This is a genomic window from Streptomyces sp. NPDC002130 (genome assembly GCF_040296465.1).
GTDB lineage: Bacteria > Actinomycetota > Actinomycetes > Streptomycetales > Streptomycetaceae > Streptomyces.
Map to the genome: position 1 here is coordinate 1 of NZ_JBEOXI010000043.1, position 43,243 is coordinate 43,243.

At 73.2% G+C, this 43,243-nt stretch carries 33 protein-coding genes, 1 tRNA gene and 2 pseudogenes; 19 read left to right on the plus strand and 17 right to left on the minus strand.

Annotation, left to right across the window (positions count from 1 at the left end):
• The first annotated feature begins 206 nt into the window (after positions 1–206).
• Positions 207–686, plus strand: coding sequence for a MarR family winged helix-turn-helix transcriptional regulator (locus tag ABT116_RS10985; RefSeq protein ID WP_351630833.1), 480 nt, complete (start codon positions 207–209; stop codon positions 684–686).
• Here ABT116_RS10985 and ABT116_RS10990 read toward each other — a convergent pair.
• From ABT116_RS10990 to ABT116_RS11005, 4 genes are all read right to left on the minus strand, one after another.
• Positions 668–1,369: a response regulator gene (locus tag ABT116_RS10990; RefSeq protein ID WP_351630836.1), complete on the minus strand. Its 702-nt coding sequence runs from the start codon at positions 1,367–1,369 to the stop codon at positions 668–670. The genes ABT116_RS10985 and ABT116_RS10990 overlap by 19 nt on opposite strands.
• Positions 1,366–2,994: a sensor histidine kinase gene (locus ABT116_RS10995; protein ID WP_351630839.1), complete on the minus strand. Its 1,629-nt coding sequence runs from the start codon at positions 2,992–2,994 to the stop codon at positions 1,366–1,368. The genes ABT116_RS10990 and ABT116_RS10995 overlap by 4 nt, the downstream gene beginning before the upstream one ends.
• A 97-nt stretch (positions 2,995–3,091) precedes the next feature.
• Positions 3,092–3,592: a hypothetical protein gene (locus ABT116_RS11000; protein WP_351630842.1), complete on the minus strand. Its 501-nt coding sequence runs from the start codon at positions 3,590–3,592 to the stop codon at positions 3,092–3,094.
• Between the two features lie 104 nt (positions 3,593–3,696).
• Entirely contained in the window at positions 3,697–5,592 is a 1,896-nt protein-coding gene (locus ABT116_RS11005) for an ABC transporter ATP-binding protein (RefSeq protein ID WP_351630907.1), read from the minus strand.
• 215 nt (positions 5,593–5,807) lie between these two features.
• Between ABT116_RS11005 and ABT116_RS11010 the strand changes: the two genes are divergently transcribed.
• A complete protein-coding gene (locus ABT116_RS11010) occupies positions 5,808–6,791 on the plus strand; it encodes a lysylphosphatidylglycerol synthase transmembrane domain-containing protein (RefSeq protein ID WP_502983852.1) in 984 nt (327 codons plus the stop codon).
• 240 nt (positions 6,792–7,031) lie between these two features.
• Positions 7,032–8,129 carry a mechanosensitive ion channel family protein gene (locus ABT116_RS11015; RefSeq protein ID WP_351630845.1) on the plus strand — a complete coding sequence of 366 codons (1,098 nt, stop codon included), beginning with the start codon at positions 7,032–7,034 and terminating at the stop codon, positions 8,127–8,129.
• Positions 8,130–8,143: 14 nt separating this feature from the next.
• Here the strand turns inward: ABT116_RS11015 and ABT116_RS11020 are convergent, their stop codons facing one another.
• Positions 8,144–9,688: a M1 family metallopeptidase gene (locus ABT116_RS11020; protein ID WP_351630848.1), complete on the minus strand. Its 1,545-nt coding sequence runs from the start codon at positions 9,686–9,688 to the stop codon at positions 8,144–8,146.
• A 187-nt stretch (positions 9,689–9,875) separates the two neighbouring features.
• On the opposite strand from ABT116_RS11020, the gene ABT116_RS11025 reads away from it, so the two are divergent.
• Positions 9,876–12,095 carry an NADP-dependent isocitrate dehydrogenase gene (locus ABT116_RS11025; RefSeq protein ID WP_351630851.1) on the plus strand — a complete coding sequence of 740 codons (2,220 nt, stop codon included), beginning with the start codon at positions 9,876–9,878 and terminating at the stop codon, positions 12,093–12,095.
• Positions 12,096–12,240: 145 nt separating this feature from the next.
• On the plus strand, positions 12,241–13,029 hold the full coding sequence (locus ABT116_RS11030) for an N-formylglutamate amidohydrolase (RefSeq protein WP_351630854.1): 789 nt from the start codon (positions 12,241–12,243) through the stop codon (positions 13,027–13,029).
• A 21-nt stretch (positions 13,030–13,050) separates the two neighbouring features.
• Here the strand turns inward: ABT116_RS11030 and ABT116_RS11035 are convergent, their stop codons facing one another.
• From ABT116_RS11035 to ABT116_RS11045, 3 genes are all read right to left on the minus strand, one after another.
• Positions 13,051–13,539 (minus strand): hypothetical protein, encoded by a 489-nt coding sequence (locus ABT116_RS11035; protein WP_351630856.1) that lies wholly within the window; start codon positions 13,537–13,539, stop codon positions 13,051–13,053.
• Complete coding sequence (locus tag ABT116_RS11040; protein ID WP_351630858.1) at positions 13,536–14,111, minus strand: RNA polymerase sigma factor; 576 nt, start codon at positions 14,109–14,111, stop codon at positions 13,536–13,538. Before ABT116_RS11040 ends, ABT116_RS11035 begins: the two co-directional genes overlap by 4 nt.
• A gap of 62 nt (positions 14,112–14,173) precedes the next feature.
• Positions 14,174–15,604 (minus strand): S8/S53 family peptidase, encoded by a 1,431-nt coding sequence (locus tag ABT116_RS11045; protein WP_351630861.1) that lies wholly within the window; start codon positions 15,602–15,604, stop codon positions 14,174–14,176.
• Positions 15,605–15,774: 170 nt separating this feature from the next.
• On the opposite strand from ABT116_RS11045, the gene ABT116_RS11050 reads away from it, so the two are divergent.
• On the plus strand, positions 15,775–18,342 hold the full coding sequence (locus ABT116_RS11050) for a CHAT domain-containing protein (RefSeq protein ID WP_351630911.1): 2,568 nt from the start codon (positions 15,775–15,777) through the stop codon (positions 18,340–18,342).
• A gap of 96 nt (positions 18,343–18,438) precedes the next feature.
• Here the strand turns inward: ABT116_RS11050 and ABT116_RS11055 are convergent, their stop codons facing one another.
• Positions 18,439–20,160, minus strand: coding sequence for a LuxR family transcriptional regulator AbsR2 (locus ABT116_RS11055; protein ID WP_351630863.1), 1,722 nt, complete (start codon positions 20,158–20,160; stop codon positions 18,439–18,441).
• A gap of 99 nt (positions 20,161–20,259) precedes the next feature.
• Between ABT116_RS11055 and ABT116_RS11060 the strand changes: the two are divergent.
• The 5 genes and pseudogenes from ABT116_RS11060 to ABT116_RS11080 form a co-directional block, all read left to right on the plus strand.
• Positions 20,260–20,446 (plus strand): annotated as a pseudogene (locus ABT116_RS11060) (hypothetical protein); the annotation flags it as partial.
• Positions 20,447–21,008: 562 nt separating this feature from the next.
• Positions 21,009–22,262 (plus strand): cation:proton antiporter, encoded by a 1,254-nt coding sequence (locus ABT116_RS11065; protein WP_351630864.1) that lies wholly within the window; start codon positions 21,009–21,011, stop codon positions 22,260–22,262.
• A gap of 55 nt (positions 22,263–22,317) precedes the next feature.
• Entirely contained in the window at positions 22,318–23,316 is a 999-nt protein-coding gene (locus ABT116_RS11070) for a hypothetical protein (protein ID WP_351630866.1), read from the plus strand.
• Positions 23,313–24,401, plus strand: a complete 1,089-nt coding sequence (locus ABT116_RS11075; RefSeq protein WP_351630869.1) for an AAA family ATPase — start codon at positions 23,313–23,315, stop codon at positions 24,399–24,401. The genes ABT116_RS11070 and ABT116_RS11075 overlap by 4 nt, the downstream gene beginning before the upstream one ends.
• A gap of 47 nt (positions 24,402–24,448) precedes the next feature.
• Positions 24,449–26,725 (plus strand): hypothetical protein, encoded by a 2,277-nt coding sequence (locus ABT116_RS11080; protein WP_351630874.1) that lies wholly within the window; start codon positions 24,449–24,451, stop codon positions 26,723–26,725.
• On the opposite strand, the gene ABT116_RS11085 is transcribed toward ABT116_RS11080, so the two are convergent.
• The 3 genes from ABT116_RS11085 to fxsA all read right to left on the minus strand — a co-directional run bounded on the left by ABT116_RS11085 (position 26,703) and on the right by fxsA (position 31,688).
• Complete coding sequence (locus ABT116_RS11085) at positions 26,703–27,698, minus strand: hypothetical protein (protein WP_351630877.1); 996 nt, start codon at positions 27,696–27,698, stop codon at positions 26,703–26,705. The two genes, ABT116_RS11080 and ABT116_RS11085, sit on opposite strands and share 23 nt — an antisense overlap.
• A gap of 47 nt (positions 27,699–27,745) precedes the next feature.
• Complete coding sequence (gene fxsT / locus ABT116_RS11090) at positions 27,746–31,369, minus strand: FxSxx-COOH system tetratricopeptide repeat protein (protein ID WP_351630879.1); 3,624 nt, start codon at positions 31,367–31,369, stop codon at positions 27,746–27,748.
• A gap of 124 nt (positions 31,370–31,493) precedes the next feature.
• Entirely contained in the window at positions 31,494–31,688 is a 195-nt protein-coding gene (fxsA, locus tag ABT116_RS11095) for an FxSxx-COOH cyclophane-containing RiPP peptide (RefSeq protein WP_104780466.1), read from the minus strand.
• A gap of 257 nt (positions 31,689–31,945) precedes the next feature.
• On the opposite strand from fxsA, the gene ABT116_RS11100 reads away from it, so the two are divergent.
• Both ABT116_RS11100 and ABT116_RS11105 read left to right on the plus strand, forming a co-directional pair.
• The gene (locus ABT116_RS11100) at positions 31,946–33,169 is read left to right on the plus strand and encodes an FxsB family cyclophane-forming radical SAM/SPASM peptide maturase (protein ID WP_351630882.1); all 1,224 of its coding nucleotides are present in this window, start codon (positions 31,946–31,948) and stop codon (positions 33,167–33,169) included.
• A gap of 8 nt (positions 33,170–33,177) precedes the next feature.
• On the plus strand, positions 33,178–34,533 hold the full coding sequence (locus ABT116_RS11105) for an HEXXH motif domain-containing protein (RefSeq protein WP_351630884.1): 1,356 nt from the start codon (positions 33,178–33,180) through the stop codon (positions 34,531–34,533).
• 114 nt (positions 34,534–34,647) lie between these two features.
• Here ABT116_RS11105 and ABT116_RS50845 read toward each other — a convergent pair whose 3' ends face one another.
• Complete coding sequence (locus ABT116_RS50845) at positions 34,648–34,725, minus strand: 50S ribosomal protein bL37 (RefSeq protein WP_370443954.1); 78 nt, start codon at positions 34,723–34,725, stop codon at positions 34,648–34,650.
• A gap of 166 nt (positions 34,726–34,891) precedes the next feature.
• A tRNA-Pro gene (locus ABT116_RS11110) sits at positions 34,892–34,965 on the minus strand.
• A gap of 613 nt (positions 34,966–35,578) precedes the next feature.
• On the opposite strand from ABT116_RS11110, the gene ABT116_RS11115 reads away from it, so the two are divergent.
• The gene (locus ABT116_RS11115) at positions 35,579–35,923 is read left to right on the plus strand and encodes a cupin domain-containing protein (protein ID WP_351630886.1); all 345 of its coding nucleotides are present in this window, start codon (positions 35,579–35,581) and stop codon (positions 35,921–35,923) included.
• Between the two features lie 14 nt (positions 35,924–35,937).
• On the opposite strand, the gene ABT116_RS11120 is transcribed toward ABT116_RS11115, so the two are convergent.
• On the minus strand, positions 35,938–36,936 hold the full coding sequence (locus tag ABT116_RS11120; RefSeq protein WP_351630889.1) for a LacI family DNA-binding transcriptional regulator: 999 nt from the start codon (positions 36,934–36,936) through the stop codon (positions 35,938–35,940).
• Between the two features lie 111 nt (positions 36,937–37,047).
• Here ABT116_RS11120 and ABT116_RS11125 point away from each other — a divergent pair, with 111 nt between their 5' ends.
• Complete coding sequence (locus ABT116_RS11125; protein WP_351630891.1) at positions 37,048–38,211, plus strand: Gfo/Idh/MocA family protein; 1,164 nt, start codon at positions 37,048–37,050, stop codon at positions 38,209–38,211.
• Here the strand turns inward: ABT116_RS11125 and ABT116_RS11130 are convergent.
• Together ABT116_RS11130 and ABT116_RS11135 are read right to left on the minus strand one after the other, a co-directional pair.
• Complete coding sequence (locus ABT116_RS11130) at positions 38,195–38,821, minus strand: TMEM175 family protein (RefSeq protein WP_351630894.1); 627 nt, start codon at positions 38,819–38,821, stop codon at positions 38,195–38,197. The two genes, ABT116_RS11125 and ABT116_RS11130, sit on opposite strands and share 17 nt — an antisense overlap.
• A gap of 63 nt (positions 38,822–38,884) precedes the next feature.
• On the minus strand, positions 38,885–39,916 hold the full coding sequence (locus ABT116_RS11135) for a LacI family DNA-binding transcriptional regulator (protein WP_351630896.1): 1,032 nt from the start codon (positions 39,914–39,916) through the stop codon (positions 38,885–38,887).
• Between the two features lie 108 nt (positions 39,917–40,024).
• Here ABT116_RS11135 and ABT116_RS11140 point away from each other — a divergent pair, with 108 nt between their 5' ends.
• The 4 genes and pseudogenes from ABT116_RS11140 to ABT116_RS11155 all read left to right on the plus strand — a co-directional run.
• On the plus strand, positions 40,025–41,182 hold the full coding sequence (locus ABT116_RS11140; protein ID WP_351630899.1) for a phytanoyl-CoA dioxygenase family protein: 1,158 nt from the start codon (positions 40,025–40,027) through the stop codon (positions 41,180–41,182).
• Between the two features lie 8 nt (positions 41,183–41,190).
• Entirely contained in the window at positions 41,191–41,967 is a 777-nt protein-coding gene (locus tag ABT116_RS11145) for an SDR family oxidoreductase (RefSeq protein WP_351630901.1), read from the plus strand.
• A gap of 137 nt (positions 41,968–42,104) precedes the next feature.
• Positions 42,105–43,109: a Gfo/Idh/MocA family protein gene (locus ABT116_RS11150; protein ID WP_351630904.1), complete on the plus strand. Its 1,005-nt coding sequence runs from the start codon at positions 42,105–42,107 to the stop codon at positions 43,107–43,109.
• Positions 43,106–43,243, plus strand: a pseudogene (locus tag ABT116_RS11155) (Gfo/Idh/MocA family protein); the annotation flags it as partial. The gene ABT116_RS11150 and the pseudogene ABT116_RS11155, both read left to right, overlap by 4 nt.

Here is a 43,243-nt window from a genome sequence, read left to right on the forward strand (position 1 = left end):
TGCCCGCGGTGCTGATCGCCGCTCTGACGTCCGTGCAGCGCGAGACACCCGGTGCGCTGCTGGGCCGGGTCACGGCCACGGCCGACACCGCGGTGAGACCCCGTCCGCACGGCGGCGAACGCGGGGAGTTCTACTGCCGCGACCGCCAAGTGCCCTATTTTTGAGCCGTGTTCACAGAAAAGGCACCGCCGGACTACCGTTCACGCATGACGCCGCCCAGCGTGCTGAACCTCAGCGCGTACCTGATGTACGCGACGGGAAAGGCCGCCCGCCGCACCCTGTCGGAGAAACTCACGGCCAGAGGCCTGCGGTTGTGGCATCTGACCGTCCTGACCCTGGTCGCCGATCTCGGTCCGCAGCCCAAGGGTGTGCTGGCCGCCCGGCTGGACATGAACGCCAGCGACCTCGCGAGAATCGTGAAGGACCTGGCCGACACGGGTCAGGTCGAGTGCGTCCGCAGCCCCGCCGACCGCCGCCGCGTCGACGTCCGCATCACCCCGAAGGGCAGAACGGCCCTCGACCATCTCAGCGCCGACATCGCCTCCGCGGACGACGACCTCCTGACCCCGCTGAGCGATGCCGAACGGGAGCAACTGGCCTCCCTGCTGCGGCGGGTGCACGCCCACCACGAGGAACAGGGCCCCGCGGCCGGGTTCCGGGTGACGGCTCAGGCCCGCCAGCCGTAGCGGCGTTCGGGCCGGCCGGCGGCGCCGTAGCGCAGGGACACCTCCGCGCTGCCGGTGCCGTGGAAGTACTCCAGGTAGCGGCGGGCGCTCACCCGGGACACGCCGGTGACGGCGGCGCACTCGGTGGCGGACAGGGTGCCGTCCGCCTCGCGCAGGGCCCGCTCGACGAGTTCGGCGGTCTCCACGCTCATGCCCTTGGGCAGGGTGTGGGCCGGTGCCGGGCCGAACGCTCCGGCCAGGACACGGTCCACGTCCGCCTGGCCGCGGACCACCGTCGTGAGCAGCCTGCCCCGCTGGGCGGCGTAGCGCTCCAGGCGCAGGCGCAGATCCTCGAAGTCGAAGGGTTTGAGGAGGTAGTCGACCACACCGCGGCGGACGGCGCCGCGTACCGTCTCGGCCTCCGTCGCCGCGCTGATGACCATGACGTCGCAGTCGTGCCCGGCGGTCCGCAGCCGGGGGATGACGTCGAGCCCGAACAGATCGGGGAGGTACAGGTCGAGCAGGATGAGGTCGGGGCGCAGGGTCTCGACCGCCTCGATGGCCTGTCCGCCGGTGTGGGCCGTGCCGACGACGCGGAACGGCTCGACGCGTTCGACGAACGCGCGGTGGACCCTGGCCACCATGAAGTCGTCGTCGACCACGAGGACGTCGATCGCGTCCGCCTTGTCGCTCGCCTCGGTCATGGGGCCGCTCCTTCCGCCACCGCGCCGGTGAGGTGGCTGACGGTCATGCGTGCGGTGAACACGGCCCCCTCAGGGGTGTTGGACACCGAGATCTCTCCCCCGTGCCGTTCACAGACCAGCTTGGTCAGGGCCAGCCCGATGCCGCGCTCGCCCTCCCGGGCGGCCTTGGTGGTGAAACCGTGGGAGAAGACCTCGCGGGCCAGTTCCGGAGCCACGCCCGGCCCCGAGTCGCGGACCACGATCTCCACGCTGGAGGCGTCCTGCCGCAGCGCCACCTCCACCCAGGCGTCGTCCCTGGCGGTGGCGGCGTCGACGGCGTTGTCCACGAGGTTGCCGACCACGGTCGCCACATCGGCGGCGTCCTCAGGGTCCAGCCGCTCCAGCGCGGTGTCGTCCGAGATCCGCAGACTGACCTTCCGTTCCGCCGCGAGGGACGCCTTCGCCATCAGCAGTGCGGCGACCGCGGTGTCCCGGACGCGGCGGCTGAGGGTGACGTCCAGGGACTGGCGGTGCCGGCTCAACGCACGGATGTAGGCCACGACTTCGTCCTGCTCACCGATCTGGATCAGCCCGGAGATGGTGTGCAGCTGGTTGGCGAACTCGTGCGCCTGCGCGCGCAGCAGCTCGGAGGAGCTGCGGAAGGAGCCGATCTCCCTCTCCAGCCGGGCCAGTTCGGTGCGGTCGCGCAGGGTGGTGACCGAGCCGAGAGGCCGGCCGTCCTTGGTGACGGTCATCCGGTTCATCACCAGGACCCGGCCGTGCCGGACGACGACCTCGTCGCGCTCGCCGGCGGCTGTGCCGGACAGCACGTCGCGCAGCCGCCCGTCGATGCCGAGGCCCGTAAGGCTCTGGCCGACGCAGTCCTCGGGCAGGTCGAGCAGGCGGCGGCCCATGTCGTTGACGAGGGTGAGCCGGTGCTGCGGGTCCAGGGCGATCACGCCCTCGGCGATCCCGTACAGCATCGCCTCCCGGTGCTCGGCGAGCCCGGCGATCTCGCCCGGCTCCAGCCCGAGGGTCTGCCGTTTCACCCGCCGCGCGAGCAGCCAGGAGCCGGCCACGCCGAGTCCGCTGGCGATGCCCAGATACGCGAGCAGATAGGAGGAGGCGCCGCTGAGCCGCTGCCACACCGTCGGGTCGGCCTCACCGATCATCACCGTGCCGAGGATCCGGCCCAGATTCTCCTCACTCGCCCCGAGGACGGGCACCTGGGCGGCCAGCTCGCGGTTGCCGTCCAGGGTCAGCTGCCCGGACCAGCCGCGCCCCCGGGCGGTGCCCGGCCCCAGCCGCATCCGCTCCCCGACGACCGTGGGGTTCGTGGAGCTGACGATCCGCCCGGCCGCGTCGGCCACCGTCACCGAGGTCACCCCCGACTGCGCCTGGGTGGCGAGCACCAGCGGGGCGAGCGCCTCCCCGGGCTCGGGACGCACCAGCTGGCTGCGCACCAGGGGGTTGGCGGCCAGCTGTTCGGCGAGGGCGCCCACCCGGCGTCCCTCGACGCGGTTGAAGGTGGCCTGGGACTGGGCGAGGGAGACCGCGGCGACAGCCAGCAGCACCACCACGACGATGGCGAGCTGGAGCACCAGCATCTCGCCCGCGAGCGAGTGGCGACGAAAGGTGGCGACCACGACGGACTCAATCTGCGATGCCGCCGCGAGGAGGGCGGCTCATGTGCCGAGCCGCACCATCATGACGCCCACCAGCCGAATTCGAAAGGGAGCCGTCTCACTCGCCCGGCTTGGGCCCGATGCCCCGCAGCTCCCTGATCGTGCCGCCGAGTTTCGCGCGGAAGGACTCCAGCAGCGCCGGCTTCACGCTGACCACCCAGCGCGTACCGACGAGGTACTTGCCGCCGTAGACGCGCGCCTCCTCCAGCCAGGTCTCCTTGAACTTCTCCTCGGGGAAGGTGGTGATGAGGTAGTCGGCCTTCTCGGTGTGGCACAGGCCCTGGCGCAGTTCGTCGGCGTCGATGCGGATCTTCGCCTTGCAGCCGGTCAGCGCGGCGATCACCTCCACCTTGGCCGGTGCGACGACCCCGGCGGCGGGCGCGGCGGTCACGCTCGGCGCCGCCTTGCCGCCGCCCGCGCCCCCGGCGTCGTCACCACCGCCGCAGGCGGTGACGAGGGGAAGGAGGACCAGGACACCGGCCGCCGTGACGGCGCGCAGCCGGAGGACGCGCGAGGGGCTCCGGCGGGTGGATCGTACGGGCGCTTGGCTCTCGGACACGTCGCCTCTCCGGGTGCGGGCTGTCGGCCTGTCTTCAGGAGCACTCACTGTCCTCAGGGGTGCTCGGGGAGGAGTACGCACAGCTCCGGGCAGGCGTTCACGCGCTACGCGGCCTCCCCCACCGCCTCGCCGCGCGCCTCGTCGGCCGGTCCGCCGAACTGGGTGCGGTACAGCTCCGCGTACCGCTGCCCCGCCGCCAGGAGTTCCTCGTGCGTGCCCCGTTCCACGATCCGGCCGGCCTCGACGACCAGGATCTGGTCGGCCGCGCGGACGGTGGACAGGCGGTGGGCGATCACGACGGCCGTGCGGCCTTCGAGGGCTTCGGTGAGGGCTTCCTGGACGGCGGCCTCGGAGGTGTTGTCGAGGTGGGCGGTGGCCTCGTCGAGGATGACGACGCGCTGGCGGGCCAGCAGCAGCCGGGCGATGGTCATGCGCTGGCGCTCGCCGCCGGACAGGCGGTAGCCGCGCTCGCCGACGACGGTGTCGAGGCCGTCGGGCAGGGACCGTACGAGCTCGTCGAGGCGGGCCCGGCGCAGGGCGTCCCACAGGTCGTTCTCGGTGGCCTCGGGCCGGGCGAGCAGCAGATTGGCGCGGACGGTGTCGTGGAAGAGGTGGCCGTCCTGGGTGACCATGCCCAGGGTCTGCCGCAGGGAGTGCGCCGTGAGGTCGCGGACGTCGACGCCGCCGATGCGCACGGCCCCCTCGTCGGTGTCGTACAGGCGCGGCATCAGCTGCGCGATGGTCGACTTGCCCGCTCCGGAGGAGCCGACGAGCGCCACGGTCTGCCCGGGTTCGGCGCGGAAGGACAGTCCGTGCAGCACCTCGTCGCCGCCTCGGCCGTCCAGGGACGCGACCTCCTCCAGGGAGGCCAGGGAAACCTTGTCGGCGGCCGGGTAGCCGAAGCGGACCTGCTCGAACTCGACCGCCACGGGCCCGTCGGGCACCGGGCGGGCGTCCGGCTTCTCCTCGATGAGGGGCCGGAGGTCGAGCACCTCGAAGACCCGCTCGAAGCTGACCAGGGCGCTCATCACCTCGACGCGCGCCCCCGCGAGCGCCGTCAGCGGCGCGTACAGCCGGGTCAGGAGCAGGGCGAGCGACACGACCGCGCCGGGTTCCAGGGTGCCGCGCAGGGCGAACCAGCCGCCGAGGCCGTAGACCAGGGCCAGGGCGAGGGCCGAGACCAGGGTGAGCGCGGTGATGAAGGCCGCCTGGGCGGTCGCGGTCCGGATCCCGATGTCCGCGACCCGGCGGGCCCGTTCGGCGAACTCCCGCGACTCCTCCTCGGGACGTCCGAAGAGCTTGACCAGGGTGGCGCCGGGGGCGGAGAACCGCTCGGTCATGCGGGTTCCCATCGCGGCGTTCAGCGTCGCCGCCTCCCGCTGCATCCGGGCCATGCGGCTGCCCATGCGCCGGGCAGGGATCACGAACACCGGCAGCAGCACCAGCGCCAGCAGGGTGATCTGCCAGGACAGCGTGAGCATCACCGCCAGGGTGAGCAGCAGCGTGACGAGGTTGCTGACCACTCCGGACAGGGTGTTGCTGAACGCGCGCTGGGCGCCGATGACGTCGTTGTTGAGCCGGGAGACGAGGGCGCCCGTACGTGTGCGTGTGAAGAACGCGACCGGCATGCGCTGCACATGGTCGAAGACGGCCGTCCGCAGATCGAGGATGAGATGCTCCCCGAGCGTCGCGGACAGTCTCCGGCCGAGGATGCCCAGGGCCGCCTCCGCCACCGCGATCAGCGCGATGAGCAGGGCGAGGCGTACGACCCTGTTCTCGTCCCCGTGGGACACGATCGTGTCCACGACCCACCCGGCGAGGACGGGCGTCGCCACGGCCAGCAGGGCGGTACCCACTCCGAGCAGGACAAAGAGGACGATTCGGCGCCGGTGCGGGCGGGCGAACGCGCCGATGCGGCGCAGGGTGGCCAAGGCGAAGGGGCGGCGCTCCCGTTCGGCGTTCATGACGCTGTGCAGCTGTGTCCAGGCCGTGGTCTCCATACTCATGACAGAGACCGTAGAACCTCAAGCAATCTTGAGGTCAAGAAGCTCGCACATTCCCCCGACATCCCGCACAATCGGCCCGATCCCCCTCTTCCCCGTCCCTTCGCGCAAAGGCCCCGATGACGCTCCCCACCCAGCCGCTTCCCGCGCGCAATCCCCGGTCCCCGCTCCCGCAACCCGCAGTTGGCACGGCCTGGACAGCCTCTACCGACGTGACAGCCGTACAACTCCCCGAACTCCGACCTGGACGACTCCCCCGTCGCGTCCCGGTCCGCCGCCTGCGGCAGATCCTGTGTCTGCTCCCGCTCCTGCTCGTCAGCGTGGTCGCGGTGCAGCACCGGTCGGTACTGGCCGCCGGTTTCGCGCACCTGGGCACCGCCGAGTGGCCCTGGCTGCTGGCCGCCGTCGGCGCGACCTGCCTGACCTGGGTCGCCGCCTCCTGCACCCGGCAGGGCGCGGTCGTCGAACGGCTGCCCCGACGACGGCTGCTGGCCACGCAGTTCGCGGCCGGCGCGGCCAACCACCTGCTGCCGACCGGACTGGGCGCGAGCGCGGTCAACCTGCGGTTCATGACGGTCTGCGGACTGCCCCTCGCCCGCTCCTCGGCCGCCCTCGGCCTGTATCTGCTCGCCGAGAGCATCGGCCGGGTGGCGCTGCTGGGTGCCCTGCTCATCGCGTTCCCCGACGCGCTGCGGCTCGGCACGCTGGTGCCGGAGACGGCGTTCGGTCCGCTGCTGGCCGGCGTCGGGGCGGTGCTGGTGGTCACCGCGACCGTGCTCGTCCTCGTACGGCGGCTGCGCTCGGCCCTGGTGTCCTTCCTGCGGACGGCTCTCGGCGAGGCCCGTTCGGTGCACACCCGCCCGGCGCGTGCCCTGGCGCTGTGGGGCGGCTCCTTCGCCTTCCCGGCACTGCAGGCGTCCGTGCTGGTGCTGACGGGGCGGGCGCTGGGGCTGGACATCCCGCCCGCGCACATGGCGGTGGCCTATCTGGCGGCGACGGTCGCGGTCGCGCTGGTTCCCACCCCGGGCGGGATCGGCTCGGTGGAGGCGGCGCTGGTCGTGGCGCTGGTGGCGGCGGGCGGCCCGGCCGCGGTGGCCACCGCCGTGGTCCTGGCCTTCCGGGTCATCACCGTCTGGCTGCCGCTGGTGCCGGGCGCGCTGACGCTGGCGGCGCTGGTACGGCTGAAGGTGATCTGACCAGGACGGAACCGGACGTGACGGTGCGTCATGTGCAGTAACTCACCCTCCCGTCATCCCCGTCTCCGGTTCGGAACCCCGTGCGGGATACGGCAGGATGAACGATCGTGCCGACCGCAGGTCAGGGTGGTCGAGCACCTTCGAACATCCCGGAAAACAAGCAGGTGACGACGTGACGACACTTCACATCCGACCGCCGGTGGCGGGCTTCGCCGCGGTTCCCCGCCCCGGAGGTGAGCGATGAACCGGGCGCTCACCGTGGACGATCTGCTGTTCGCCGGCATCGCCCTCGGCTCGGGCCTGCTGGCGGCGTTCGCGCTGCGCGTCCTGCTGCGCTGGCTGGGAAGGCACGCCGACCGCACCCGCTGGAGCGGGGACGACGTCATCGTGCACGCGCTGCGGGCCGTGGTGCCCTGGGCCGCGGTCGTGGGCGGCGTGGCGGGCGCGGCGGCGGTGCTGCCGCTGACCCGGGCGCTGCAGCACACCACCAACCAGGTGCTCACCGTGCTGCTGATCTTCGTCGCGACGGTGTCGGTGGCCCGGGTCGTGACCGGGCTGGTGCGCACGGTCACCCAGTCCCGCTCCGGGGTCGCCGGATCGGCCACGATCTTCGTCAACATCACCCGGATCCTGGTCCTGGCGATCGGTTTCCTGGTGGTGCTCCAGACCCTGGGCATCTCCATAGCCCCACTGCTCACCGCCCTGGGCGTCGGCGGTCTGGCGGTCGCGCTGGCGCTTCAGGACACCCTCGCCAACCTCTTCGCGGGCATCCACATCCTCGCGTCCAAGACCGTCCAGCCCGGTGACTACATCAAGCTCAGCAGCGGCGAGGAAGGCTACGTCGAGGACATCAACTGGCGGCAGACGACGATCCGCAACCTGTCCAACAACCTCATCGTGCTCCCCAACGGCCAGCTCGCGCAGGCGAACATGACCAACTTCATGCGCCCCGAGGAGCAGCTGACCATCCTGGTGCAGGTCGGGGTGGCCTACGACAGCGACCTGGAGCACGTGGAGCGGGTGACCAACGAGGTCATCGCCGAGACGATGACCGAGGTCGAGGGCGCGGTGCCGGACCACGAGCCGATCATCCGGTTCCACACCTTCGGCGACTCCCGGATCGGCTTCACCGTGATCCTGGGCGTCGGCGAGTTCAGCGACCAGTACCGGATCAAGCACGAGTTCATCAAGCGCCTGCACAAGCGCTACCGCGCGGAGGGCATCCGCATCCCCGCCCCGGCGCGCACCGTGGCGCTCCAGCAGGGCGGGGTCGTCATCCCGCAGCAGCGGACCGGCGAGATCGAGCCGGGCGGCCTGAGGTCCACCCGGCTCGACTGAGGCCCGCAGGGTCCTTACAGCGTCGCGGAGTTCTCGTGGTGGTGGGTGTCCCTCCGGTCGCGCGGCGCAGAGAGGGACGCCTTCGGCGGCGTCACGGTCCAGTCCGGGTGCCCGGGCATCCGGGGCGTCTTCGTGCCGTACAGCCAGTCCCGCAGGAAGCCGGTCAGGTCCTGGCCGGAGACCTCCGAGGCGACGGCGATGTAGTCCTCCGTGGAGGCCGAGGAGTCGCGGTACCGCTCCAGGAACGTGCGCTCCAGGGCCGTGAAGGCCGCCTCACCGACCTGCTGCCGCAGCGCGTACAGCACGAGCACGCCGCCCAGGTAGCGCTGGCTGTCGAACAGGTTGGCCGCGGTGGGTGCGGCGACCGGCCCGGAGGTCTGGCGCCACTGGTCGCCCTGGGCGTAGGTGTGCTTCATGCGCGCTTCCAGCGTGGTCATGCCAAGCGAATCGGCCCAGCCGCGCTCGTAGCGGTACAGCAGGCCGTAGAAGTCGGCGTGGCCCTCGTTCAGCCACAGGTCGGCCCAGGTGGCGGGGCTGACGCTGTTGCCGAAGTAGGAGTGGACCAGCTCGTGCATCATGTGCGAGCCGATCTTGCTCTCCTCCTGGAGGAGGTAGTTCGGCTTGTAGATCGTGAGGGTCTGGGTCTCCAGGCCCGTGAAGTCGAACGCGTCCGGGGCGTCGTTGTTGCAGGGCAGCAGGCCGTACGTCTCGAAGGGGTACGCCCCGAGCCGCTGCTCGACCCACGACACCAGCGCCGGGGTGAGCGCCAGGGCCGGCTCCAGGGCGGCGGCCCGGGCGACGGGGACGACGTCCCGCAGCGGCAGCCCGTGCGGGCCCTGCCGGTCCTTGATCACATAGTCGCCGACGGTGATCTGCACCACCTCGGTGGCGATCGGCGAGCGGGAGCGGTACGTGTACGCGGTGAGGTCGCCCGCCAGCTGCTCGGTGCGCACCAGCGTGCCGCTGGCGACGCCCCGCAGTCCGGTGGGAACGGTGAGGCGGAAGGTGAAGTCGGCCTTGTCGGAGGGGTGGTCGTTGCAGGGGAAGACGGTGTGCGCCAGGTCCGGCTGGCAGCACACCGCGAATCCGTCCGGGGTGGCCACCCAGCCGCCGGCGGGCGGCGGGGTCCGGCGCGGGTCGGCGCCGTAGGCCACGCACACGGTGACCCGGCACTTCGCCGCGAGCTTGCGTGCGGGGGTGATCCGCAGCTTCTCGGCCACCTGCTCGAAGGCGGCCGTGCGGCCGTCGACCCGGACGGAGCGTATGTCCAGGCCGCGCGCGTCCAGGGAGAAGCGGCTCAGGGCCTGGGTGGTGCGGATGGTCAGGGTCGCGGTGGCCTCGACGAGCCTGGTCGTGGCGTCGTACGCGAAGTCGAGGTGGTACGCCGAGACGCGGTATCCGTCATTGCCGAGGTCGGGGTAGACGGGGTCGCCGAGGGTCTCGGGCCCCGGGGCGGCGCCGGTCCTGCCGGCCGCCTGGGCAGGGACCCCCGTGGTCAGTGCCGCCGCCGTGCCGAGAAGGGCAACCGCCGGGGCCGTCACTCTGGTGCGATATCTCATGGTCCGCTTTCGCTCGGACGGCCGGGTGGTCAGATCCGGCCGTGGCTTGGAGTGAGTGATCTCTCTCCCAGACACGGGAACGGGGCGATCGGTTGCACGAAACTGGTCGCGGGCCCCTGTCGAGACGAGGTCGCTCACGAGATATCTTGATGTCGAGCAATGTTGCAGACGTGGAGCGGAGCACCCGGTGACTGACTCGACCATCATCTATACGCACACTGACGAGGCCCCCGCACTGGCGACGTATTCCTTCCTGCCGGTGGTCCGGGCGTACGCCTCGCAGGCCGGTGTCGCCGTGGAGACCCGCGACATCTCGCTGGCCGGGCGCATCATCGCCGTGTTCCCGGAGTACCTCACCGAGGACCAGCGCATCCCGGACGCCCTCGCGGAGCTCGGCGAGCTGGCCAAGACGCCCGCCGCCAACATCATCAAGCTGCCGAACATCTCGGCGTCCATCCCCCAGCTCAAGGCCGCCGTGGCCGAGCTGCAGGGCCAGGGCTACGCGCTGCCGGACTACCCGGACGACCCGAAGACCGACGAGGAGCGCGAGATCCGCGCCCGCTACGACAAGGTCAAGGGCTCCGCCGTGAACCCGGTCCTGCGTGAGGGCAACTCCGACCGGCGCGCCCCCGCCTCGGTCAAGAACTACGCCAAGTCCCACCCGCACCGCATGGGCGCCTGGACCCCCGAGTCCAAGACCAACGTGGCGACCATGGGCCAGAACGACTTCCGCTCCACCGAGAAGTCCGTCGTGATCGCCGAGGACGGCGCGCTGCGCATCGAGCTCGTCGGCGACGACGGCTCCACCACGGTGCTGCGGGAGTCCGTACCGGTCCTCGCCGGTGAGGTCGTCGACGCCTCCGTGATGCGCGTCGCCGCGCTGCGCGAGTTCCTGACCGCGCAGGTCGCGAGGGCCAAGGCCGAGGGCGTGCTGTTCTCGGTGCACCTGAAGGCGACGATGATGAAGGTCTCCGACCCGATCGTCTTCGGCCACGTGGTGCGCGCCTTCTTCCCGAAGACGTTCGCGCAGTTCGGCGACAAGCTCGCCGCGGCCGGCCTCACCCCGAACGACGGCCTGGGCGGCATCTGGAAGGGCCTGGACGCCCTGCCGGAGGGCGCCGAGATCAAGGCCTCCTTCGACGCCGAGCTCGCCGAGGGCCCGGAGCTGGCGATGGTCGACTCCGACAAGGGCATCACCAACCTGCACGTGCCCTCGGACGTCATCATCGACGCCTCCATGCCGGCCATGATCCGCACCTCCGGCCACATGTGGGGCCCGGACGGGCAGGAGCACGACGCCCTCGCGGTCATCCCGGACTCCTCCTACGCGGGCGTCTACCAGGCCGTGATCGAGGACTGCCGGGCCAACGGCGCCTTCGACCCGTCCACCATGGGCACGGTGCCGAACGTCGGCCTCATGGCGCAGAAGGCCGAGGAGTACGGCAGCCACGACAAGACGTTCGAGATCGCCACCACGGGCACGGTCCGCCTGGTCGACGGCAACGGCACCGCGCTCATCGAGCAGGCCGTCTCCGCCGGTGACATCTTCCGCGCGTGCCAGACCAAGGACGCGCCGATCCGCGACTGGGTGAAGCTGGCCGTCACCCGCGCCCGCGCCACCGGCGACCCGGCCGTCTTCTGGCTGGACGAGACCCGCGCGCACGACGCCAACCTGATCGCCAAGGTCAACACCTACCTCGCCGAGCACGACACCGAGGGCCTGGACATCCGGATCCTCAACCCGGTCGAGGCGACGAAGCTGTCGGTGGAGCGCATCCGCCGCGGCGAGAACACGATCTCGGTCACCGGCAACGTCCTGCGCGACTACCTGACCGACCTCTTCCCGATCCTGGAGCTGGGCACCAGCGCCAAGATGCTGTCGGTCGTCCCGCTGATGGCGGGCGGCGGCCTGTTCGAGACGGGTGCGGGCGGCTCGGCGCCGAAGCACGTGCAGCAGCTGGTCAAGGAGAACTACCTGCGCTGGGACTCCCTCGGTGAGTTCTTCGCCCTGGTGCCTTCCTTCGAGCAGCTCGCGAAGGTGGCGGGCAACGCCCGCGCCCAGATCCTGGCCGACACCCTCGACCGCGCCACGGCGACCTTCCTCGAGGAGGACAAGTCCCCGACCCGTCGCGTCGGCGGCATCGACAACCGCGGCAGCCACTTCTACCTGTCCCTGTACTGGGCGCAGGAGCTGGCCCGGCAGACCGACGACGCGGACCTGGCGAAGGCCTTCGCCCCGCTCGCCGAGACGCTCGCCGCGAACGAGCAGAAGATCGTCGACGAGCTGATCGGCGCCCAGGGCAAGCCGGTCGACATCGGCGGCTACTACCAGCCCGACCCGGCGAAGGCCGCGGAGGCCATGCGCCCGTCCACCACGTGGAACGAGGCCCTGGCGTCCCTGAGCTGACGCCCCGGGCCCGACGGCCCACCCCCTCCGCCCCGGCCGGCACCGTGCCCGGCCGGGGCGGAGCCCTGTGCGGCCCTTGCCCCGGCCTCGTGTGGCACCTTGATCCCTTGGGACACCACTGGAACAACGCCCCAGGAGCCGCCTCGTGACCGACGCCCCGGACTCTTTCGAGCTGCTGCCGGGTGACGGGCAGTCGCCCGTGATCCTCCATGTGCCGCATGCGGCACGGCGGATACCGGACGCCGTGCGGGCGGGGATCGTGCTCGGCGACCGGGAGTTGGCCCGGGAGCTGGACCTCATCACGGACGCGCACACGGACCGGATCGCCGAGGTTGCGGCCGGGCTGGCGGGCGTCACACCGTGGCGGTTCGTCAATCGGCTGTCGCGGCTGGTCGTCGATCCGGAGCGGTTTCCGGACGAGCGGGAGGAGATGCTGGCCGTGGGGATGGGGGCGGTCTACACGCGGACCACACACGGCGACGCGCTGCGGTCCGAGGGCGTCGATGCCGGTCCGCTCGTCGAACGGTACTTCCTGCCCTACGCGCGGGCGATGACCGAGGCCGTGGCGGACCGGCTGGAGTCCACCGGGCGGGCCGTGATCATCGACGTGCACTCCTACCCGAGCCGCAGGCTGCCGTACGAACTGCACGGGGAGGGGCCGCGCCCTCCGGTCTGCCTCGGCACCGACCCCTTCCACACGCCTCCCGCGCTGCTGGACGCGGCCCGGGAGGCGTTCGGGGAGACGCGGCTCGACACCCCGTTCGCCGGGACCTACGTCCCGCTGGAGTTCTACGGGAAGCGGCCCGAGGTGAGCGCCCTCATGGTGGAGATCCGCCGGGACACCTACATGGCTGAGCCGGGCGGTCCCGCCGGGCCAGGGCTGAAGCGGCTAGGCGCGGCGCTGGCCCGGCTGGTCGACGGTGTGTCCCGCTGACGTCGATCTCACGGACACCCTCTAAGCCCGCAGCCACTCCGTCACCACCACGTCCCCGCCGGTCCGCAGCCGCAGGGCGAACGGGCCGGACAGCGGCACGTCGGCGGTGAAGCGGCCCAGGGCGTCGGAGGTGAGCGGGGAGCCGGGCCGCGGCCCGCCGAGGATCTCGATCCGGGCCGGCTGCGGCGGCAGCACCTGCCCAAGGAGCCCCTGCGCGGTCACCTCGACGTCGACGGTCACCTCACCGGCCCGGAAGGTCAGCATCCGCGGCACGTCGGCGACACCCCGGACCGGCAGGGCGTCGATCAGCGAGTCGAAGGTCAGCTCGGCCACGCGCGCCTCCAGGTCGTGCAGCGCGTAGGCGTCGACGGCGATCTGCTGGAGCTCGGCCGGTACCGGGTCGAGGACGGCGGCGGCCCGCCGCAGTTCCTCCTCCAGGAGTTCGTCGTCGAACTCCCGGTCGTCGAAGTCCTCTTCGCCGAAGAGGTCGTCGTCGTGTCGGTCGCTCACATCGCCCCCCGTGCCTCGAGCCGGGCCCGCAGACGCCGCAGACAGCGCTGGCGCAGCGGCCCGATGCTGCCCACCGCGATGCCCAGCGCGGCGGACACGTCGTGGTAGCTGGGCGGCGGCGTGGCCATCAGCACGCGCAGCAACTGCCTGCACCTTTCGCCCAGTTCCTCGAACTCCTGCCACAGCCGCCGGACGCGTTCGCTCTGCGCGGCGGCCTCCTCGGAGTCCAGCAGCGACTGTTCCGGCGTGCCGTCCTCGCTGGCCCGGTCCAGCAGCCGCGGATCGTCCGTCAGAGTCAGCCGCTGCGCACTGCGGATGACTTTCAGGCACTCGTGGCGCGCGGTGCTCGCCAGCCACGCGCCCGCCTTGCCGGGCTCGCGGATCCTCCCGAGGTGCTGGGCGAAGCGGAACCAGGCCGTCTGGTACACCTCGTGGGCGTCGGCTTCGGAGAGCCGGTGGGCGCGGACGACGGACCACACCAGGGGGCTCAGCCCCTCCACGAGCGCCTTCCAGGCCGCCGCGTCGCCGCCGGCTGCCGCCTGGACGAGCGCGCCGGCATCAGTACGGTCCACGGCAGCCCCACCCCTCGAGTACGGCAGGTCATCGTACGCCGTGGCGGGGGCGGCTTCGGCCGTCACAGCCCGGGGCCGAGGCGCACGACCGGGACCGGACGCCAGGTGGGGGGACGCAGCGCGGGGACGTGCGCGCCCCGCACTTCCGCGAACTCCGTGTTCGTGGTGAGGAGTTGCTGCCGGGCCGCGCGTGGGCCGGTCTCCTTGTGCGCCGTCATGTGAGCGGCAACCAGGCCCGCGGTCACGGGGGTGGCGAAGGAGGTGCCGCTCCACTGCGCGTACCCCTCGAACATCACCTGGTCCGGCTTGGCGGCGTTGCCCTCGTCGCTCAGCACACCGCTGTGGCGGGGGTGCCGGCAGGTGCAGCCGTAGGAGAAGCCGTAGCGGCAGGTGTCGTACGTGGAGTGCTGGTACACGTACGGGACGGGTGCGTCGAATCCGGTGAGGACGCTGGTGAGGCGCTCGCCGGGGGCGTAGACCTTCACCCAGGGCCCGTGGTTGGTGAAGCAGGCGCCGGACTCGCCGTCGCTGCGCAGCGCGCCGACCGACAGCACGGAGTCCTCCCAGCCGGGCAGATCGGCGTAGGCGGCGGGCCAGAAGGGCGCGGCGCCGGCGTTGTTGCCGGCGGCGGCGACCAGCAGGGTGCGCTGCTCGCGCAGTTCCCGCATGAAGTTCTCGACGCCGAGCAGACCGTCGGTGCGGCCGTTGGAGGTGCCGGCGGAGAGGCTGAGCACGTCGGGCCAGCCGCCCGCGTCGACGGCCTCGAAGAGCTTCTCGCCGAACTCGGACTCCAGGACGGCGCCGGCGTCGTTGAGGCTGCCGCGCACGGTGATGTCGGTGTTGGGCGCCACGGCCGCCACGAGCCCGGCGATGAACGTGCCGTGACCGACGTACTGCCGGAGGATCCCCTGGTCGTCGCACTCCTGGAGCTGGGCGTCGCCGCCGGTGTGGGCGAGCAGACCGCAGGAGCGGTAGTCGTGCACGAGGCCGGTGTCGACGACGAGGACGGCGACGGCGGTGTCCGGGTCGTGGGGCGTGTCGGCGGCGGCCGGGTTGGGGGGCTCGCTGAGCGGAGCGGGGACGGGTTCGTCGCCGGGGCAGGCGTTGACCGCGATGTGCACCACGTGGTTGCGGGCGACCATCCGGTGCCCGGCCCGCGACTCGTGCTCCCGTACGGAGCGCAGGGCGTGGGCGACGGTGCGGTCGGCGTCCCGGCCGCCCTCGCCCGGGTCGCCGACGCGGATACGGGTGACGCCGCTGCGGTTGGTCTGCGGGCCCGCGCGGCGGACCTGCTCCTGGTCGAGGTCGGGTGCCGCCGTGAAGTGCGCCCGCACCGTGTCCTCGACGATCCGGGCCTCCTCGCCGTCGCGGACGAGGACCACGCCCTTCTCGTACATGAACTCCGCCGAGTCGTCAGGGCCCATCGCCAGGGGGACGTCCGGCATCGAGCGCTGGATCTGGTCGAACTGCTCGTGGAATCGCTGAGGTGCCATGGCGGGTCCTCCCGTTGGTGCGACGGCGTCGGCCGGCGCCGCTGAGCGGTCGTCAACATGAGCCGAGGGGCCGTCGCCTGATACAGCTCCACACCTGTGTGGGGCGCTGTGGGACCACTACCATCCGAGGAGTGACAGCGGGAAGCGACGCGGTGACCGAACTGCTGCCGATGGTGTTCGCCGACCCGGGCGAGGCTCTCGCGAGGGCCCGGGCCCTGCTCGCCGCCGACGCCACCCCGCTGGACGCCTCCGTGGCCCACCAGGTGATCGGCATCTGGCAGCGGGACTTCGGCGACCTGCGGCTCGCGCTGCACCATCTGCGGCGGGCCCGGGCGTGCGCGGCGCGTGCCGACTCGGCCGACCGGGAGGCGGACGTGCTGGCCACGCTGGGCGTGGCGCTGGTGCACGCGGGCCGCACCCGGGAGGGCCTGGCGGCGTTCGAGCGGGGTGTGGCGCGGGGCGGCGGGCACACCAGGGCGCGGGTGCTGTACCGGCGGGCGTACGTGTGGTGGGTTCTCGGCCACCATCGCGAGGCGCTGGAGGACGTGCGCCGGGCGGTGCCCGTGCTGCGGCAGGCGGACGACGTGATCTGGACGGCGCGGGCGCTGACCCTGCGGGCCACCGTGCACCTGGCGCTGGGGTCGGTGGAGCGGGCCGAGGCGGACTTCACCGCGGCCGAGGCGCTGTGGGACACCACCGGCCAGGAGCACGACAAGGCGGACGCGGTGGAGAGCCGGGGTCTGGCCGCGTTCCGGTCGGGGGACGTCCCGGCGGCGCTGCGGCTGCTGGACGAGGCGGAGGAGCGCTACGCGCGGCTCGGCACGCCGACGTTCATGCTGAACATCCGGCGCTGCGAGGTGCTGATGGCGGCCGGTCTCGCACCCGAGGCACTGGCCGAGGCGGACACGGCGACCGGGAGACTGGACGGGATCGGCGGGCAGTCCACCCGCAAGGCGGAGCTGCTGCTGGCCGCCGCGCGGGCCGCCCGGTCGGCGGGCGATCAGCACACGGCGATCGCCCGCGCCGCCCTCGCGGTACGGCTGTTCGCGGGGCAGCGGCGCTCCTGGTGGGAGGCGCACGCCCGGCTGGTGCTGATCGAGGCGCGGTACGCGGCCGGGCGCGGCTCGGGGCGGCTGGTCGCCGACGCCGCCGCGGTGGCCGGGACGCTGGCGTCCTTCGGCGCCCCGGCCGCGCCGGAGGCGTCGCTGCTGGCGGGCCGGATCGCGCTGGATCTGGGCTGGACCGCCGACGCGGAGCGGCACTTGGCCGTGGCCGCGCGCAGCCGCCGCAGCGGTCCGCCGCTGGCGCGCATGACGGGCTGGGCGGCGCAGGCGCTGCGGGCGCGGGCCGCCGGGTCGGCCCGGGGCGTGCTGCACGCCTGCCGTCGGGGCCTGGACGTGCTGGACGACCACCGGATGACGCTGGGCGCCTCGGAGCTGCGGGCCCGGGCCACCGAACAGGGCGCGGAACTTGCGGCGTTGGCGCAGCGGGCCAGTCTGGTCTCCGGCGGGCCTCGGCGGTTGCTGGTGTGGAGCGAGCGCTGGCGGGCCACCGTGCTGTCCACCCCGCCGACCAGACCGCCCGCCGACCCGGAGCTGCTCAGCGGCATGACCGCCTTCCGCGAGATCGCCTCGCGTGCGGAGGCCGCCCGGATGGAGGGCCGGCCGGTTGTGGCGCTGGAGCGCGAACAGCGGCGGCTGGAACGGGAGATCCGCTCCCGGACCCTGCACATGCGGGGCGAGGCCCCCGGTGGCGGGGACCGGTTCGACGTCGGGCGGCTGCTGGCGGAGCTGGGTGACGAGACCCTGATGGTGGAGCTCGCCGTGCTCGGCGGACGGGTGCAGGTGCTGCTGTGCGGCCGGGGACGGGTACGCCGGTTCGAGGCCGGACTGCTCACCGAGGCGGAGACCGAGGCCGAGCACGTGCAGGCGGGCCTGCGGCGGCTCGCCCACCCGGGGGCGGAGGCCCGGCTTCCGGTGGTGGAGGCGGCGGGGCGCCGGCTGGAGGAACTGCTTCTGGGGCCGGCCGTGGCGCAGCTGGGCGGCGGTCCGGTGGTGATCGTGCCGCCGGGGCGGCTGCACCGGGTGCCGTGGGCGCTGCTGCCGTCGCTGCGGGAGCGGGTGCTCAGTGTGTCGCCGTCGGCGGGCAGTTGGCTGCGGGCCCGTCGGACCGCGCCGCCGCCGGACGGCTGTCATGTGCTGGTGCGCGGCCCGGGCCTGGCGACGGGCGGTGCGGAGGTGCCCGAGCTGGCCGGCCGGTACGGCTGTGCGACGGTCCTGGAGGAGGACGAGGCGCGGGTGCCGCGGGTGCTGGAGGAACTGGACGGGGCCGCGCTGGCGCACATCGCGGCGCACGGCACGTTCCGCGCGGACAGTCCGCTGTTCTCGTCCCTGCGGATGGCCGACGGCCCGATCGTCGTACACGACTTCGAGCGGCTGGACCGCAGCCCCTACCGGATCATCCTGTCCTGCTGCGACACCGCGCGCCTCGCCTCCGTCGGCGCGGACGAACTGCTGGGCCTGGTCACGGCGTTGCTGCCGCTCGGCACGGCCGGGGTGGTGGCGTGCAGCGCGCCCGTGAACGACGCCGCGGTGGTGCCGCTGATGCTCGCGCTGCACAAGGGCCTCGACGACGGTCTGTCCCTGGCGGAGGCGCTGCGCGACGCCCGGGCCGCCCTGCCGGGTGACGCGCTGCACCAGGCCACGGGGTGGGCGTTCTCGGCGTTCGGGGCGGCCTGACCCGTCCCCTGTTCGGGTCAGGCCGCCGGTCCTGGGCCGGCCAGTACTGCGGCAGGCGAAATTTGCGCGACGGGGCGAACGTCGCCTGGTGCTGCATTAGGCCGGTTGGGCTTCCGGCGTCCGGGCGGCCCACGGCAGGGCGCCGCGGTCGCTCGCGCCGAGCCGGGCGTAGGCGCTGTACAGGTGGTTGCCGACGGTGCGCACGGACAGGGTGAGGTGTTCGGCGATCTGCCGGTTGGTCAGGCCGGCGGCGGCGAGGGTGACGATCTGCCGCTGCCGGGCGGTGAGTTCGCCCAGGACCAGCCCGGACAGTGCGGGCGTGCGGGCGCCCTGGCAGCGCCGGGCCAGCGCGACGGCCCGGGTGCGGGAGTGCCGGGCGGCGCCCGGGTCGCGGTGGGCTCGTACGGCCTGGGCGTATGCCTCGGCGGCGAACAGCAGGAAGCCCCGGCGCTCCAGTTCCGCGGCCACCTCGTCCAGGTCCGGGCCGTCGGCGCGGGTGAGCGCGTCGGCGTGCCGGGCGAAGACGCCGCCGAGCCGGTCGACGACCTGCTCGGGAGCGCCGAGGCGGACGGCGTCGTAGGGGTCGGTGAGGGCTGCGGGGTCCAGGTCGCCCCGGCTGTCCATCGTCGCCAGGGCGCAGTCGAGTTCCGCTCGGCAGGGCACGCTCCGGGGGTCGCCTCGCAGGCCTTCCCGCGCCCAGGCCGCCGCCTCCCTCACCTCCCCGCGCAGACGTGCGAACCGGGCGCGCACCGCGGCGTACCCGCCCGGCAGCGTGCCGCCCTCGGCGACGAGCCACTCCCCCACCGGGGTGGCCGTCGCCCGTACGTCGGCCTGCTCGATCCGGTGGGCCAGGGCGGCCGACTCGGCGTCGAGGGCGGCGGCGTACGCGTCCGGCGTCCGGGCCAGCCGGCGTGCTCGCAGCCGGCCCGCCGCGGCCCGGAGCACCGGCCCGTACAGGGGGTGGGCGAGACGGACGGCACCGCGGTCGTCGACCTCGATCAGGCCGTCGGACTCCAGCACTTCGAGGGCCCCGTGGTCCAGTTCGTGCAGGTCGGGGGGCAAGGGCTCGGCGAAGGCGAGGCGGTCGAGGATGTCGCGTTCGAGAGGGCCGGTCCGGCCGAGGACGGGGGCGGTGCGTTCACGGACGGCCGGGGTCAGCGGAACCGGGCCCCGCCACGCCCGTTCGCCGGTGTCCGGGACGGGGGTCAGCAGCCCGCGCACCGCCCCCAGCAGGTCGCGCAGGAGCCGCAGGTCGCCCTGGCACAGGCGGCGCAGCCGGTTCGCGGTGAGCGCGTCGAGGGGACCGGCACCGGCCGTGAGCAGGGCGGCGGTCTCCTCCTCCGGCAGCGGCTCCAGCACGATGCGCGGCAGGAGTTCCCCGGTCCACAGCCGGGAGATCGCGCCGGGTACCGGGGAGCCGTCCGTGGCGACGACCAGCAGCCGGGTGCGCCCGTGCACGGCGAGCTGATGGACCAGGGCGGCGGAGGCGTCGTCGAGAAGGTGTGCGTCGTCCACGAGCAGCGTGCGGACACCGGACAGCACCTGGACCGCGCGGTGCAGCGTGACCGGGTCGGGCAGCAGATGGGCGAACGCCGCGAAGGGGATGGTCCGGCTCTCGGGTGTACCGGCCGCCCGGGCGCAGTCGGTGCCGCGGATCGCCTCGGTGACGAGGCGGGTCTTGCCGCCGCCCGCCGGTCCCGTCACCACGATGCCGCGTCGTGCGCCGGTCAAGGACCGGCGGACCAGTTCCCGTTCGTCCTCCCGCCCGGTGAACGGCCAGGGCAGCTCCAGCGTCGTCGCGTCCCTCTCGTAAGTCATCACACAGACATGAGCGCGGCTACTCACCTTTGATACAGGGCGACTTGAGTAGACCCCGACTCAGGCGCCGGGGGCGGGCCGCAGGGCAGGCTGTGGCCCATGACCGCACGCTACTGCTCGCTGGCTCAGGCGCCGGCGCCCGCCTTCGCACCGGGGCCGGCGGCCGAGCGCGCTCACGAGCGGGCGGCGGATGTGGGCCAACGGCACAGTTCTGCACCACTGGTTCTGCGACGGTGACTCCGACGCGTCCGTCACCCCCGTGCCGGGGAGGGGGGTGGCGCGACGGGGCGGCCATCCCGCCCGCGTACGCCTGTACTCCGCCCGGGGGTGCGGCGGAAACGGTGGTGATGTGCTGGTGACGGCACGGATCCGCCGCGCGGGCACCTGAGAGCCACAGTCCGGCACCGGGGGAGCGGTCGAGGACGTCGCCCATGGGGGTGGGTGACGTCCTCGACCACGCCATGTGCCGGGGGGCACCGGCTCGTGCGTGCCGGGTGCGGCCGGCCGGCGCGTGCGCCGCCATCCGCTCGTTCACGCCGATGTCCGGCCGGGGCCGGGGGCGCACGCTCCATGGGAATGATGCCGTCCGGGGTCCCGCCGGGGGCGGCGGGGCGGACGCGGGGCGCACCGGCCGAGGCGCCGTGGATCCACCCCAGGGGTGAAGAGCGTTCAGCGGCGGTCGTCACCGGGCATCGTGCAGAGGAACGGCCGCAAATGGTGTTACGCCGTCCGAGTGCTCACATCTACGCTTGATTGCTCTCGCGGTTGCACGTCCGTATCGATAAGCGCACGAGGTGCCTACGGCCCGACTACGCTCGCGGCGTGACACCGGGGGATGGGGGGAGCAGGTGGAGAGGTCCCGACGCGACCGTGGCCGGCGGCGGAAGCTGCCGGCGGTTCCGGCCGTTCTGCTCGGAGCGCTGGGCGCGCTGCTTCTGGGGACGTCGATCGGCCTGGCGGCGGACCCGACGGGCCTCGTCGGCACCACCGGGTACGTCGTCGCCACCGGGCTGCTGCTGGCCGTGGGGCTGTACGGCAGCACGTACGGCATCGATCTCGCGGATCTGCGTCGTGACCTGCGGGGCGTGGTGGCGGCCGTCACGCTGGGGGTCGTTCTCAAGGCGGCGATGATCTCGGGCGTGATGGTCTGGGCCTTCGACCGCCCGGAGTACCTGGTCCTCGGCATCGTCGTCGCGCAGATCGACCCGCTGTCGGTGACCGCGCTCAGCAAGGACGGGCACATGTCGCAGCGCGCCCGTTCCCTGCTCACGGCGTGGGCCTCCTTCGACGACCCGATGACGGTGCTGCTGACGCTGTACGTCGCCGGGTACGCCTACACGGCCGCCGGGCACACGGGTACGCCCTCGGTGGTGGGCGGCGGGGCCCAGGGGTATGCCCTCGGGCTGGCGCTGAACGCGCTGCTGCTGGGCGGTGCCCTGCTGGCGTGGTGGGCGGGCGGCAAGGTGTGGCCGGCCCGGGAGAGCGAGCAGCAGCTCGCGCGCCCCCGGCGCCCGGCGACGCCGCTCGCCGTCCTCCTGGTCGTGGTCATGCTGGTGCTCGCCGCCGCGAACATGCTCATGCTGGCCGTGGCGGTGGCCGGACTGTTCCTGCGGACGCAGGCGTTCACCCGCCCTCTCGCGCGGGCGGTCACCAGTGCCTTCCTGCTCGCCACCGCCCTGCTGGGCCTGTTCGTCGCCCAAGGGGTTTCGATCAAGCCGGGGCTGCTGCTGGGGGGTTCGGCGTTCCTCGCGCAGGCGGTGGTGGCCGTGCTGCTGATGCCGCTCTTCGTCAGCGGCCTGTCCGGAAGGGACCGGGTCCTGCTGGGAATCGGCCAGCAGAACGGGCTCACGGCCGTGCTGCTGGCCCTCACCCTGGAACGCGACTTCCCGAAGACGGTCGGCATCGTCGCACCGGCCGTGGTGACGGTGAATCTGCTGCACTACGGTGCGCAGATCGCGTTCGGCTGCTGGTCGCGCCACCGGGCCGGAAAAGGCCGGCAACCCACGGCCGGGCAGAAGCGTCTCCCCCGGCATCCGGCGCCCGGCGACGGCATGCCGGGCGGGGCACCGGCCACGGCCGACGGACTGCGGTCCTCCGCATAGCCGAGGGGTGTGCGGCGTCCCGAACGGGTCGCGGCCAGGGGAACGGGGAGGCCGGATGAGCGAGCGGGGAGTGGGCGGTGGGGGACGTCCCCGCCGCGCCGGACGCGTCCGTGGCTTCCCGAGCCGCCACGGCGTCCTGCGCCCGCTCCGCGGCCGCACCCTCCAGGGCTGCCCGCGCCTCTCCCCCGCCCCGCGCCGGAAGGCCGCTGCGCATTGGAAGCCCGTGCTGCTCGGCGCCCTGCTGCTCCTGTCCACCACCGCCGGGCAGGCCGTCGCCGACACCGGCAGGAGTGATGTCCGGCTGGTGTACTGCCTGGCCGACGAGCACCGGGACGAGCTCCGGGAGGCCGCGCTACAACTGGATGTGGTGCGGCGCCCCTTGGGACCGGCCGGCGGTGTGGACGCCGTCCGGGTGCCCGGCCCCGAGGGTGGCGTGATGTCGCTCGACGACTGGGCCGACAGGCGCCAGGGCGACTTCGAGCGGGTCTGCGACGCGGTCCTGGCCGCGGCGGGTGATCCGCCGGGGGCGTCCTCGGACAAGGGCGGCTCCGGCGGCCTGGGCGGTTTCCTCGACGGGGTGTACCTGCTGGCGGCCGGCGCGGCCCTCACGCTGGTGGGACAGATGACGGAACGGATCTCGGCTGAGCGGCGCACGCGCGACCGGCAACTGGCGGCGGCCGTGCAGGAATTCCGGAGGATCGCATGGCTCTATCTCACGGCGTACGAACAGGATCCCGAGACGGACCACGCCGAGGCGTCACGGGCCCGGGAGGCGCTCTCCGGTCTCCTCGCCCAGGTGCCCGGCCCGGCCCCGCGCCGCGAGGCGGCCCGGCGGCTGGCCGATTCTCTTCCCCTGACGGACAGACTGCCGAGCAGCCGGGAAGGTCGACTCCTGCTGCCGCGCCAGAGAAAGAGCGAGGCGGACGCCGTGCGCACCAAGCTGGACCGGAAGTTGGGCGAGGTGGCGGATCTGCGACGCCCGGCGCCCCTTTGGTGGCTGCCCGGAGCACGCGGCAGCGACCGTCCCACCAGCGCCGGAGGACCTCACGCATGACCGACTCCGACTGGGCCAACCCCTACGGAGTGCGCAAACCGCACGGATCGAACGGCACGAAGCACGGTGCCCAGGGGGCCAAGGCCGGCGCGACGTTCAGCGCCGACCATCCCCTGGTGCCGTGGAAGCAGCCGGACCACATGCACCAGTGGGTGGACGTGGATCACTCGGGCGAGCAGCTGGAACGCTTCGTTGCGGACTGGCCCCCTCTCCACGACCTCCTCGAACACGAGGACTCGGGGGACGGCCGTGTGGTGATCGTCAGCGGACCCCCCGGCATGGGCAAGACCAGCCTCATCCACCGGTGCATCCACGAGGCGCAGCAAAGGGTGGCGGAGGCTGCGGCCGCGGCGGGCGACCCGCGCGCCGTGTTCGTGCCGACCGCGGGACTGGTGAACGACGGCCGCCGCATCAGCGTCGGACCGGACGGGTCGTTCGCGCCGATCGAACTGATCAACACCCGCATACGCAAGGAGATCGCGAAGGGGCTGCTGCGGCACGAGTTCCCCGAAGGCCGCGTCCGGTCGATCATCGCCGAGGAGGATCCGTACCAGGCCTACAACGACATGAAGGACCTGCTGGCCCAGCACAACGCACTGCTCTTCGCCGTGATCCCGCACATACGGTGGAACGACGTCGGCCTCCGGTCGGACTTTCTGCACTCCTGCCTGAGCGCCGCGCCCGCCAGGATCGTACTGTTCGTCGAAGTGAGCCACGGCGCGGCGGAGACGGCGAGGGAAGTGGCCGCCACGCTGAGCGACTCGGCGGCGGTCACCCATCTCACGCTGCACGGGCTGAACTCCGAGGACATCTGGCGGTTCAGCCGCAGCGCCCGGGCGTCGGACGGCGGCCCGAACGGCCTGGTCGAACCGGACAGAAGCTCCCTGGTGGCGGCACACTCCGAATGGAGACCGTCCGACGTACGCGAACTGCGGACGGTGTTCCACTCGGCGGCGGACGCGCTGCGCAGCGCGCCGCACCCCTGGCCGATCGACGCCGACGCGCTCAGACCCCACTGGGAGCGGCGCCGGGCCGGCCGTGCCTCCCTGCTCCGTGACCCGATCCCGCCCCGCCCCGGCGGCTGACGCCCACCCCCGACCGCGCCCTCACAGGACCCGCAAGGAGTGCCATCGTGGCCGCAAGCAGTGCAGACACCTGGTACAGCAACCCCTTTCCCCTGGTGCCGGTCGTGCGGCTCGGCCCTTCGGCGGACCTCGGTGAGGCCCCGGTCGAGGCGGCGGACTCGGGCAACGCCCACGTCCCGACCCAGATCCTCGGGGAGCTCCAGGGCCTGGTGCGCGACTACCTCCGGGACCGGCCCCGGGGCGGCCGGCGTGGCCGGGCGATCGCCGTGGTGGGCGAGTTCGGTCTCGGCAAGTCCCATGCGGCCCGCGAGGTCTGCAACGCGCTGGCCCGCCCGGACGGCCCAGCCCTGTGGATCGTCGACGAGCCGGCGCAGGACTTCGGCCGGATGTACCGCGACCGGCTGCGGGGCCCCGCGGACAGCCCGGAGGGGCGTGCCGCGTTCGGGGAACTCGTCCGGGACTACTACGCCTATGTGACGGCGGTGCGGGTCGGCGAGCAGAGCTCTGATCCGCGCCCGGGCCGGCCGGACGACATCCCGCTGGGTGACATCGCCCTCGACGACATCGCCACCGGGCTGCGCGACCGGGTCCTCGACCCGGACAAGGTGGTCTCCGCGCTGCGCTACGACCCCGAGGTGATGCACGCCGATCTGCGCGTCACCCTCGGCGAGGTGACGGAGCACCGGCGGTTCGCCACCGCGCTCGCCCTGCTCCAGGACCCCCGCTTCACGTCGATGGTGTGGGCGTGGCTGAGCGGCGACGAGCCCGCGCAGCAGTTGCGGGAACGCGGCATCAAGGACGCCGTCTCGGGCATCGACCCGGTCTTCGACGCGCTGGCCGTCCAGGGCTTCCTGCACGGCCGGGTGGGCAAACCGTACGTCCTGCTGATCGACTCGCTGGAGAAGGTCCTGGACTGGCCGGAGGATTCCCGGCGTACGTTCGTGGACGCCTTCGAGCGGCTGGTCAACGTGTATGTGAGCCGGGGTGGTCTGCTGGTGTTCTGCACCTCGCCGGGCGGGCTCAACGCGTTCCGGCCGAGCCTGCACGAGCGGGTGGTGCAGCTGTGGCCGACGCGGTTCGGCGCCGAGCTCACCGGGCGGCTGGTCGCCGAGTACGCCGGTTCGGGGGCCCGGCCGGACGCGTCCGAGGGGGCGGACGCGATCGAGCGGTGGCCTGCGCCGTTCGGCTCGGAGTCGGTCGAGATCCTCCAGGAGCTCACCGGCGGGGTGCCCCGGGAGATCCTCAAGACCTGCCACCACGCCTGGCAGTTGAGCGAGGACGGCGGCGGCGCGGTCCGGGAGGTGAGTGCCGCGACCGTGCTGCGGGCCGTGCGTGAGCTGCACGACAACGTCTCCGAGGACCAGGTGGTGTCCACGATCCACGACGCGCTGGCACAGGGCCAGTGGCGCATCGCGTCGCACGACCCGGTCCCGGCGCGGGGCTCCGACGCAGACGGGCCGTTGGCGGTGGCGTACTGGCTGGAGCCGGTCCCGAACGCCTACATCGCGATCGTGGTCACCCCCTCGGTGCTCGTCGCCGACGACGAGGAACGCATCACCGCGCGCGTCCGGGCACTGCGCGGCGCCCTGCAGCCGGCGCAGGCCGAGATACTGCTCGTGGTCAACGGCCTTGTGTCGCGGACCATGCGGGACCGGCTGGCGCGCTCGCTGGGCTCACAGCCCCTGGTGTACCGCCCGGGCGACTTCACGCAGGCCGTGAACCAGGCCCTGGACCGGCTGCGCGCCCGTCTCACCCAGCTGCGCCAGGAGGCCGATCTCGCGGAGCTGACCACCGAGTTGCGCAGTGCCCTCGGTGAGCACGGTTCCCAACTGGGGCAGCTGCGACGGACGGTGAGCGATCTGGCCCGGCGTGATCTGGTCGCGGCGGCGCCCGGTCCGACGCGTTCGGCGTTGCCGGAGCCCGTCGAGGGGCGGTTCGAGGAGGTGTTCGCACTGCTGGACGCGTCCGTGGAGCGGCTGGCCGGGCGCCCGGCCGGCGGTGCCGCGGCCGGTGGTCCGGCCCTGCGGGCGGGGCCGTCCGATCTGGCCGCGCTGGGCTGCGCCACGTTGGTGCGGCAGTTGACGGAGACGTTCCGCACGGGGGCCGACACCTGGTTCCGCGCCGTCTCGGCCGGCGTGCCGAGTGAGGAGCAGTGGGCGCGGCTGCGCGAGGTCTGCCGGGAGTACGAGACGGCGGTCGAGGTGCTGCCCGTGCAGGCCCTCGGCGGGGCGGGCCCGGTGCACCGGCCGACCGTCGCGCGGGCGGTGGAGGCACTCGCCGACGAGGTGTGGAGCGCCCTGGTCAGTGCCGTGCGGTCCGCATGACCTCGCCCACGGCGTCCGCGAGTCGGTGCAGCCGCGTCTCGGCGTGGGTGACCTGCCGCTGGTCCAGCGTCACCCCGATGACGTAGTCCCGCGGCGACAGCCAGATCACGTCCACGGCGCCCTCCTGGACGTCCAGGACGAGGCGGTCGGCGGGTGGCGGCACCACCAGCCGCAACGCGTCGGTCAGCCGGGCCAGATGGCCGCGCAGGCTCTGGGCGAGGTCGCGGTAGGAGGTGCGGCGGGAGCGCACGCTGGTCTCCAGGAAGCGCGGGCCGAGCTCAGGGCTCTCGAAGACGTCGCCCGCGCAGACGAGCTTCCAGTCCCGGTAGTAGGCGGCGTACTGCAGGTCGAGGGTGTTGACGTGGGCGCCCCACAGGGCCCGCAGCCGCATCTCGGAGGGGCCGTCGTGCTCGGCCGCCGCCGTCCCGAAGTCGATCCGCAGCCGCCCCTTGTCCTCCGGCAGGGGCTCCAGGGTGTCCGTGAGGCCGCCGGGCAGTTCGTCGGGCAGGTGGTGCACCTGGGTGCGGATGGCGGAGACGAGGGTGTTCATGGCCTGGTCCACGGCGGGCATCCCGCCGGGCGTGTCGGTGTGCGCGGACAGGTACTCCCCCGCCTTGACGCGGCCGCCCCACAGTCCGCCGTGCGCGTTGGCCACCACGACGCGCATCAGCTCACCCGTGCCCAGCGGCCGCATCAGCGCGCCCAGGTCCTGGGTGCACAGCAGCAGCCGGCTGCCGGGCAGCGCCTCGTTGGCGATGTCCTCGCCGCCCACGGTGACCAGGCTGCTCAGCGGCGGGCAGTCGCCCCGGCGGACCACGAAGTCGATGATGCCGTTGCTGTAGTGGGACACCGACCTGAGGGCGGGGACACCTGCGAAGGCCCCTTGGCACAGCGCTGTTATTCGGCCGTGGCCCTCCGGGGACCAGTGGGACTCCGTGAAGAGCTCGGTCTCCGGGTGCGGGGCTGTCGCCACCTGCGCTCACCTTCCGTCGGGGAACCGCCCGGGCGAGGGCGCCGGGCCTAGAGGCCGGGCAGTTCCAGATCGATGTCGAAGTCCCTGGCCGGTGCGGTGGAACCGGTGGCCCGGGAGGTGAGCCAGGCGTGGTGCGCCCCCACGCGCCGCCCGTCGGGGCGATGCCCCATGTCCAGGTCCCGCAAACGGCGCAGGGCGCTCTCGACGAGCCGGGTCGCCTCCCCGGGCCGCCCTGCCGCCGCGAGGGTGGCCGCGAGGGAGTTCTCCGCTGCGGAGACCCAGGCGTGGCTGTCGCCGAGCCGGTCGGTCAGCAGGTTCAGCGCGGCCCGGCCGATGGCCTCCGCGTCCTCGACGGCTGCGGAGGCCCGCAGGTACACCGCGTGCCGGACCCCGGCCAGGGCGGCGTAGGGGTGCCAGGCGCCGAGGGTGCTCTCCAGGGCCCGGCCGCACAGGCGGGCCTCGTGTTCGGCCTCGTCGTGCTTGCCGAGTGCGTGCAGGTCGGCGGCGAGGCTGAAGCGGCAGCGCAGGGTGTCCAGATGGTTTGCGCCGAACCGGCCGGTGGACTCGGCGAGCACCCGCCGGTCCCTTTCGAGGGCCTTCTCGTAGCCGTAGACCCGCTCGTGGGGGCGGGCGGAGTTGTAGGTGATGCGCCGTTCGCTGACGGCCAGGCCGAGTTCGATGTTCAGCCGGGTGCCGGTGGCGATGTCGCCGTGCCGGTGCAGCCACTGCCGCAGCAGGTCCTGGGACTCCGCGTCGCGGCCCAGGGTCCGGTAGACCCAGGCGAGCAGGTCGGCGGACCGCCAGACGGCCGGGTCGTCCTCGCCGCCGACGGACTGGCGGTAGCGGAACCGGGCGAGGAGCCGGGCCAGGGCGTCGGGGGCCCGTCCGCTCAGGGCCTCCGTGAAGGCCAGGTTGTGCTCGGCCTGCACGGTCGCGGCGTGCTGCGGCCCGAGCAGCAGCGTCAGGCCCTCCAGGACCGGCCGGGCCTGGAACAGCGCGTCGGAGAACCTGCCGAGGGAGCGCAGGTTGGCGCCGTAGGAGTCGGCGGACAGCAGGGTTCTCGGATGCAGGGGGCCGAGCAGCCGGCGGTGGCCGCGCAGGGCCTGCTCGGACAGCCGGCGGGCCGGTTCGTAGGCACCGGTGAGGCGGTGGGCGCGGGCGGTGAGGTTGAGCAGGCGCAGGTACTCCGGTGACGGGTCGTCGTCGTCCACCGGGGCCCAGGAGGCCTGCGCGCGCTCGGAGATGTCGAGCAGGCGGGCGAGGTCTGCGGTCTCGCCGCGCTGGCTGAGGGCGTTGAGATGGCGCAGCAGGGAGCGCCGGACACGGGGGCGGTGGTCCTCCCACAGGCGCAGGGAGTACACCTCCCGGGCCCAGTCGGCGCTCAGGCCGCGGTTCTCGTCCGGGGTGTACTCGGCGAGGGTGCCGCGCAGCACCTGCTCGATGTGGGCGCGCTCGGCCGGTTCCATGCCGGCGCGCAGGGCGTCCCGTACGGCGTGGTGCTGGCCGAGGGGCTGGTCGGGCCGGTCGAAGTCGACCTCCAGGAGCCCGACCCGGGACAGGGCCCACAGGGCGACGCTCACCATGTGTTCGTCGGGCATCCGCGTGTCGGCGGGAATCCGGACCGGCGCACCCTCCGCGCTGTCGTCGCGGGCGAGTTCCGAGAGGATGCGCCGCGAGCGCAGCAGCTCCAGGCCCATGCCCCGGCCGGTGAGCAGGGAGGCGGCGTTCAGCAGCCAGCCCAGGGCGTCGCTCGTACGGCTCTCGGCGCGCCAGGCGGCGGCGCCCGGGGTGTGCAGCACGGTCTGCCGCGCGACCCGCACCATGACCGACACCGGCGGGGCGGTGCCCTCCTGTTCGAGCAGGGCCTGCTGGGCGGTGCGGTACTCGGCGAGGAGGTACGCGACGGCGGCCCTGGCCGCGGCCCGGTCGCCCATGCTGTCGTCGCGCCGGTGGGCCGCGGCGCGTTCGGCGAGGCAGAGGGCGGCGATGCGCAGGGCGAGCGGGACGAAGCCCAGGACCTGGCCGACCCGCTGGGCCTGCTCCTCGTCGATCTCCGCGAGCCGTTCGCCGAGGGCGGCCCGGCATTCGCCCGGTGACATGGGCGGCAGGGAGAAGGCCGCCATGCCGGGCGTGGCCGGGGCGCTGCGGCTGGTGATCAGCACGTGCCCGCGGGAGTGCGGGGTGGGCAGCAACTCCTGCAGTCCGTCGGGTGAGTCGGCTCCGTCGTAGACGAGCAGCCAGCTCTGTGTGTCGGTGCGGGAGAGGTGCTCGAACAGGGCCGGGGAGGCGCCGTCGCCGGTCGTGACCAGGTCGAGCCGGCCGGCGAGCCGGGTCAGGCCCCGGCGGGCGCGTGGGATCTCCCAGGAGCGCACCCACCACACGACGTCGTAGGCGGAGCCGAAGCGGTGGCACAGTTCCCGGACGATCTCGCTCTTGCCCCAGCCGCTCGCGGCGTGCACGACCAGCGGGGTGTGGTCCCGGCCCGCCGCGTGCAGTTCCTCCAGGAGACCGCCGAGGACGTCGTCCCGGCCGACGAAGCCGCTGTAGCGGGGGGCCACGTTGGTGACGGCGGGCAGCCGGGGGAAGCGGGCGCCGGGCGTGCCGTCCGTCGGGGGCGGCGCGCCGAGGCCGAGCCCGGCGTACAGCCGCCGCACGGCCTCGTCCTCGTCGGTGCCGCGCAGGTCGATGCGCTCGTGGTGGGCGGCGCCCGGGTCGGGGAAGGGCTCGTCGGCCAGGACGATCCGGACGTCGGGGTGGGACAGCGCGGCGAGCTGGGCGAGGCCGGCGTGGTCCATGTCCGCCGGGGAGAGGAAGAGCAGCGCGGTGCCCGGGGCCGGCCGGTCACCGGAGTAGGCGTCCAGGGCGCGCAGTTCGGTGCGGATGCCGCCGCGCCGGAACTGGTCCTCCAGCCAGGCCGCCCAGGGCGCGTGGCGCTGGGAGTGGACGAGGGTGACCCGGCTCAGCGGCAGCGGACGCCGGTTGCGGAGCCAGTCGGCGAGCCGCTCGTAGTAGGGGCGCAGCCCGGTCACGGAGCCCTCCGGCTCGCTCTCGACGGCGAGTTGCCGGGTGTCGAGGTAGAGCGGGTGGTACGGGATCTCCAGGAAGGCGACCTCGGAGGTGCGGGAGGCCCGCGAGAGGGGGCCGAACTTGCGGCGCACCCGTTCGCGCGCGCCGCGCAGCCGGTCGTGCGACTCGACGTTGCTCTTCAAACCCAGGGCCAGCAGCCGCACGGGCCGGTCGGACCGGCCGCCGCTGATCTGCTCGGCCAGGGCGGCGGCGCCGTCGATGGACCAGGCGGTCATGGCGAAGCAGAGCACGAGGGAGTCGGCCAGGGAGCCGAGTCTGCCCTCGGCCGGTGCACCGGTCGCGTCGGGCAGCGGAGCTTCGACGAGGACGTGGTCGTAGGCGAGGGCCCTGGGGTCCGAGGTGAGGGCGAGGAGGGACGCGGCGTCCGGGCGGGCGGCGGAGTGGATGCGCCCGGGTTCGGGCTCAGGCAGCGGGGCACCGCCCGGCATGCCGGTCGCCCGGCCGTCCACGATCAGGACGCTGCGGTTGCCGGCCGCCAGCAGGTCCGCGACGTTGTGCACCGTCGTGCTGACGCCGAGGTTCTCCGCGGTGGAGCAGAAGAGGGCGAACCGTCCCGAGCGGTCGGCTGCGTGGATGTCGGGCATGGCCACTCCGCTTCGGACGGCAGGTGCTGGACGGTGGGGCACGACAGTCAGGGACGGTCAGTATAGGACGGGTTGCCCCTGATCAGACGGTTTCGCGTGAGGGCCGCGTCGGCGCGGGGGCCGGTCATTGGCTCTCGTTGTGGCCGGTGACGAAGGGTTCGTCCGGGTCGCCGCCGGTGCGCAGCCGGCGCAGGGTCTCGCCCAGCGCGGAGGGCGGCAGCGCGGCGAGGTCGTCGAGCGGCACGCCGGTGAGGTCCAGCACGACGGACTCCAGTGCGCCCTCGTCCCGCTCGGCACCCGCTTCCTCGAGCTCTGCCATGGCCCATCCTCCGCGGTGCCCGACGGACCGCCGTCGTGGCGGCACTCCACGCCCGGCGCCTGCGTGTCCCGGGACTCGGTGTCCAGTGTTGACGTCCCCACGGGGTGCCGCGGGAAAACGGCGACTTTCGGGCGGTGGCGGCCCGGACGACGGATTCTCGATGTTGACGGTCTGTCACCGGCCCCGAATACTGACCCCAATGGCGTGGACCGGCCGGGCGGGCACGGGCCGGTCGGCATGCGAACCGGGGGGTGCGTATGAATCGGCTGCGCCATGCGGAGCCGCCGTGGCCGGTCGCGGCCGACGTCGTGGCCAGACAGGCGGCCGGCTGGGTGCCCGCGCCGTTCCACTCTTTCGTCCTGAAGGTGCACAGCCGCTGCGACCTGGCCTGCCAGTACTGCTACATGTACCGTGCGCAGGACCGGAGTTGGCGTGAGCAGCCGCGCACCATGGCGCCGGACACGGTGGACCGCACGGCCGGGCGCATCGCCGAGCACCTCGCGGCGCACGGCGTGCGCGAGGCCGGTGTGGTGCTGCACGGGGGTGAGCCGTTGCTGGCGGGGGAGGCCGCTGTGGGGCGCGCCGCCTCGGTCCTGCGTGCCGCGGCCGGTCCCGGCGTACGGCTGCACCTCGCGCTGCAGACCAACGGTGTACGGCTGACCGAGCGCTGGCTCGACCTGTGCGCCGAACACGGCATCCGCGTCTCGGTCAGCCTGGACGGGGACCGCGCGGCGCACGACCGGCACCGCCGCGGCGCGGACGGGCGCGGCAGCCACGACCGGGTCGCCGCCGCGGTGCGCCGGCTGGCCGACGGGCCCCATCGTGAACTGTTCGCGGGCCTGTTGTGCACCATCGATCTGCGCAACGACCCGGTGCGCTGCTACGAGCACCTGCTGACGTACCGCCCGCCCGCCGTGGACTTCCTGCTGCCGCAGGGCAATTGGCACACTCCTCCGCCCGGGCTGCGCCCGGGCACGCCGTACGCGGACTGGCTGTGGCGGGTGTTCGAGCGGTGGTACGGGGCCGGACGGCGGGAGACCCGGGTGCGGCTGCTCGAGGACATGATGGCGCTGCTGCTCGGCGGGGCCCCGGAGACGGAGGCGCTGGGCGTGGCACCGGTGCGGTACGCGGTGGTGGAGACGGACGGTTCGCTCGCCCAGGACGACACGCTGCGCACCGCGTACCACGGCGCCACCCGGACGGGCCTGCACGTACGGCGCGACTCCTTCGACGCGCTGCTGCGGCATCCGGGCGTCGCGGCCCGGCAGTGGGGTGTCGACGGCCTGTCCGCGCAGTGCCGTGGCTGCCGGCTGCGGCGGGTGTGCGGGGGCGGTCACTACGCCCACCGCTACCGTGCGGCCACCGGGTTCGCGAACCCCAGTGTCTACTGCGCGGACCTGGCCGCTCTGATCACGCGGGTCAGGGGGCGGCTGGCCGCGGACCTGGACCGGCTGCGCACCGCCGCGGCGGAAGCGGCATGAGGGGGCCCGTGCCGCTTCGTGTGCCCGGCAGGCTGTTCACCGCGCTCGCGACGGGCGGCGGCGGGGCCGACGCCCTGCGTCTGCTGGCCCGTGCCGAGTACAGCCGCCGGCTGGCCTGCGCACTGGCGGTGACGCGGGCCGCCGGTGCGGCCGGCGGGGACGTGGCCGACGCGGCCGGGCGGGCGTGGGATCTGCTCGCGGCCGCCCATCGGGCCGATCCCGAGGCCGTGGCCGCGGTCCTGTCCCATCCCTCGGCGGGTACCGCGCTGACGGGCCTGCTGGCCCGGCTGGACCGGTTCGTCGAGGGCGGGACCGGCGTGGCGTGCGCGCCACCGGTCCACTGGTTCAGTGCCCTGGCCGCGGCCGCCGCGGTCCGCGCGGGCGTGCCCGGACGGGTGCGGTGGCCGATGACGACGGACCAGGTGTTCCTGCCCTCGCTCGGCGGGGCACGCTTCCCGGGCGCCCGGCCCGGTGACCTGGCCGAGGTGGTGGTGGACGCCGGGGGCGCGGCCCGGATCGGGGTGGCGGGGCGCGGTTCCCCGCCCGGTCCGGTCGAGGTGCCGCGGGTCCCGTCCGGGCCGTCGGGCCGGTGGCGGGCGGCGCACCGGCTCGTGGTGCCGGACGCCGGCACGCCGCTGCTCCTGGACGACGCCGACCCGCTGCGCTTCCCCGGCGTCCCGGAACGGCCGCTGGGGCTGACCGCGGGCGACCTGCGCTGGTGGGAGGCCACGGCGCGGGAGGCCGGCCGTCTGCTGCGGGACCACCACCCAGGGACGTACGCCGAACTCGCCGCCGGTCCGCGCACGTTGGTCCCGGTCGACCGCCCGGGCAGCTTCAGCGGCAGCAGCGCTGAGGCGTTCGGCGCCATGGCACTGTCCCGGCCGCGCTCCGCGCGGGGTCTGGCGCTGTCCATGGCCCACGAGATGCAGCACGGCAAGTTCGCCGCGGTGCTGCACCTGTTCGACCTCTTCGAGCCGGACGGCGAGGAGCTCTACTACGCGCCCTGGCGCCCCGATCCGCGCCCCCTGCTCGGCCTCTTCCACGGGGCGTACGCACACCTGGGCGTGGCGGACTTCTGGAACCGGCGCCGTGACGTGGAGCAGGATCCCCGGGAACTCGCCTTGGCCGAGGCCCAGTTCGCCCGCTGGCGGACGGGCGCCCGGGAGGCCACGGAGGTGCTGCTGGCCTCCGGCCGCCTCACCGCCCTCGGGCAGCACTTCGCGCAGACGATGCTGAGCGCGCTCGACGCCCTGTGCCGGCTCCCGGTCCCGGCCGAGGCCCGCCGCCGCGGCATGGCCCTGGCCGCCGAACACCGCGCGGAGTGGGTCCGCAGGAACGGGGTGCCGGAGGCGCAGCTGATCTGATCCGATTTGATCTGACCAGCACGGGACGGCCGAGGCCGTGAGGCGCCTGCGAACGCAAACGGGTGGGTGGCATCTGCCACCCACCCGTTTGCGTCGGTGCGCCCGCAGGCCCTCTCAGGACTGCGGACGGCTGCCGTGGTTCGCGCCGTTCTTGCGGCGGGCCTTCTTCTTGCGACGTCGCTTCGAGGACATCGGACCTCCTCTTTCCGGCTTTCGGTCACCATCCACCGGATTGCCGCGTCCGGTGACTACAGAGCCACTTTCCAGCCGACGCGAACGCAAACGCACACACATGGAAATGATCAAGGGCTGCTTTCGGATGCCTCCGAAAACAGCCCTGATTTGCGACTCATACGAGTCGGGACGACAGGATTTGAACCTGCGACCCCTTGACCCCCAGTCAAGTGCGCTACCAAGCTGCGCCACGTCCCGATGCGTCTCGCGCGGGTGAAACCGCGTGATCACGCAGGTCAACCCTACCGCATGGGGACCCGTTCCCCGACCCGCTCACCGACCTGTTCTCCGACCCGTTCCCCGACCCGCTCATTGACTCGTTCCCCACCTCGCCCACCGATGCGGTCCCCGGCCCGCGTCGCCGGCCGGTCCGGGCGCCGGGTCCACCCCGCGAGACCCACCGTCGAGACAGCCACGGCGAGAACGGCCCACCAGGGGAGTCCCGCTTTGCTGGCAAGGCCCGCGAAGGCCGCGACGACCAGGAGGGATGTGACCACGCCTCCGGTCAGTTCGGCTCGCCGGGCGGATCGTTGCCGCGCCTCTTCCACGTCCTGCTCCCCCTTCGGCCGCACGCTCGCACGCCCCGGCCATCGCAACGACGGGGCATATGCCGCAAACAATACGCGAATCGGCGGGAACTCCCGACCAGGGCATAGGGGTTGAGACGGACAGCCGGGACCTGGCGGGTACCGCTCGGTGTCCAGCGGCAAGGCCCGGCGCGAGCCGGAGCGACGAAGTGTCCGCCCGGCCCGGCCGGCACCCCACATTCTGTCGAGGCCGTTCCCCCGCCGACCAGGGCTAGGGTCGCCGCATGACGCACAGCTTCGTACTGCACATCCCCGACGCCGAGCTCAAACCCGAGCCGCTCGCGCCCGAGCAGATCGTCTCCGGGACGCCCGAGGTGACCGGGAAGGTGGTCTGGGAGTCGGAGGACGGCCGTCAGGTGCGGGGCGTCTGGCAGATCACGCCCGGCGTGGTCACCGACACCGAGGCCGACGAACTGTTCGTCGTGATCAGCGGGTCGGCGACGATCGAGGTCGAGGGCGGGCCCACGCTCACGGTCGGGCCGGGCGACATGGCCGTACTGCGCGAGGGCGACCGTACGACGTGGACGGTGCACGAGACCCTGCGCAAGGCGTACGCGATCAACCTCTGACGGCAGGTGCGCGATCAGCGCACCGGCGCCGTCGTTCCCCGGATCTCCAGGGTGGGCGTGGCGAGTTGGACCCGGCCCGGGCCGCCCACGCCCTCGAAGCGCTCCAGGAGGCAGCGGGCCGCGCGGCGGCCGATGTCGTGGCTCGTGTTGTCGACCGTCGTGAGCCACACGTGGCGCAGGCGGGCGATGCTCGTGTTGTCGTAGCCGACCACGGACAGGTCGTGCGGGACGCGCAGGCCCAGCTCCTCGGCCGCCGAGAGCGCGCCGATGGCGGCGATGTCGTTGACGGCGAAGACGGCGGTGGGCCGGTCGGGGCGGCTGAGCAGCCGGACGGTCGTGCGGTAGCCGCCCTCCTCGGTCATGTCGCTCGGCTCCACCACCGCCTGGTCCGCCAGGCCGTGCCGGCGCATCGTCGCCTCGAAACTCCGGCGCCGCAGCTCGCCGACCGCGCCGTATCCCGCGATGTGCGCGATGCCGTGGTGCCCGAGGCCGATCAGGTGCTCGGTGACCAGCCGGGCGCCCCGCTCGTCGTCTCCCGCCACGACGTCCACGCCCGGCGGCGCCGGTTCGCGGGAGCCGGCCATGACGACCGGGATCCGGCCGGCCACGTCGCCGAGGGCCGCCGGGTCGGGCAGCGTGCCCACCACCACCAGGCCGTCCACGCGCAGGTCCAGCAGTGGGTCGGCCGGGTCCTGGCCGGTACGTCGGTTGAGACGGGCGTCGGCCAGCAGCATGCGCAGGCCGTTGGCGTGCAGCAGGGAGTTGAGGCCGTCGAGGAGATCCACGAACCAGGGGTTGCGCAGGTCGTTGAGGAGGACACCGACGGTGCGCGTGCGCTGTTCGCTGAGGCTGCGGGCGGCGGCGTTGGGCCGGTAGCCGAGCTCCCGGGCGGCCCGGAGCACGGCGTCCCGCTTCTCGGGGCGGACCTGGTCCGAGCCGCGCAGCGCGAGGGAGACCAGCGACTTGGAGACACCGGCCCGCTCGGCCACGTCCCGGATCGTCGGCGGTCTCATGGGATGGACCGTTCCATGAGGCGGCGCGGCTTGTCAAAGGGTTGACAGCGTCGGCGAACCCCGCTCAGGGTGGCCTGGACAGGTTCTGGAACGGTCCAAAGAGGGGCTCTCATGGTGGACACGCTCGGCGTCGCCGTCATCGGATTCGGCTGGATGGGGCGGGTTCACACTCAGGCCTACGCGCGCGTGCGGCACCACTATCCGCAGCTGCCCCTCGTCCCGGAGCTGGTCACGGTCGCGGAGGAGGTGCCGGGCCGGGCGGAGGAGGCCGCCGCGCAGTTCGGGTTCGCCTCGACGACCCGGGACTGGCGCGAGGTGGCCGCCGACCCCCGGGTGCGGGCGGTCAGCATCACCGCGCCGAACTTCCTGCACCGCGCGATCGGCGTCGCCATGGCCGAGGCGGGCAAGCACATCTGGATCGAGAAGCCCGTGGGTCTGACCGTCGAGGACGCCGGCGCGGTCGCGGACGCGGTCGCCGAGGCCGGTGTGCAGGGCACGGTGGGCTTCAACTACCGCAACGCGCCCGCCGTCGAAACGGCCCGCGAGCTGATCGCCGCCGGGGAGATCGGCGCGGTCACGCACGTGCGCATCCGGCTTCTCAGCGACTATGCGGCGCACCCGGAGGGCGCGCTGACGTGGCGTTACGAGCGGGAGCGGGGCGGCAGCGGGGTGCTGGGCGACCTGGCCTCGCACGGCGTGGACCTGGCCCGTCATCTGCTCGGCGACATCGCGTCCCTGACGGCCGACACGGCGATCTTCCTCCCGGAGCGGGCCCGCCCGTCCGGCGCCACGGCCGGCCACAGCCGCGCCTCCGGCGGTGAAGTCGGCCCGGTCGAGAACGAGGACTACGTCAGTTGTCTGCTGCGCTTCGCCTCCGGGGCGCGCGGTGTCCTGGAGGCCTGCCGGGTGTCGGTCGGCGAGCAGAACAACTACGGCTTCGAGGTGCACGGCACGAAGGGCGCGGTGTTCTGGGACTTCCGCCGCATGAACGAGCTGGGGGTCAGCCGCGGTACGACGTACCAGGACCAGTTCGTCACCACGGTGTACGCCGGCCCGGGCGACGGGGAGTTCGCCGCGTTCCAGCCGGGCGCGGCGAACGCCATGGGGTACGACGACCTGAAGGTCGTCGAGGCGTACCGCTTCCTGCGGTCGGTCGCCGAGGGCACCCCGTACGGGGCGACGCTCACGGATGCCGTGCACAGTGCGGCCGCGCTGGACGCCATGGCGCGGTCGGCGCAGAGCGGGAGCTGGGCGGAGGTCACGGGGCGGGACTGACTCCCGGGCTCTGCCGCCGTCGGCCCAGGTAGACCTTGACCGGGACGAGGACGAGCCACAGCCACATGATCCTCGGGCCCGCCACCAGGGCCAGGGGCACGCTGGCGAGGAAGACCACCACCGACGTGGCACCGTCGAGCAGGTAGAGCCTGGTCGCCGCCTCGGAGGGCGTGTCGTGGCGCAGCCAGGGACGCTTCGCCAGCACGGCGGCAACCCCCAGATGGCAGGCACCCAGCGCCGCGACGGCGCCCGAGTACACGGCGACCGACACCGGCTGAGCCCCGTACTCGGCGAGCAGGCGGGTCGGGAAGGGCACGAGGGCCGCGACGCCGAGGCCGACCATCGAGATGCCGATCACCTGGCCGTCGATCGCCCGGACGTCCTGGAAGATCCGCCGGTGGTCGCGCCAGAAGCTGCCCAGCACCGCGACGCTCAGCGCGTAGGCCCCGAGGTCCGGGAGCAGCTCGCCCAGGGCCCTGCGGTACGCGGCGGGATCGAGCTCCCGGGGCACGGAGAGGTCCAGGACGAGCAGGGTGATGGCGATGGCGAACACGCCGTCGACCAGGGTCACCAACCGCTCGGGGCCGCCGTCCGGGCGCGAGGTCCACATGGGCACGACGGTAGGGGCGGGGCCGGGTCTCCCCTCGTACCCACGCCCGGCGCCGCCCACGGATCACACGGCCGCCTGCGGTGGCATGTTGTACGGCGTCACCACCTGGATCGCCGAGGGCAGGGTCGGTCCCGCCGGCGGCAGCGCGTCGTGGGCCCGCATGACGGTGTGGCAGGCCTCGCGCACGTCCTGACGGAGGTCGTGGTGGAGCACGGCGGACAGGCGGTGCTCGCGCAGCAGGCGCGTGTTGTCGTGGTCGAGGTCGTGCGCGACGAACACCGCGCAGTCGCGGCCGAGGTCGTCGAAGGCCCGCAGCGTGGCGATGTTGCCGCCGCCGATCGAGTACACCGCGCGGATGTCCGGGTCGCGTTCCAGTGCGGCCCGGACGAGGTCGTACTGGGTGGTGTCCAGACCCTGGCCCTCGGCGATCTCGACCAGGGTGCGCTCCGGGTGCCGGGCGCGCATGGCGCTGCGGAAGCCCATCTCGCGCTCTTCCTCGTTGCGGAAGAAGCCGCTGCTGAGGCTGGTGAGGATGTTGCCCGGGCGCTCCCCCAGCCACTGGCCCATCAGGTAGGCGGCCGTCGCGCCGGCCGCCCGGTCGTCTATGCCGACGTAGGCGAGGCGGGCGCTGGCCGGCAGGTCGGTCACCAGCGTCACGACGGGGACGCCGGCGGCTTCGAGCCGGCCGACCGCGGCGGTGACCTCGGGGACGTCCGGGGCTTTGAGGATCACGCCCTGAGAGCCGCGCCGGGCGATCCGGTCCAGGGTCCGCACCAGCTCCGCGGCCGGTCCGGTCTCGCGGAAGTGGAAGCGGGAGCGCAGCACCGCCGGACGCAGGGACGGCAGCTCGGCCTCCAGGGCGGCGCGGATCGCCGTGGTGAACCGCTCGGGCGCCTGCATCACGATGTCGACCATGAACGTCCGGCCGACGAGCCGCACCTGGGTGCGCTGCCGGTCGAGATCGGCGATGGCCTGGCGGACCTCCCGTGCGGTGCTTTCGCGCACCCCGCCCCTGCCGTTCAGCACCCGGTCGACGGTCGCCTCGCTCAGGCCCGCCTGACGGGCGATCTCCCGGATCGGGAACGGGTGTCCCATGCGCCGGCTCCTTGAGGGGTTTTTGATGGCTCACTGCTGGTTGTTCGAGGGGTTTGTACTGACAAGAATGACAGGGCTGCGTCGCTCCGTGACCCCGAAGGGACGACGATGTCCTTCACTTCCGTCCACCACCGTGCCTGGCTGTCCGAGCAGGACTGCGATCTCGACGCGTTCCGCGCGCTGGTCGAGCAGGCGACCGACCCCGTCGACTATCCGCACGCCTCCGCGGTCGAGCGCAACGTCCCGGTCTACGACTGCGGGCTTCTGGAAGGCGACCGGGTGGTCCAGGCCGAGCTGGTGCGGGCGCTCGCCGACGGGCCCGGCATCGTGGTCTTCCGCGGCGCCTTTCCCGACCCTCGGATCGTCGACCGGGCCACCGACGTCTTCGAGGCGCTGATCGCCGAGCAGCGCGCCTCGGGCGCGGCGGCCGGTGACCACTTCGCCGCGCCGGGGGCCAACGACCGGGTGTGGAACGCGCTGGAGAAGGCGGCCCTCCACGACCCGGAGGCGTTCGCCGACTACTACGCGAACGACACCCTGGCCCTGGTGGCCACCGCCTGGCTGGGCCCCGGCTACCAGGTCACCTCCCAGCTCAACGTGGTCAACCCGGGCGGTGCCGCGCAGACCGTGCACCGCGACTACCACCTGGGCTTCCTGTCGAACGAGGCCGCCGCCGCCTATCCGGCGCACGTGCACCGCCTCTCCCCCGTGCTGACGCTGCAGGGCGCGGTCGCGCACTGCGACATGCCGGTGGAGTCGGGGCCGACGATGTACCTGCCGCATTCGCAGAAGTACGAGCCGGGCTATCTCGCCTGGCGGCGCCCGGAGTTCCGGGCGTACTTCGACGCGTACCAGGTGCAGCTGCCGCTCGCCAAGGGTGACGCCGTGTTCTTCAACCCGGCCCTCTTCCACGCGGCAGGCACCAACCGCTCCGCGGACATCCGGCGCATGGCCAACCTGCTGCAGGTGTCGTCCGCGTTCGGGCGTGCGATGGAGACGGTGGACCGGGAGGCGGTGGCCAATGCGGTGTACCCGGTGCTTCTCGCGCGCAAGGCCGAGGGCGCCGACCAGGCCTGGCTGGACCAGGTGATCGCGGCGAGCGCCGAGGGCTACCCCTTCCCCACCAACCTCGACAGCGACCCGCCGGTCGACGGGCTGGCCCCGCCCTCGCAGGCGGATCTGATGCGGCGGGCGCTGCGCGAGGAGTGGACGCCGGAAGCGCTCCGGGCGGAGCTGCGGGCCGGTGCCGAACGGCGAGAGAGCTGAGGAACTCGATGGGACTTCTCGACGACAAGGTCGTCCTGGTCAACGGCGGCAGCCAGGGGGTCGGCGCGGCCATCGCACGGGCCGCGGTCCGCGAAGGGGCGGTCGTGGCCGTCACCGGCCGGCGCCCCGAGCCGGGCGAGGCCCTGGTGGCGGAGCTGACCGCCGCGGGCGGCAAGGCCCTGTACGTCCGGGCCGACCTGTCGGACGCCGGGCAGGCCAAGGACTCCGTCGCGCAGGTCGTCCGGGCGTACGGCCGGGTCGACTGCCTCGTGAACTCGGCCGGACTGACCTCCCGCGGAACGCTGCTCGACACCACGCCCGAGCTGTTCGACCAGCACATCGGGATCAACCTCAAGGGCCCGTTCTTCGCGATGCAGGCGGCGGTGGCGGACATGGTGGGGCGTGAGGCACCCGGCACGATCGTCAACATCATCACGTCGTCGGCGCACGGCGGGCAGCCGTTCCTCGCACCGTACGTCGCCGCCAAGGCCGGGCTGATCGGGCTGACCCGCAACGCCGCGCACGCCCACCGCTGGGACCGGGTCCGGATCAACGGCCTGAACATCGGCTGGACGGCGACGGAGGGCGAGGACGCGACGCAGAAGGCGTTCCACGGGGCGGGGGACGACTGGCGCGAGGAGGCCGCCGCGAAGCTGCCGATGGGCAAGCTGGGGCAGCCGGACGAGATCGCCGACTTCGTCGTGTTCCTGCTGTCGGACCGGTCCGGGGTGGTCACGGGGTCGGTCATCGATTGGGATCAGAACGTCTTGGGGGGACTCGACTGAGGATTTGCCGCGCGTTGTCGTTCGGTCGTGCGCGGCGCCGTCGTGGCTCGCCGCGCCCACGCGGCGGAGCCGCACATCGACCCAGCCCCGCGCCCCTGAGGGGCGTGCCCACACCCTGCAACAAGGAGCAACACCCCATGCGTATCGGAATCCTCGGCCTCGGCCGTATCGGCGCCTTCCACGCCGAGACCCTCTCCGGACTCGACGCCGTCGACTCCCTCGTCCTGACCGACCCGTTCGCGGACGCCGCCAAGGCCGCCGCCGAGCGGTTCGGGGCCGATGTCGTGGACTCGCCGGAGGCGCTGCTGGCCGCCGGTGTGGACGGCATCGTCGTCGCCGCCGCGACGGACGCCCATCCGGCGCTGATCCTGGCCGGGGTCGAGGCCGGTGTCCCCGTCTTCTGCGAGAAGCCCGTCGCCAGGACCATGGCCGAGGGGGTCGAGGTGCTCAAGGCCGTGGCCGGCCGGGACGTGCCGATCCAGATCGGCTACAACCGCCGTTTCGACACCGGGTTCGTCAACGCCCGCGCCGCCGTGCAGAGCGGTGAGCTCGGCAAGCTGCACACGGTCCGCTCGACGACGCTGGACCCGGCGCCCCCGCCGGCCGCGTACATCGCCGCCTCCGGGGGCATCTTCCGCGACTGCTCGGTGCACGACTTCGACATCATCCGCTGGGTGACGGGCCGCGAGGTGCGGGAGGTGTACGCCGTCGGCGGCAACCGGGGCGCCGAGTACATCAAGGAGGCCGGTGACGCCGACACCACCGGCGCGATCCTCACCCTCGACGACGGCACGATCGCGGTCGTGTCCAACTCCCGCCACAACGCCCGCGGTTACGACGTCCGCATGGAGATCCACGGCTTCGAGGACTCCATCGCCGTCGGCCTGGAGGACAAGCTGCCGCTGCGCTCGGTCGAGCCCGGGGTGACCTTCCCGGCGGGCACGCCGCACGACTTCTTCATGGACCGCTTCACCGAGGCCTACCGCGCCGAACTGACCGCGTTCACCGAGGTCGTGGCCGGCACGCGCCCCTCCCCCTGCACGATCGAGGACGCCCTGGAGGCGGGCTGGATCGCGGACGCGTGCACCCTGTCGCTGCACGAGCACCGTCCGGTGACGATCGAGGAGGTACGGCAGGCATGAGCGAGACGGGCCGGGAACCACTGCGCATAGGTGTGCTGGGGGCCGCGCGGATCACCGAACGCTCCCTGATCGCCCCGGCCCGGGCGACCGGCCACCGCCTCGTCGCGGTGGCCGCGCGCGACCGTGCCCGAGCC

Excerpts from the sequence above, each read along its gene's own strand:
- ABT116_RS10985 (WP_351630833.1), top strand. The coding sequence starts at position 207 with ATGACGCCGCCCAGCGTGCTGAACCTCAGCGCGTACCTGATGTACGCG.
- ABT116_RS10990 (WP_351630836.1), bottom strand. The coding sequence starts at position 1,369 with ATGACCGAGGCGAGCGACAAGGCGGACGCGATCGACGTCCTCGTGGTC.
- ABT116_RS11005 (WP_351630907.1), bottom strand. The coding sequence starts at position 5,592 with ATGGAGACCACGGCCTGGACACAGCTGCACAGCGTCATGAACGCCGAA.
- ABT116_RS11015 (WP_351630845.1), top strand. The coding sequence starts at position 7,032 with ATGAACCGGGCGCTCACCGTGGACGATCTGCTGTTCGCCGGCATCGCC.
- ABT116_RS11020 (WP_351630848.1), bottom strand. The coding sequence starts at position 9,688 with ATGAGATATCGCACCAGAGTGACGGCCCCGGCGGTTGCCCTTCTCGGC.
- ABT116_RS11045 (WP_351630861.1), bottom strand. The coding sequence starts at position 15,604 with ATGGCACCTCAGCGATTCCACGAGCAGTTCGACCAGATCCAGCGCTCG.
- ABT116_RS11050 (WP_351630911.1), top strand. The coding sequence starts at position 15,775 with ATGGTGTTCGCCGACCCGGGCGAGGCTCTCGCGAGGGCCCGGGCCCTG.
- ABT116_RS11055 (WP_351630863.1), bottom strand. The coding sequence starts at position 20,160 with ATGACTTACGAGAGGGACGCGACGACGCTGGAGCTGCCCTGGCCGTTC.
- ABT116_RS11070 (WP_351630866.1), top strand. The coding sequence starts at position 22,318 with ATGAGCGAGCGGGGAGTGGGCGGTGGGGGACGTCCCCGCCGCGCCGGA.
- ABT116_RS11075 (WP_351630869.1), top strand. The coding sequence starts at position 23,313 with ATGACCGACTCCGACTGGGCCAACCCCTACGGAGTGCGCAAACCGCAC.
- fxsT (WP_351630879.1), bottom strand. The coding sequence starts at position 31,369 with ATGCCCGACATCCACGCAGCCGACCGCTCGGGACGGTTCGCCCTCTTC.
- fxsA (WP_104780466.1), bottom strand. The coding sequence starts at position 31,688 with ATGGCAGAGCTCGAGGAAGCGGGTGCCGAGCGGGACGAGGGCGCACTG.
- ABT116_RS11100 (WP_351630882.1), top strand. The coding sequence starts at position 31,946 with ATGAATCGGCTGCGCCATGCGGAGCCGCCGTGGCCGGTCGCGGCCGAC.
- ABT116_RS50845 (WP_370443954.1), bottom strand. The coding sequence starts at position 34,725 with ATGTCCTCGAAGCGACGTCGCAAGAAGAAGGCCCGCCGCAAGAACGGC.
- ABT116_RS11115 (WP_351630886.1), top strand. The coding sequence starts at position 35,579 with ATGACGCACAGCTTCGTACTGCACATCCCCGACGCCGAGCTCAAACCC.
- ABT116_RS11120 (WP_351630889.1), bottom strand. The coding sequence starts at position 36,936 with ATGAGACCGCCGACGATCCGGGACGTGGCCGAGCGGGCCGGTGTCTCC.
- ABT116_RS11125 (WP_351630891.1), top strand. The coding sequence starts at position 37,048 with ATGGTGGACACGCTCGGCGTCGCCGTCATCGGATTCGGCTGGATGGGG.
- ABT116_RS11130 (WP_351630894.1), bottom strand. The coding sequence starts at position 38,821 with ATGTGGACCTCGCGCCCGGACGGCGGCCCCGAGCGGTTGGTGACCCTG.
- ABT116_RS11135 (WP_351630896.1), bottom strand. The coding sequence starts at position 39,916 with ATGGGACACCCGTTCCCGATCCGGGAGATCGCCCGTCAGGCGGGCCTG.
- ABT116_RS11140 (WP_351630899.1), top strand. The coding sequence starts at position 40,025 with ATGTCCTTCACTTCCGTCCACCACCGTGCCTGGCTGTCCGAGCAGGAC.
- ABT116_RS11145 (WP_351630901.1), top strand. The coding sequence starts at position 41,191 with ATGGGACTTCTCGACGACAAGGTCGTCCTGGTCAACGGCGGCAGCCAG.
- ABT116_RS11150 (WP_351630904.1), top strand. The coding sequence starts at position 42,105 with ATGCGTATCGGAATCCTCGGCCTCGGCCGTATCGGCGCCTTCCACGCC.